The following is a 57027-nucleotide window of genomic DNA, read 5'->3' on the forward strand; positions in this document are numbered from 1 at the left end:
ATAAATGCTCTTAAAATGGATAAGTGATTCGAGCGCCGATACGATATCGGCTTTAAACGAGTAGATACCTTCGTTTTCAAACGTAATCAGATAATGGTGATCAAAACAATCGATCGTCAGACCGCCGATTCCGTCTCCTGAACCGTTGAACACACGGAACGTATCAATTAAATCATTCTCAAAAAAATCATTTCGACGATCGAGGGCAGCCTCGATTTTTTCTTTGAAGAAAGTTTCATCAATGTCCTGCAGTTCATCAGTCGACAGTAACCAACCGATCCCTTTTTCCTGCTTGCCAAAATAACCGGTTGCAAGGTATTCTTTATCTTCTGTCATCAGCCGGAGTAAGGCACCGGCTTCTTTAAGATGACTGGTTTTTTGAAACAATTCTTTGTACAAAAAGGGTTGTCCGTCTTTGATTTGTTCGATGGCTGTCGTTTTGACGACAACCGGATAGATTTCACGTGGCACACGAGTTCCTCATTTCTGATTGTGGATAAGTTCAGTTATTATACCATAGGGTGAGTTATCCACATGTGGATAATTAAAATTCGCTCTCTAGATACATGATGATTCTGTTGATAAGCCCTTCGAAAATATACAAGTAATTACTCGTTACTTCATGTTTTCGATCTAGGCAACCCATTTATTATTTGCTATAATGAATTAAATTAGTATTGCGAAAGGACGTTCGTATTTATGGATATAAATAGAAAAATGAACACGATTGAATTGTTTGCCGGTGTCGGTGGATTTCGGGTTGGTCTAGAAAAAGCTAACCCTGATTTTTTCAATGTCGTATGGGGGAATCAATGGGAGCCATCAAAAAAAGCACAGGATGCGTTTGATTGTTACGCATCAAATTTCGATGAGGGAATCCATTCTAATGAAGACATCACTAAAGTCAGTGACGAATCCTTTAAAAATCTAGACGCTAAATTAATCGTCGGAGGATTCCCTTGCCAAGATTATTCTGTGGCCAGAAGTCTTTCGGGTGAAAAAGGAATTCAAGGTAAAAAAGGCGTACTATTTTGGGAAATCCGACGTGTCATTGAAGCAACTGCTCCACGATATGTCCTATTGGAAAATGTAGACCGACTTTTAAAATCACCTGCAAGCCAAAGAGGTCGTGATTTTGCGGTCATGTTAGCGACATTCCGTGACTTGGGATATAAAGTAGAATGGCGTGTCATCAATGCGGCTGAATATGGACAAGCACAACGTAGAAGACGTGTATTCATCTTCGCGACTAGAAATGATACTGGATTTTCTAAAGAACTTGACTCATATGAATCAGAGGACATCTTGTTTGAAAAAGGATTCTTCAGTCCTGCCTTCCCGGTAAAACACGAAGTAATTAAAAACAGAAAACTAATCGGAAAGTTACCTGAAGACCTTGTAGAAATATCAGATAGTTTTTCTGCTTCTTTTCATAACTCGGGTTACATGCATGACGGAAACTTCTATTCGATTCATACTGAGCCCGTTTTCGAGAAGCCGATTTTACTGAGAGATATCCTACAACCAGAAGAAACTGTGCCGGATAAGTTTTATCTCAGTGAAAGTGCAATTGAAAAATTCAATTTCTTGCGTGGTGCAAAAAAAATCGAAAGAACCTCAGTCGACGGACATAAGTACATCTATTCTGAGGGTGGCATGTCAGAAATCGATGACTTGGACAAACCCGGACGGACGATGTTGACGAGCGAGGGGACGACGAATCGAAGTTCTCATGTCGTTGAAGTAAATGGTAGAAGACGCTTCTTGACGCCTCTTGAGTGTGAGCGTCTAAACGGTTTTCCTGATAATTGGACGAACACGATGAGTGATCGCATGCGTTATTTCTGTATGGGGAATGCTTTAGTAGTTGGTTTGATTGAGCGAATGGGAAAAAGAATTGAACAACTTGAACTCAAGCATGTCGAAGAAATTCCGTTACAAGAAAAATTGTTTTTGAATAATTGATATCGTAGATGCCCTTGATGCACATCAAGAGCATCTTTTTTGTTTCCTTACTCTACGGAGATGGGAAAAGACAATGAAAACTATGGCTGAGGAGGTCGAGTGACATGGTCGTTAAAAACAAGAATCTAAGCAAAGTACATGGCAAAGATACAAAAATGGAAGTGAAGGTGAGAAAAGAATTATGGCATCGTGGACTGAGGTATCGAAAAAATTATAGAAAATTGTTAGGAACACCTGACATTGCATTCCCAAGCATCAAGCTAGTGATTTTTCTGGATTCTTGTTTTTGGCATGGATGTCCGACTCATTACAAGGAACCTAAATCGAATGTAGAATTCTGGAGAAACAAAATCAAACGTAATCGTGAACGAGATAAAGAACAGACTGAGCATTATCTATGTGAAGAATGGACGATATTGAGATTTTGGGAGCATGAGGTAAATAAGGATTTTAATCGTGTCATTGAAGAAATCATAAAAACCCATACCGAATTATCTGAGCATCATGGCATAGATGCTGAAAGTGAAGTGGAAGAATTTCTCGAGCAAGATATTGATTTCGGAAATCCTTGTGATTGATGTGAAGAATGCGGAGTTCATGGATTTCAATAGTTTAACCAAGCAATAAAGACTTGTTGGATGTAAAATGTAATTTATTAGTACATTTTTCAATTAGGAGGTCTTTAGATGAGTGAGTATAAATACGATACAAGTAACCCTGAAGACATTGAACGCTATGCAAAAGGGTTGGTAGGAAAAAGTTTCCGGGAAGTGATGCCTGAAGCTATCGAAAACAAAGCATCAAGAGGGAATTTAGGTACCTTGTTGGAAGAACATTATTTCGGATATAAGCCGAATTCCAATGCTGCGCCTGATTTTGAAGACGCGGGCGTCGAATTGAAGGTCACTCCCTATAAGGAATTGAAAAAGGGAAAGAAGTTTTCAGCTAAAGAACGTCTCGTCTTGAACATCATCAACTATCAGGATGTTGTGAAAGAAGAGTTTGATAAAAGTAGTTTTTATTACAAGAATAAATTATTGCTACTCGTTAATTACCTTTGGAAAGAGGAGTTAGAACGATTAGATTATCCCATCACGCATGCACAGCTGTTCCAATTCCCGAAAGAGGATTTGGAAATCATAAAGGCGGACTGGGAGTACATCGTCGAGAAAATTAAATCGGGCGAAGCTCACCTTCTCTCGGAGGGGGATACGAGTTATCTAGGAGCATGTACGAAAGGTGCGAATAGTAAAAGTTTACGCGTGCAACCATATTCAGACCAACTAGCGATGCAGAGGGCCTTTTCTTTAAAGGGGTCTTATATGACTGCGATATTGAATCAGTACATTCTTAATGATGTCACTACATATAAAAAAATGGTCGGCAGTTTAGCGGGACTACGCTTAGAGGAATGGATAGTCAAGAAAATGGATGAATTCAAAGGTATGAGTGTCGATTCCTTGAAAAGTCGATTCAATCTAAAATCGGACGCAAAATCAAAATTTGCGATGTTGGCATCCAGAATGTTGAATGAATCCTTTGATGATGCTGAGAAATCTGAAGAGTTTTTAAAGGCAAAGATTAAGTTAAAGACGATGAGGATTGGTTTGAACGGGAAACTGAGAGAAGAGATGTCATTCCCGACATTCAAATATACGGAAATAATTAAAGAGACATGGGAAGAGTCTGAGTTGAGAACGATGTTTGAAACGACGAAATATCTGTTCGTGGTGTTCAAAGAGGTGAGTAAAGATAACTACATATTTGATCGAGTTGTAATGTGGAATATGCCGATTGAGACGTTAGATACGGAAGTCAAAGAAGTATGGGAAGAGACGGTTCGCAGAATTAAAGAGGATAAAGCTGACAGCCTTCCTAAAAAATCGGAGTATACCGTTTGCCATGTCAGACCTAAAGCACAAGATAAATTAGACACTTACCCGACACCTTTTGGTGGAGCCGAAACAAAGAAATGTTTTTGGCTGAATCGTGAGTTTATATTCGATATCATCAAGAAGCATGAATGAAACTAATTCTAAAACAAGGCTGGTCTCGCTAAAGTAAAATCATGTGAATGGATATTTTTCAGAACTTCTTTTGATAAAAAATTCACCCATTTCAATCAATCGCGAATTGAATGGGTGAAAAATAATGCTAGATTTTTACCTTTCCAACTCAACAACTGCCTCTAACGAGACCTTCACATTACCCGCCAGTGCACGTGTAATCATACACGAACCTTCCGCTTTTTCAGCCAGACGGCGTGCTTTCGTCAAGTTCGCTTCTGTCGTCTCTGCCGGTAGAATCAAGGTCGGTCGGTGAATGATCGCGTCATAGGTGAAGACGCCGTTCGTGACGTCGACGATTCCTTCCGATTCCATCGTCAGGGACACTTTCGGAATGGTGTTCCGTTCAAGCATCGCAGCCAGTGTGATGATGTAACACGTTGCTGCTGCACCGAGCAACATCTCGTCCGGATTGGTACCGACACCGGGGCCATCCATTGCGTCCGGAATCGAAATCTTTGTTTTCAATTCGCCGGTCTCGATTTGACCGACATCATTGCGGTTGCCGGGCCAGTCTGCTGTCAGGTGAAAATGGTGTTTCATAGTAATCGCCTCCTGTTTCTTCATCATACGAGCCATTCTTCAATTTTTCGCCTAATCTGCTCAAAGCAAAACCACGCCAAGTCGAACTGGCGTGGTTTTGTTGTGTCAGCTGAAGATGTGATCGATTTGACGAATCTCGTCTTCCGTTAATTCGACATCAAGTGTCCGGATGGTATCCGTGACTTGATCAGCCCGTTTCGCACCCGGGATGATGGCGTCGATGCCGTCCTGTGCTAAATACCAGGCGAGAACGATGTGCGCGACTTCGGCATCTTTCGCTTCCGCAATCGGACGCAACAAGTCGACTTTTGCCAGATTGTCTTTGAATACATCCTCCTGGAACAACGGATCGTTTTTCCGAAGATCATCAAACTTCGTATCTGCATCATATTTTCCCGCAAGCAGACCGGCAGCAAGCGGGAAGTACGGTACGAATGAAATGCCATGTTCGCGGATATACGGTAAAATCTCTTTTTCGGCGTCACGTTTAAATAGATTGTACTCGCCTTGATAGACGTCGACATGACCGTCCTTATTGGCTTCTTTTAATTGCTCGAGCGAGAAGTTTGAGACACCGATTGCCCGGATTTTCCCTTCTGCTTTCAGCTCAGCAAGCGCCGCGACGGCTTCATCTTTTGGTGTATCTTCATCCGGGAAGTGAATGTAATACAAATCGATGTAATCTGTCCGCAGACGTTTCAGACTGTCTTCGACCGCTTGTTTCAAAAATTCGGGTGAGTTGTTCATGACAACTTTTCCGTCAACCAGTTGGTGGGCTCCTTTTGTCGCGAGAATGACTTCTTCACGTTCCACGGTTTCGCTCCACACTTCGCCGACCAATTCTTCCGAACGTTCCGGACCATAAATATAAGCCGTGTCGAGGAAGTTAATGCCGTTCATCAAAGCGACACGGACGAGATCACGACCGGCTTGCTCATCGAGGTTCGGGTACAGGTTGTGTCCACCGACCGCATTCGTTCCGAGACCGATTGGATTGACCGTTAAATTGGATTTTCCAAGTTTGACTGATTTGTTCATGACTGTTCCTCCTTAGACGATATCAAGTGGTTCTTTTTTAGTGGGTGCCGGGAATGCTTCATCGAGCGCTGCATATTCTTCGTTCGTTAACTCAACTAGCGCTGCTTTTCCGTTTTCTTCGACATGCTTAGCCTGTCCGGCTTTCGGGATCGCGATGACATCGCCGCTGCGAATCGCCCAGGCCAGTAGAATTTGTGCCGGTTTGACACCGTGTTCTTCTGCAAGACGTTCGACGGTCGGATGATCCAGCAGTTGTTCCCGTAAATCGCCGCCTTCCGCGAGCGGGCAGTACGCCATGACAGGAATTCCGTGTTGTTTTAACAGCGGCATCAATTCGTATTCGATGCCACGTGAACCGAGGTGATACAGTACCTGGTTGACGGCACACTGATCGCCGTTACGAAGTGACAACAGTTCCTTCATATCAGAGACGTCGAAGTTTGAGACTCCCCAGCGGCGGATTTTACCTTCTGCCTTTAACTGCTCGAGCCCGTCGACCGTCTCCTGAAGCGGAATGCTGCCGCGCCAGTGCAAGAGGTAGAGATCAAGGTAATCCGTTCCGAGATTTTTGAGCGACTGTTCGCATGCAGCCCGTAATTTTTCGCCGCCGGCATTATGCGGGTAGACTTTCGAGACGAGAAACACATCGTCACGTCGTTCTTTCAGTACCTCGCGAATCAGTTGTTCGGAAGCTCCTTCCCCGTACATTTCCGCTGTATCGATCAATTCCATCCCGCTGTCGAGTCCGACATGCAAGGCTTCGATTTCAGCCTGACGCTTACTTTGGTCTTCTCCCATACGCCATGTCCCTTGGCCAAGTGCCCGAACATGCGTCTGATCCGGAAGTGTTACGGTCTTTTGTTTCAGTGCCGCCAGTATGACGGTCCGTTCTGTCTCATTCATCTCAGTTCCTCCTTTAAAAAGCACAATAGTAGTGTTTACCACTGATGTGACAGAAAAAAACGTTTGCTTTCCAAATGAAAGGAAAGCAGACGCCATTACCAATGCTCGAGTAACGGTCCTTGTTGTCCATAAACAGGATCTGTCTCGGGACGTTCAACCTGGGCAATCCGCTTCAGGTTATCCGGTCGTTCACACGGATCACCGATCAAGGTGTCATAGTCTTGCCCATTTGGATAGGCACCAACGACTTGAAACTTCCGGCTTATGTGTAAAGCCTTATGACCTGTACCGGCAGGAAGGATAACGACATCGCCGGCCGTCAACGTAAAGGTTTTTCCGAGCGGTCCGCCTAATTGAATGCTCGCATGTCCTTCGAGAATACCGATGACTTCATGGGCGACACTGTGATAATGGTGAAAATCAAAAATCCCGTCCACCCAGCTGTTCTGCCAGTTGTGGGTATGAAACGTATCTTCAATAGAAGAAGGATCGTCAAAAACATGTCGATAAATAAGTACAGGTAAATTAGGGTTGTTGGGGATTTCGCCGTCATCCTCAAAATAAAAAGTCTCGACGTTCATAGATGAACTCCTATCTGATGTCAAAATGATACATTTTTTTACCCGAAATATAACTTCCTTAATCGTCCGAGCATCTTAATGGAGAATGGGAAAGGAAGGTGCTACGATACTTGAGTTAATGAAATTTTAAAGGAGGCTTTCCAATGATCGCCATTGAAGCAAAATTAGAAGTACAACCAGCAAAACGTCAAGAGTTTTTAGAAGCTACTAAAACGTTGATCGAAGGATCACGCTTGGAAGCGGGCAATATCAGCTATGACCTGTTCCAAAGCACGGAAGATGAAAATGTCTTCATGATGATTGAAAAATGGGAAGATCAGGCAGCAATCGAATCCCATAACACGAGCGCACATTTCGGGCAGTTCGTGGCATTTGCACAAACAGCGCTTGCGAAACCGCTTGATGTTCAATCATTTAACGCGTAAATTACATCCGAAAAACCTGACTGCGGTCGGGTTTTTTTGTTTTTCTCATTGATTTAATATATTACAAAAAAATTAAATGACGAAATAGACTGTTATTTTTTCCAAAAATAGGGCATTATCTTTGAAGAGACTTAAAAAATTAAAGGTATGTCAGGAGGCAAATGGATGAATGAACGAAAACCACAGGCAGATGCTTCGGAGCGCTCCTTCTTCAAGATGCCTCACACGTACGCGATTATCATGGGAATTTTACTGATTGCAGTCATCTTGACGTATACATTACCGGCCGGTCAGTTTGATCGCGAAAAGCAGGACGGACAAACGGTCGTCATTGATGGGACGTATCGTGCAGTTGAATCTGCACCCGTCAATTTCTTCGGTTTGTTTGAAGCCATTCCAAAAGGGATGGAGGCAGGTGCCGCCATTATCTTTTACATCTTTTTGGTCGGTGGTGTGTTTGGAATCATCCGGCAAACGGGCGCGATTGAATCCGGCATCAATCAATTGATTAATCGGTTCGGTCAAAAAGGGCATATCATGATCCCGATGACGATGTTCGTCTTTTCCGTTGCCGGTGCGACAATTGGAATGGCGGAAGAAACCATTATCTTCGTCCCAATCGGCATCATGTTGGCACGTGCCCTTGGTTATGACGCGATGACGGGAGCGGCGATCGTCAGTCTCGGTGCCGCCGTCGGTTTTGCCGGAGGGATGCTGAATCCGTTTACGGTTGGAGTCGCGCAGTCGATTGCGGAAGTTCCGTTGTTCAGCGGACTCGGTTACCGGACGGCGGTCTATCTTGTCTTTTTAGTCGTGACGATTCTTTACGTCATGAACTATGCGCAGAAAGTCAAAAAAAATCCGGAACAGAGTCTTGTGCATGACCTTGAGAAACATCGGAAACAAGAAACAACAGCAACTTTTTCTAAATTCTCGAAAAAACATCTGTTTGTTTTGGTTGTGCTTGTTGGTGGAATCACGCTAAACGTCATCGGCATCTTTGAGTGGGGCTGGTATTTGACGGAACTGACGGCTTCGTTCCTGATTATCGGCTTGCTCGCAGGAATCGTGACGATGGGTGTCAACCGGACATTCGAAAGTTTAATCGACGGAGCCAAGGCCGTTACGTTTGGTGCCTTGATCGTTGGTTTTGCCCGGGCAATCGTCGTCATTTTAGAAGATGGTCGGGTCATCGATACCGTGATTTACGGTTTGTCGAATGCCGTCGGTCAGTTACCGACGTCCCTTGCCGTCATCGGGATGTACGTCGTCCAATTGATTACGAACTTCTTTATCCCGTCCGGAAGCGGTCAAGCAGCAACGACGATGCCAATCATGGCGCCGCTTGCCGACTTGCTCGGAATTGAGCGGCAAGTCGCAGTCCTCGCCTTTCAGTACGGCGACGGTTTGACGAATATGATTTTCCCGACGAGTGCGCACTTGATGGCATTCTTGGCGATTGCCGGTATTCCGTACGAAAAATGGTTACGATTCGTCTGGAAACTGTTTGCGATTTGGATTGTCCTGGCATGTGGTGCATTACTGCTTGCAGTTGTCCTCGGAATTCAATAAGTACATCCCAAACCTTTCGTTCGAAATGAACGGAAGGTTTTTCACATGCAGGAAACGGGAATTCCTACGACGAACGGATACGTATGACAATCGAGGGGGATTTTAGACAGATGACATATTCAATCGTTGGGTATTGTGAAAAAGAACAGGCTTGGGGTGTAGCGGTTCAGTCCAAATTTTTAGCAGTCGGCAGTGCCGTACCGTTTGCGAAAGCCGGTGTCGGAGTGATTGCGACTCAGTCGTTTGCCAATACGACATATGGTCCGGAGGGGTTGCGGATGATTGAAGAAGGTAAGTCGGCGGACGAAGTCTTAAAACGGTTAACGGAAGCGGACGAAGGACGGGCGGACCGTCAAGTTGGTATCGTGGATGCATCGGGGAAAAGTGCGACGTTCACGGGAGAAGGCTGTAATGATTGGGCCGGCGGCATCGCTGGAAAACACTTTGCGGCACAAGGGAATATTCTCGTCGACGGCAATACGGTCAAGGAAATGGCGCGTGTGTTTGAGACGACAGAAGGACCACTGGCAGAACGGTTGCTTCGGGCACTTGCGGCCGGTCAGGCAGCAGGCGGAGATTCACGGGGCATGCAGTCTGCAGCATTGTTAGTCGTCAAAGAAGGCGGCGGTTACGGTGGTTTTAATGACCGGTACATTGATTTGCGTGTCGATGATCATGCGAGTCCGATTCAGGAACTGGAGCGGATTTATCAGTTGCATACACTCTATTTACAACCAAGTAAGCCGGAAGAAATTAAACCGATTGATGATGCGCTCGAATCGGAGTTGATGGATAAGCTGCTTGAACTCGGATACCGCGGTTCGTTTGCAGAAGCGTTCCGGACGTATCTGCATACGGAAAACTTCGAGATGCGGGAACAGACGGATCGGTCGATTGATACGCGGGTCCTCGCCTATTTACGGGCACAATGAAATAAGGCTGTTTCGACACGAGTCGAAGCAGCCTTATTTTCGTGAATCAACTTAATGTAGCGTGTGTCCGGACCGGTACTTTGTAGCCGGTCGCAATAAACCGTTCCAGTTCCGGCTCAGACTTGGCGTTCAGACCGACTGTTCCATCGCCCTTAATGGCGACATTTGTCAACCGGACGTGTTCGATGTTCGGACCAATCGTGATGCCGTGTTTGGCTGAATCTTCAATCCGGACATCAATCAGCCGGACGTCTTCTGCCCGGTTGTCTCCGCCGAAGACCTGGATATCCGTTTTCGCCTGACGGAAGCCGCTCATCTTGACCTGACTCAATGTGACGTTTCGGGCTTTGTATTGAATCCCGATCATCGGCTGTTCCTGATAATCATAATACGGATCACCGAGGACCGTGAAATCGTGAATGACGACATTTCGATAGGCAGAGACGATAAGAGCACGCGGCTTCGAGTTTTGATACAGCGGCGTATACAGCGGTGTCTGGGCAATCAGCCGGGTCGCAATGATGTTGTATGCCGTTTGGGACGTCGGATCCGTTGCTTGATGATGACCGATATGACGGAAGTTAAATGACCGGTGATCATCGACAGACAGATGCCCGACGATTTTAACGGTCGATGCGGCAGATGACGTCGCGTGCGCCTTGATTTCAAGACCGCCGAAGCAGCGGGTCGTCGCATTGTTAAATAACCAGACATCCCGGGAACCGTCATCGATCTCAATCCCGTTTGAGTTCGAGAAGCCGGCCGCATGGGCGCGTCCGCTCGGATCATGCATGAAACAGTTCGAGATGAACAGATGGTCACTGTGATGGGTCGTAATCCCGTCATCACCAAATCCGGATCCGGTCAGACCGTCGAACCAGATGAACGAACTGCTGAGATTGGCCCGTGCCCCGTCACCGTTATAGTTGTAGTACGGAGTTGAAATATCAAAGCAGTGTAATCCCGGATTGACCGCATCGACGTCAAAGACCCACCCGTACGTCACGTGCGCATAGGTCAAGCAACTCGAATGATTGCCCCACGTGCTACTTTTTTTGGCGTCACCGATCCGCTCGATGTTCCAATCCAGTGTCATCCGTTCAACGAGCAGATGATGATTGCCGAGTAAGTAATTTTGATTCGTAATCAACCGGCGTCCTTTCGGTGCCGCGTCATGCAGTTTTAAAATTGTCTGTCCTTTTCCGTCCCCGGTCAAAATCGTGTAACTCGGCAGGCGGATGCCGCGGACCAGATACGTGCCGGCCGGAACGTGGACTTGCCGGTGCCCGTCCGCGAGTGCTTCCTCAAAAGCGAGCGTATCGTCGGTCACGCCGTCACCGACCGCCCCATAGTCTTTGACATCGACTTTTTCGACGTTACTGATCAATTGCTCGAATTCATACGTCAGCCGTCCGAACCAGCTGGGCCGGACTTCATCTTGTTCACTGACGAACGCTTTCGTCAACGGAAGGATGTGTTTATCCCGATCCGTCAAAAAGAGCGGTGAAATCAAGGACCGGAGATACCGGCTCGGGTGAGGTGTACGGCGCGGCGCGACGAATGAGCTGTCTTTCATCAGTTGCTCCGCCCGGAAGACGGCCTCTTGATTTGATTTCGTTTCGGTATATTCTGCAATCAGTTGTCCGTTTTGATATGGATCATGTGTATGATCTAAGTTCAACATACTTGAAACCCCTCTCTAAAAATCACTTCTTTCCTTTTCCCGTCCCACTCCGGATTCAAGCTCTTTTCTTTAAAAAACAAAAAATTCCGATAATTAGGGTCAGACTCGTATATAATGGATAAAAATTACATTAACGAGGTGAGGACGTGCGCTTTCGAAGTCGATTGCTTATTTTGATAGGTGTGGTCATTTTAGGACTTGGCATCATAAAACCATTGGCTGAGGCAGGATACGGTGCTTTACAAAACGTCGAAGTGTTTCCGGGTGGTGGTCAGCAGCCGAGTTGTGTAAGCAACTGTGAATCTGAACCGTTGACGTTTTGGTGGTCGTACTTGTTTAAGAAAAAAGAATTACCGCCTGGACAAATTAAATATGGATATGAGACGGATGGACCAGGAGAAGGCGGTGGAAAACCAGAAAAAGAAAAATTCATTTCACTTGGATTTCATTCGTTTTCAAAAGGCGAAGGCAAAGAAGGCGAAAGTGGCTTTCCCTATCTATTGATCGCGATTAGTCTCGCCGGTTTGACCGGACTATTTCTGATTGTTCGGCGTTTCCGAAAACGAAAGAAATGGGACAATACTGAAAACGAGTTAGTACCACGTTCGGTTCGAATAAAAAAACGCCTGGGAGAAACGGAACCAAAAGACGAACTGCCGCCATTACCGGTCGAACAGGTCCGGCAACAGGTTGTCTTGTTTAACCGTCATCTTCCCCAAAAACTGAAGCGTCGCGAAACCGAGTCATTCCGGGAATGGTTTGCCCGGATCGGTTTTCAACCATCCCCTGAGTTGCGACAGCTGTATGAGGCGGTCCGCTATGATCCAAATCAATCGTCTGATGTGATGAAGACGTTGCTGACAGACATTGAACAGGACTTTTCCGATTATCTCGGACGATTCAAATGAAACCTTTTCGGACGGACAGGCGTACAGGTTAAAAGAACGTTATCAGGAAACGGGGGATTGAAGAGATGTATTTAGCAGATGCTGTGAAGCTAAAAAGTATCTTACGGAAGCAACTCGAACAGCTGGTCGAGGAAGTAGACCGGATTGCGTTTGTGGATCTCGAAAAAGGTGAGGCTTTGCCGACCGCTCAGGAACGCACGCTGCCGGATGTCGAGTCAGCGATGGATGAAGTCCGACGGGATATGCGGACACTCGATCGGTTAGTGTACGCAGCGAATTTGTCGACCATGATCGAGACGACGGAAGGTGAAATGCCTCTCGTCGAAGCGATTGAATTGGCAACGCAACTTCGGGCAAAGGCAACACAGTTCCAAGAACTTGCGGCCCGTCCGAAACGTGAATTCCAATACGGATTTGAAGGAACGACGGTCATTCGGCATGCCCTGTACGATCCGGATGCGTATCGGATTAAAGCGCAGGAAATCGAGCGGTCGGCACACCGGATTTCCAATGCGATCAACGCCGCCAATTACCGGACGGAGATTGATTTTGACGGGACACGTTATATGTGATCCTTGATCAGGTGAGACTCCTGATCAAGGACGGCGCTTTGACACAAACCTCTTCCAATCGGGAATTACGACGGCCACGGCACACCTATGACCACTGACCGATGACATGTTTACCTGTCACTCGTGACTACCTGCGGAAAACCAGTTTCCTTTCGTCAGACGCCAAAAACCGTGAATGCTTCGGCATTCGCGGTTTTTTTCATGGCGATCCGATCAAAACAGGTATGCCCGGGACAGTGTTTGGGTATAACTTACTGGAAGTCATTCATGAAGGAGGACTGGAAGATGAAAGAGACATTTAAAGCATTCGTCGTTCGGGAACAGGACGAGGAATTTACGGGAGCACTGGAAACGAAGCACATTGCCGACTTGCCCGAAGGAGATGTCATGATCCGCGTCGACTATTCCTGCATCAATTATAAGGATGCGCTGTCGGTTACGGGCAACCGGGGAGTGACGAAAGAATATCCGCATACACCGGGAGTGGATGCAGCAGGGCATGTCGTCGCGTCAACTGATCCGCGATTTCAAGAAGGCGAAGCGGTTGTCGTCAACGGGTTCGATTTTGGAATGAATACGTCCGGTGGTTTTCAAGAGTACATACGCGTTCCGGGAGACTGGATCACACCATTGCCGGACGGATTCACGACCTTTGAAGCAATGGCTTACGGTACAGCAGGATTAACGGCTGCTCAATCCGTCGACGAACTTTTGCAACGGGTCAAGCCGGAGGACGGACCGGTTCTCGTGACCGGTGCGACCGGGGGTGTCGGCAGCATTGCCGTTGCGCTTCTGCTGAAACTGGGATTCGTCGTCCATGCCGTCACCGGCAAAGAAGCGGAAGTCGATCGGTTGAAACAGGAAGGCGTGACAGAAGTCTTATCCCGGCAATCGTTTTTGGATGAGACGGCCCGTCCATTGAAAAAAGGTATATATGCCGGCATCATCGATACGGTCGGAGGACCGTTGCTTGCCTCCGTCATTCGCTCTGTTCAATACGGTGGACTGGTTACGACATGCGGGAATGTCGGAGGCGCCGAGATGACGTTGACGGTGTATCCGTTTATCTTACGGGGGGTTCGGTTGATCGGGATTGATGCTGTTCAACTTCCGATTGCTGAACGGGTGCGTCTGTGGCATCAACTGGCGAATGACTGGAAACTGCCGATTCAGGAGTGGGTCGATACAAAAAGCCTGAGTGAGATTTCAAACGTCGTCGCGTCACTTCTTGACGGAACCCATCAAGGTAGAACTGTCATCGAAATTTAACCACTGCCGGCACAGCATTCGGTGGTATAGTGATTAAAAAAGTGTCTAGGTCAATTCAGGAGGAACAATAGATGAGTCAAAATGAACAACAGAAAGAACAAGAACGGTTATCCCGGAAAGAACGCCGGAAGCAGAAGCGGAATCGCCGGAGCGTTGCGTTGGGCGGTATTTTGGCGACTGTCCTGATTGTCGGCGGATGGGGTTATATGGTGTCGACGAATGATGCCAGCCAAGCGACGTCGACCGTCGAGTCACCGAAAACGACCGGAGGCGAACAAGAGAAAGAAGCGAAAGATACGAAAAAATCAGCGTCGGCTGAGCAAAAGAAAAAAGAGAAGAAAGCCAAGAAAAAGACGGATAAACCAGAAATCAGCCAAGCTGCATGGGTCACGCGTCCTTTTGCGGATGTCTATCAGGATGCCAATCGGAGTAGCGTTATCTATAAAGCTGATTTAGGGGATGTCTATGAAATTTTAGATGTGGAGAACGGGATGGTTCACTTGAAATTGAGTGATGCTGTCGAAGGTTATATTCCGGAAACAGATGTCCGGATGGATGTTCCGTCGTCCGTCAAAGACAAGACATTGCTTGAGACATTATCACAAGTCGTTGCCAATCAACCAATCGAGAAGCCGGAACAATACCTCGGGCAGCCGCTCGAAAAATTCGAAGCGAAGTACGGTAAGCTCGGGAATACGCAAAAAGATGCCGTCAACACGTATCACTTCTCAAATGCGGGTTATCTGCTTGTCGTATCCGACGGAATCGTCGAAGCGATCGACTGGACGAATGCATCAGCCTCCGGTCTGTCGGCTTTAGGGGAACCTGTCGTTGAAACGAGTTACGGTACATGGTACCAGGGTGAGAAATTACAATTGAAAGCTTTCCCGGACAATGGATCAACGCGACTTCGTCTCGCGCGTGACCCAGGGAAATAAACCGGAACGGTCTGTTTTTGACAGATCGTTTTTTTTCGTAAAAAAAACCTCCCGAGTCATGGACTCAGGAGGTCGAAAATCCTTGGGAGGAAGTTTTCTTAGTAGACGCCGACAGCATCAAATGATTTCGCTGCTGCTGTTGCTTCTGCACTTGTCGAACCGTAAAGGTCTTTCGCTGATTGAACGACTGCTGCGCGGAGCGAGCTGAAGTTCGAGTTCGGAGTCAAGTAAACGCTGAGGGCACGGTAGTAGATTGCGCCGAGTTTCGGTACGCCGACACCAGTGACTGTGACACCAGTGTGTGTTCCACCGTTACCGAGAAGGTAAGCGGCTTTGTTGACGATACCAGAGTTCGTGTGGACACCACCGTTATCCTGTGTACCTGTGTAGCGTTTTGAGTAGTGGTCCGGATCGCCGTAAGCAGCCGGGTTAGACATCGAACGGAGTGCGTCGCCGCTGACACCAGGTGTATAGATGTCTTCTCCTACAAGCCAATCGAAGTTCGATCCGACTGAGTATTCAGCAACTGTTCCCATGATATCGGAAACCGCTTCGTTGATGGCACCCGACTCATTTTGATAGACGAGTCCAGCTGTGTATTCTGTGACGGCATGCGTCAATTCGTGGGCAACAACGTCAAGTGCGCCAGAGAGGTATGTGAATGTTGAACCGTCTCCATCACCATAGACCATCTTCGTTCCATCCCAGAACGCATTGTTGTAGCTCGTTGAATAGTGGACTGAAGAGTTAAGTGCAGCACCTGCGTTGTCATAACTGTTGCGGCCGTATGTGTTTTTGTAGAAATCATACGTTTTTACTGCATTAACTTGCGCGCTGACAGCGGCACGGTCGTATGTTGTATTGAATTGGTTATCAAGATCCGCCCAAAGCGAACCTGGAAGCGTGTTACGTTTTTTTGCATCGTACGTGTAGATCCCTTTACCGCGTGTCGAATCTTGTAAGTAGTAGTAAGAACCGCTCTTCACTGTGTTGAAAGTGGCAGTAGTTCCGAGAACCGTAGTACCTGTACCGACAGAAGTCGTTCCGGTAACTGTGTTGACCGGTTTTGCGTGAGCGAGTTGGTCGTATTTATTAAGAACTTTACCTGAATTCGCATCGATGAAGTAAGTCCAGCGTGACGGCTCTTTGCCGGCGAGGACAGTTGATGTGACTTTGTAAGCATAGACCGCGTCGTCTTTGACTGGATAGATGACGAGTTCTGCTTTAGGAGCCACTTCGAATTCTGTTGCTTTGATGGCTTTTTGATAAAGTTTAAGTGCTTTTTTCTCAGAGAGTGATGCTTTTTTAGCGAGACCAGGTTTCCCTTTGACGTTGATTGCATCATTTACGACTGCTTTCAAAGTACCGTCTTTCGCAACGTTACCGACGACGACACTACCGAAGACCGGGACGCCATCCACTTCTTGTTGGAGACGTACGATGTTAGATGATCCATCTTTTTGGACATCTTGGACAGAGAAATCACCTTTTTTGTTGACGTACTCTTTAACGATTGATTCAGCTGGTTCTGATGATGCTTTCGTCAGTTTACCGGCTTGAAGACCTTCTGCTCCGACGACTGTAGGAACGACAAGTACACTTGCGACAAGCGATGTAGCGAGAAACTTTTTCAAAATAAATCGCCTCCTTGTTTGGGTTGAGTCTAACTATGCCAAAGAAAGGATAAAACGAGAATAAGCCGTTCGCATTAATTAGAATTTTCTGAATATAGTACTTAATACCCGGACTGAATAGTTAAGTGACAGAAAAAAATAAGGAATGACAGAAAAAAACCGCTCAAGAGAGCGGTTTTAAAGGATACGTTGATAGAGATGATGTGTATTGTCACGTGTCTCGTCAATTTTAAAATTCAGCGGATCCAGTGTAATACCTTGCTTCTGCGCAAAGCGCTGCATCTTCTCGAACGATTTCCAAATCTCAATGTCAGGCCCTTCATGTTTCCAAAAAATATAACGGGCAGGAGGAATGTGATGTCCTTTCATCCCTTTAGGAATATGCTCAAGCGATTCTACCGGAAGACCGATACACTGCATATGTTTTGTCCCGCGTTGTCCAAGTGACAAATCAAGTGGATAACTTCCCGGTTCAGCGGGAATTTCATGCGAGCGTCGTGAAAATTCACGCCACAGTTCCGGCATGAGTGTATGCAATTCATTTTCTTCGCATGTCAAACCAAGTCCGACAACATACAATTCGTGACGATCGACAATTTTAGGGTGCATAAGAAACTCCTTTCATGAAAATCAAGAGGCAGTGATGACAGGAGGTCTCTTCAAATCAAGAAACAGTTGTGTAAAGGAAGCATCCCATTGTGTCCCGCTACCTTCTTCCAAAATGGCGAGTGCTTTTGCAACGGGCATTCCTTTCCGGTAAGGTCGATCGGATGTCATCGCGTCATAGGCATCAGCAATCGCCATGATCCGTCCGAAGACAGGAATCGATTCTCCCGCCAAACCTTCTGGATAACCTTTCCCATCGTAACGCTCGTGATGGTACTTTACCCCAGGAAGAATCGGTTGTAACTTCTCCGGGAGATGAACTTGCGATAAAATATGCACGCCGATGACGGGGTGTTGTTTGATTTTATCGAATTCCTCACCAGTTAAGCGTCCTTCCTTCAAGAGAACATCATCCCGGATTCCGATTTTTCCAATGTCGTGTAAAAGAGCAGATTTACGCAACAGCTCGACTTGATCGTCGGCCAAGCCGGCGGCCCGGGCAATCTCAACCGAATATTCCGCAACACGTAAGGAATGTCCGGCGGTATAAGGATCCCGGGCATCCAGTGTCGCAGCAAACAAGGTAAACAAACTATCGAGTAACTGCTCATTTTCCTGATCACGTCCTTGGATACCTTCGACCATCAGGTTAAAGCCGCCAACCAATTGAGAGAATTCATCGGAAAAAGGATTGTTGATCGTATTCAGCTGACCCGACTCAATCTGGGCAACTCCTTCTTGCAAAGCCAAAATCGGTTTTTGGATATTTTCATATAGAAGCAAACTGCAAAATGTCGCAAGACAAAGGATGACGATTAAGATTAAGGTCGACCAACTCCAGTAGGAGCGCAGGCTCTCGTTCTCTGTCAGCTGGACGGCAGAAGCGAGAACGAACAATAAAATCGGGAAGACACCAATGATCAGTGTACTGATTAACATTTTTTGCCGGAGGCTGATGAAGTCCTTTTTGGTCAGGATAAGCTCACCATGACCATATTGTTGCGATTGAACCGTTAATTCTGCCAACATGGATTCCGTGACACGATACGTTAAGAAAAATTCGATCAAAGCATGCAAGATGGCAACGAGAATGGCACCGAAGCAAGCAAGACCGATCAGATAATACGGCATTTCGAGCCATTGGAAATGAATGGCGAGTGCCGTTAAGGAAGAAGAAGGAATCGATAATCCCAGGAAATGAGGTCCGAGTATCCGTTTGATGGTCAGTAACGGAAAACGGTGAGTCGTCCGAAAAGCAGCAGTAAGTTGTGCTTGGCTTGGAGTCGATGTCTGGAAGAACTGATAGAGCGGACGCATATGTTTTCGATAGATCGTATATTCGAAGCTGAACATTAAAACAACAGAGAGAAACATGATTGTCAGCAAAGTTACACGTTCTCGTGCATCGAATGTCAACGTTTCGAAAATAAATAGACAGCCGACGCCGAAAACAGCGACAAAGGATCCAATCAAGTAATTTTTCAAAAGTTGTCGTTCGAATTTTTGGAGATGTGTCATGAGTTGCCTCCTTTTTGAATTAAGTCATGTATGTAGCGTATCGCGATACGTAACCGACAATCTGTTCTCTTTTAAAAAATGAGGGGAACGATTGATGAACGGTTTATTATTAATATCGGTCAATTTCCGTAAAAATGAACTAAATTCCAAAAATAGGTATAGTTACAAAGTACTAATTGTTCTAAAAGTAATTGATTAAGCAACTAAAACAATATATGATTTGAATATTCAGAAAAGTTATCTCAGTCATGCTTTTCACTACTACATAGGGGGTCAGTTCACGTGGGAAAAAAGAAACAGCTTAGCTTAGCCGTCTTATCCGGAATCACGGCAGCCGCATTTGCCGTTGGTCCAGTTTTACCTGGTGGGAAGGTAAAATCTGTTGAAGCTGCTGAAAAAGCAGTAGCCGGTGCACCGATGGATTTAAACACGGTTGATCAGGAACGTCTATTGAAAGTGCTTGAAAAACGTGGGGTCGTCTCAAAAGCAGCATCTGCAGCAGAAAAACAAAAAGCCGTTCAAAAGTATCTTGATAAAAAAGCAAACGGGAAACCGGAAGCCGATCATGATCATGAGACGGAAAAAGAAGCGAAATTTGATCAAAAAACAAAGGATTTCTTGACGAAACAGAAAGATCAACTGGCGAAACAACTCGCTAAAAATCACAATAACTACAAAAAAGGTAAAAAAGATGGGTTTGTCAAAGTCGATAAAGCCAAACAAGCAGCTTACAATGGTGCTACCCGCACAGACAAAGTACTCGTCTTACTTGTCGAATACAGCGACTTCAAGCATAACAACGTCGTTCAAGAACCGGGATACATGTATTCGAACGACTTTAACCAAAAACATTATCAAGACCTGATGTTCGGGGATAAAGAATTCGAGCTGTTCAACGGCGATAAGGTCAAGACGTTCAAACAATATTACGAAGAACAATCCGGCGGCAGCTACTCAGTCGACGGGAAAGTATCGAACTGGTTAACAGTACCGGGGACCGCAAAAGATTATGGTTCAGACAATCCGAAAGGCGGCAATGATAACCTTCCGGGGGCAAAAGGACCACGCGGTCTCGTTAAAGATTCGTTGAATGCAGCTGTAAAATCCGGCATTAACCTGGCAGAGTATGATCAATTTGATCAGTACGATTTAGACGGTGACGGCAACCAGAATGAGCCGGACGGTCTCGTCGATCACTTGATGATTCTTCATGCCGGAACAGGACAAGAAGCAGGCGGCGGTACACTCGGCGACGACGCAATCTGGTCGCACCGTTGGACACTTGATGGAGTTTATCCTGTTGCGAATACAACTTCAAATTCTACAAACTGGGGCGGCAAGATGGCAGCCTTCGATTATACGGTTCAACCGGAAGACGGTGCAGTCGGCGTCTTCGCTCACGAATTCGGACACGATCTTGGACTTCCGGATGAGTATGATACACAGTATACAGGTCAAGGTGAGCCGGTTGCTTCATGGTCGATCATGAGTGGCGGTAGCTGGAACGGTAGAATTGCCGGAGCAGAACCGACAAGCTTCTCACCACAAAATAAAGAGTTCTTCCAAAACGTCATGGGCGGGAACTGGGCGAACATCCAGAACGTTGATTTCGATTCACTTTCAAAAGCGGGAACGGCTTCATACCTCGATCAAAGTGTCACGAAATCAAAAAATCCTGGAATCATCAAAGTGAACTTACCGAAAAAGCCGGTTAAAGGAATCGCTCCAGCTTTCGGTAAAAAGTATTACTACAGCACAAAAGGGAATGATCTCCACACGTCAATGACGTCACCGGAGTTTGATTTGACGGCTGCGACATCTGCGAAGTTTGACTACAAAGCATACTTCGATGTCGAATTCGATTATGACTTCTTGAAAGTCACAGCAACAGCTGGCGGCGTATCAAAAGTAATCGATGTCATCGGTGACGAGGATACGGACGGCGATCAACGCGCTGAATCTTCAAAAGGTGCATGGGTCGACAAATCATATGACCTCAGCGAATTTGCCGGTAAAAAGGTTACATTGACGTTCGACTACACAGGGGATGCCGGTCTTGCCCTCGATGGTTTTGCGCTTGATAACGCAAAACTGACAGTCGACGGAAAAGTCGTCTTTGAAGACGATGCAGAAGGTACTCCGAAATTTAAATTGGACGGTTTCGTGGCTTCGGATGGTTTCAGCTATGCGGACAACGCATACTACCTCGAATGGCGGAACTATGCAGGCTCAGATAAAGCACTTGAGCATGCACGTGGCGTGAAATACAACACGGGTCTCGTCGTTTGGTATGCCGATAGCAGCTTCACAGACAACTGGGTTGGCGTTCACCCAGGTGAAGGATTCCTCGGTGTCGTCGATTCACATCCAAAAGCAATCGTTGGAACACTCAAAGGACAACCAGTCGTCACAGAAAGCACACGTTACCAAATCGCGGATGCGGCTTTCAGCTTCGACAAAGCACCAGCATGGCTCATCGACTCGCCATCACGTGGTCTTTACGATTACAAAGGACTTTCTGGCGTAACGAAGTTTGATGATTCTAAATCGTATATCGATCAATTGATTCCGGATGCAGGAAAACTGCTCCCGAACAACGGTCTTAAAGTACAAGTCATCGGTGAAGCGAAAGATAACTCTGCTGGAGCAGTCTGGATCCACCGTTAAGAAAAAGGAGCAGGTTCGGAGCAATCCGAATCTGTTTTTTTTAGTTCGAAAAGTGGAATCAATTGGTAAAATATTGGTCAGACAACTTGACTTTTAAAGCGCAATCATTTTATACTGACGTTAGCTTAATATTGTTATTGTCACTACTGATTCACATTGCGTCACGAACAATCTTTTCGTCGCTCCATGTATTTCGGGACAATAATGAATTTCTTTCATATGCGCGGCATATGTATTAAGTAATTTATTTTTGGAGGTTGTTCCCATGAACACAGGTAAAGTAAAATGGTTTAACGCAGAAAAAGGTTTCGGTTTCATCGAAGTTGAAGGCGGAGAAGACGTATTCGTACATTTCTCAGCAATCACTGGTGAAGGTTTCAAATCACTTGACGAAGGTCAAGAAGTTGAATTCGAAATCACTGAAGGCGCACGTGGAGCACAAGCTGCTAACGTCGTAAAACTTTAATCTTAACTTTTCAATCGTCCTTTTTCGAAAGGGCGATTTTTTTAATGAGTTAATATCTTTAATTCAAGATATATGTGCGCTATACTGACGATACAAACTATTCATTCAGAAAAGGACGTGGCAAACATGGAATTACTCGGTATTCATCATGTATCCATTTTAACGGGGATGGCAGAACGCAACTATCAATTTTATACACAGGTTCTCGGGATGCGTCTGATCAAAAAAACGGTCAATCAGGATGATACGACGTCATATCATCTCTTTTACGGAGATGCGGAAGGCAATCCGGGAACGGATCTGACGTTTTTTGATATCCCGCATTTAGGGACCGGTGTACCCGGTGCGTCAAGCATTTCGTCGACATCACTCCGTGTCAAAACAACAGCGTCCCTTCAGTTTTGGAGAGACCGCTTTATACAACAAAGCGTGGACCATGATGCGATTGTCGAACGGGCGGGGCGTCAGACGCTGGCGTTCCGTGATCAGGAAGGAACCCGGTTGATTCTTGTCGCAGAAGACGGCGAACAGGGGGTCGCAGGAGGTGTGCCATGGAAACACGATGAGATTCCGGCTGAACATGCCATCGTCGGCTTAGGTGCCGTGACGCTGACCGTCAATGATCCGGAACCGACGGCTCTTGTCTTAACGGAAGTCCTCGGCTTTAAGAAAATCGGCAGTTATCCATCGCTGGCCGGTGATTTTGCGGAGATTGATGTCTACTCGACGGGACAAGGCGGAATCGGGGCAGAAGTGCATCTCGAAGCTCGTCCGGATCTCGACCGGGAACGTCTCGGACGTGGCGGCGTCCACCATGTAGCGTTCCGTGTCCCGAACAGTGAAGAGTATGACTTATGGGTGAAACGATTGAAAGAATACCGTCTGCCAAACTCAGGGAAAGTCGACCGTCACTATTTCCAGGCGCTCTATTTCCGCGAACCGAATCATATTTTGTTTGAATTATCGACGGATACACCGGGATTCGCAACGGATGAATCGGTCGAAACGCTCGGCGAGACATTGGCACTTCCACCGTTCCTTGAGCCAAAGCGCCAAGAGATTGAAGCCCGTCTTCGCCCACTCGAAATCTGACAATCCTGTGACACAGGTCACAGACTGACGGGCGTCCCGTATACTAAAGACAGGAACCAGAAAAAAGGAGTGACGGGATGTTAGGAACTACGTTAGGTCAATTTCGATTGATTGCGATTTTAGAAGGTATTTCATTTTTAGTCTTACTGTTGATTGCCATGCCCTTAAAGTATATGGCAGGCATTCCGGAAGCCGTTTCCGTCGTCGGAGCCATGCACGGTGTTTTATTCGTCATGTATGCGCTATGGCTTGCTGTCGTTAAATTCAAATACCGTTGGTCGTTTGTAAAAGCAGGGATCGCCTTTATCGCTTCGTTCATTCCATTCGGGACATTTGTACTCGATCGAAAGTTAAAACAGGAAGCAACAAACGCGTAAATTGTGTATACTAGAAAAAGCACGGCTGTGGATAACTGTTTTTGTCGATTCGAAGCAGGTTATCCACAGCTTTTTTCTGTGGATAATTTTTAGGAGGATACTATGTCAACATTTGAAGCACTACACATTCAAGAACAATGGGTCAAGAAATTACAAAAACAAGGCATCAAACAACCAACGCCGATTCAAGAGCAGGCGATTCCGCATTTGCTCGCCGGTCGTGATTTAATAGGAAAAGCGCAAACCGGAACAGGGAAGACACTGGCGTTTCTTCTGCCGATTCTCGAACAAATCGATTTAGAGAGCAAAACGGTTCAAGCGTTGATCGTCGCACCGACACGTGAACTCGCACGTCAGATTGCAGATGAAACACACAAGTTAATCCGGAACATGGAAGATATCCGTGCGCTGGCTGTATACGGTGGACAGGATGTCTTCAAACAAATCCAACGTCTCGGTCGCATGCCACAAATCATCATCGGGACACCGGGTCGGATTTTGGATCACGTCGGTCGTGGAACACTTGATTTGAGTGAATTGAAGACGCTTGTCCTGGATGAAGCGGATCAGATGCTGCAAATCGGATTCTTACCGGAAATCGAAGATATCATCGCAGCAGCACCGGTTGATCGTCAGTTCGTCATGTTATCAGCAACGATGCCGGAAAAAGTCGAGCAACTCGCGAAAACGTATTTGCGTGATCCGATTGAAGTCCAAGTCGAGGCAGAAAAAGTAACAGTCGACGCCATCGAACAGTTCGTCGTCGAAACGACGGATCGCCGGAAACAGGCGACACTCCGGACGATGCTTGACGAGATGCGTCCGTATGCCGCAATCATCTTCTGCCGGACACAACGCCGTGTCAGCAAGCTGAATGAAGAATTACAGATGCAAGGGTATCCGACGGATGAATTGCACGGTGGTTTGACACAAGGGAAACGTGAAAAAGCGATGGCGAAGTTCTATCAAGGAAAAACACCATTCCTGATTGCAACAGACGTTGCATCACGTGGTCTTGACGTGACGGGTGTCACGCACGTCTTCAACTACGATTTACCGGACGATGCGGAAAGTTATGTTCACCGGATTGGTCGGACAGGCCGTGCCGGAAACGACGGCGTAGCGATTTCAATCGTTACCCCACGCGACGGCCGCAGTTTCCGTGATATGGAACGCGAACTGGGTGTCGAAGTGACACCGATTGTCGTCGAACTTTCGGATGAAATGATTCGTGCACAGCACGATCAAAGCAAAGGAACGAAAAAACCGGCGGAAGGCCGCGGTAACACACGCCGCTCGAGCAACCGCCGTCCGGGCCGTGATCATCATAAATAAGTAAGTGAAAATCCCCTTTTCTCCATGGATTATTTGGAGGAAAGGGGATTTTTTATTTGGCGTATACCATCTGTCCGCCGAGATGACCGGTATAAGCGAGTAAACCGCTTCCGACGATTGCGACGAGCAGGCTTAGCATAAGCATTGTTTTTTTGTTGGAACGGTAGCCGAGCAACAGGAGGACAAAGGCAATTCCAAAGGCAACGAGGCTGAACAAGGCGAAATTTTCATGATTCGAGATGGCCGCGTGTGTTGCACTGCTCAGATTGGTTTCTGCATATTCTTCAGCCCCGTCACCCGATAAATACGCTGCGACGCCGGACAGCAGACCGGCAAATAACGTGATGAGGACAAATAATTTTAACTGGACCCATTTGAAACTGAACAGTAATAAGAGTGTTGCGAACAGTAAAAGAGCAATCGGTGCATGAACGAGCAGGGGATGAAGCGGTACGCCACCTAACATAAGATAACCTCCTTGATAAGTAATGGAACATACTGTTACTTTAACCGGGTTATCTGACAGTTAGCTGACGGTCATTAAGAAATTGGAAAAAGAATCGTGAAGCGTGTTCCGGTTTCGGGTGTGGATTCAACAAAGATAGTGGCTTGATGTGCATCGGCAATCGATTTGGCGATGGCGAGCCCGAGCCCGGTTCCGGTACCATGGCGAGAGTGATCACCGCGGAAGAACCGTTCAAATATCTTATCGTAATTTTCCGGTGGAATGCCGATTCCGTGATCAGCGATGGTTAATCGAACATCGGTTGACGTCTGTTGCAGGTAAACTTCAATATTAGCATCGCTGTAGGCAGCGGCATTTTCTAGAAAGATCGTCAACAGACGGATCAACTGGTTAGGATCGCCCTTGATCAACAAATTGGGCGCGACAGATAAGGCCAATGTCCGGTCGACTAACGTATGTTTAAACCGTTCAGAAGTCTGTGTGACGAGTGTACTTAAATCAATCGGGCTCATGGATCCGGGTTGACCTTCCCGGGCCAACAACAGTAAGTCGGAAACTAAATACTGCATCGAGGCCGTCTCTGCCTTCAAATCCGATAAGATTGTTTTTCCTTCCGTGCTGAGCGGCTCGGTCTCGAGTAACTCGATGCCGCTGTATAAAATCGTCAGCGGCGTCCTTAGTTCATGAGAAGCGTCTGATGTAAAACGGCGCTGTCGGTCAAAGGCTTGCTGAACGGGAACGACGGAACGACCGGCGAGTACGTAACTGAGACCCATCAAGACAAGGGTCGACAAAATCGTGATGCCGGCTAACATGGCGATCAGGCGCTGGAGTGTATCCTGTGTGGCAGAGATGTCTTTCATCAGAACAATCATACCCTGTTCATCATTATCCCGTTGATAAAGCAGATAGTGCCGGTCGTCGAATTCGACTTTTTGAGTTTCTTCATCTGCGGTCATAAAGCGCTGAAGGGTCTTCGCCGGTAAGTCGTCAGGAAGCGATGTGAAGCGGACTGAACCGTCCGGATTCATAATCTGAAAGTAAATCGGATTGCGGATTAACCGGTCTTCGCCGTGCTCGATCCGTTCGAACAGATCGCGGTCGGACACTGACTTTAATTGGTTCAGCTCGGTTTGATCGAGCAGCCGGGCGGTCGTGAAGTAAACACCGACTAAAATCAGAATCAACAACAGTAAAAACGTTCCGCTGAATAGTAGCGTCAGCCGTTTTCGAATGGTTTCAAGCATGAGGACCTCCGAGCCGATAACCGAATCCGCGAACCGTTTGAATCAAAGCCGGTGCACCGGCAGCATCGAGCTTTTTCCGGACGAGCCGAACGAGTGCGTCGAGTGCATTATCGGTGATATCTGCGCCGATTCCCCAAACGACTTCAATGATCAGCTCACGTCCCATGACCTGCTCCGGGCGGCGGAGCAACAGCGACAGAAATTCGAATTCACGACGTGTCAGCTCAAGTAACTGTCCGGCATAGGAAATCGTCTGAGTCGTGATATCAAGTTCGAGTTCCTGATACGAAACAGTCGAGACGAATGCCTTTTTCTGACGCCGGCTCAAGGCGCGGAGGCGTGCTAACAGTTCGTTTGCCTGAAAGGGTTTCACGAGATAATCATCGGCACCACTGTCGAGTCCGTGTACCAAATCGATTTCCGTATCACGGGCCGTCAACATCAGAATCCCGCCTTCAAAGCGTTCCCCGCGCAATTCAGTCGCTACTTCAATCCCGCTTTTATGTGGCATCATCCAGTCGAGGACCAATAAATCATAACGAAAAGTCTGGCATTGCTCGATGGCTTCGAGTCCGTCATGAGCCACATCGACCTGATAGCCGGCACGTTCCAAATGGAGCCGCAACATTTTGGCAAGCCGCTTGTCATCTTCTGCAATCAAAATCCGCATCCTTGTTCCTCCCGGTTTGTTTTTTCTTATTATCCCACAGTTGTCATCAGCTAGTTGTCAGTTTTTATCGATACAGTAAAGATAACAGGAAACGAGAGGAGAGGAAAAATGTGAAACCGAAACCGTTCGCGAAATGGATTGTGGGACTGAGCAGCAGTGTCTTTTTAGGACTTGCGATTGGTCAGTTGACCGTTGCGACAAACGATCAGCCGGCGAATACCATCAATACAGGAGATTCTTATTCGAACGAGACGACAATCCCGAGTCAGCCGTCTAACGGTGATGACGATGAATGGGGAGAGTCAGATGAAGACAACGGATATTACTACGAAGAGGATGACGACGATGACGGTAATTGGCAAAGCAACGATTCTTCCGGATTTAATCAACCGAGCGGCGGAAGTGACGGTCAGTCCAGTCATTCGAAATAGGAGGTGAAACGAAATGGAGCGGCAACTCTATTCGATGCATAATAACATTCGTTTTATCACGAACCAAAGGATCGAAGAAAAGGAATGGCAGGACATCGAGCAGTTCTTTCATTATGTGGACCGGCAATGGTCACGATTCAGTTCGTCCAGCGAAGTCAGTCAGTTGAATCAACTGCTGATTGGGCAGACGCTGACGGTATCGTTACCGCTTGCACGACTGTTGCAGCGGGCAATCCATTATTTTGAACAGACCGAACATTACTTTTCGCCCTTCCTACTTGAACAGCAGCGGGCAAACGGTTACGACCGATCGTTTCCTTTCCGACAGGCCGTTGAATCAGAAGCAATCCCGCCGCCTGAAATCAGTCCGTTTTTAGTCGAAGGATGTGAAGTGACGCGGGTAGGGGGAGGAACGATTGACTTAGGCGGAATCGGCAAGGGAGCAGCGGCAATGATGGTTGCCCAACGTTTACGGAAGAACCAGCCACGCGGATTGATTGAGGCTGGAGGAGACGTCATTGTCTGGTCTGATGACGAGCCGTGGAAAATTGCCGTCACAGATCCGAAGACAGAAACTGAGATTGCAGAAATCCGGTTACGGCAAGGAGCTGTCGCGACCTCGAGCCGGATGTATCGTTCCTGGAAAGTGGGCGACAGGACGAACCATCATTTGTTAAGTGGTAAGACAGGGCGTCCGATTGAAAGCCGATTCGTCCAAATCACGGCGTCTGCGCCACAACTTTATGAGGCAGAAGTGATGACGAAACTCGCTTTTCAGATGACAGAATCCGAGCGACAGAACAAACTGTTCAAGTGGTTTCCGAACGGACGATTACTATTGATGGATGAGTCAGGAAAAATGGTAGCGGAAGAGAAAGGAGGACAAGCCATATGGACTGGATAAAGTGGTTATTTTCAACGTGGACGATGATTCGTTTGAGCGGGTTGGGCGGACATTTCTTTTTGACACTATCGGTGTTAGCCGGTCTACTCGGTTCATTCCCGGCATTGAGAAAACAAAAGGCACGTCTGCATAACATTCACCTGTACAGTGGCTGGGCCGGATTATTGGCGATTGTGCTTCATGCGACGCTGATCGTCGTCGATACGTATGCTCCTCTGAGTTTGCTTGAAATTCTGATTCCGGGAACGGCATCCTATGAGCCGCTTTGGAATGCCTTTGGAACGATCAGTCTGTACCTGTTTGGTTTTGTCTTGGTTACTTCTGATTTCTTGAAAGAGGCGCTCGGAAAAACATTATGGAAATTAACGCACTGGCTTGTCCTGCCGGCCTGGCTCTTGATGACACTTCACGGGATTTTCATCGGAACGGATACAGGAACACTTTTCACGACCATTTGGTATGCCTGTTCCACATTAACGCTGTTCACGCTGATTTTGTACCGGATGCAGGTCCGTCCGAAAACAGCAACACCTAAAAAGCAAGCGTCCTCACTGATAAAATGAGGACGCTCGTTTTTTTAACGTCGTCTTAACCATGTGGTCCAAGCCCGGAAGGCATCTTCCCGATTTTCGATATAATTGTGGTCACTGTCCACGATGATTTGTTCAAAGGCACTGGCATCCTGAAGCAAGTCATGATGAAGTGATTTGATGGACGTCTCATCACGTTCCGACGTCACAAGCAAGGCGGAACGTGTTCCGAGTTGTTCTTTCAGTGACAGCAGGTTCCACGTCGCATGATGTCGTTTTAGTTCGTCGAGCAGTATGTCGCCGTCGGTATGGGACAGGAACTGAGCTCCGCGGCTCAAGACACCTTGTAATGCCTCTTCATGTTCCGGATAATCGAGTACCAGTTGACCAATCAAACCGAAGTTAAACGGAGAGATTCCAATGTAATGGGCAATGTCCGGAACATCAATGAAGGCGTGGAGTCCGGCAAAGCCGCCCATACTGTGACCGACGATTGAAATCTGATCGGCTGAGATATCATGTGCCTGCGTAAATTCAGGAGAAACGACATGTTGCATGATGGCGGTCGCGTCTTCAAGAACATGCCGGAAACGGAATGCACCCGGACTGCCGATCGTTCCGCGGTAAGACGTCACGAGGACATGAAAACCAAGGTTTTGTAATTGAACGGCCCAATCCATGTTCAATTGTTTCCCGGGGAATCCATGGAACAGAACGATGAGTGGAGCGGGACCGGCGAGTGCCGGGGAATAAAGCCGGCAAAATAAAGATTCCTCTCCGCCGCTCGGCAGTTCGAGTAATGATAAGTTGGCTTTTTTAGTAATGGTTTCCATGACATCCACTCCTTCAGAAAAAGTTGCATCTGCCATTTAGTTTGATACAAATCGATGAACAAGGCAATGATTAAGTCTATGAATTAAATGAGAACACAAAAAAAGACGGAACGCGGAACTCGATGTAAAATCGGGTTCCGTCTTCCGTCCAATCGTTTTTGCCTTTAGAATACTTTAGTCGTCCATGATTCACAATTCCATAAATCCGTTGCGACGGCTTCATAAAATTCAGGTTCATGTGAAATCAACAGAACGGTTCCCTTGTATTCCTGTAACGCACGTTTGAGTTCTTCTTTTGCTTCGACGTCCAAGTGGTTAGTCGGCTCATCGAGAACCAGAATGTTGGATTCCGTGTTCATCAATTTACAAAGGCGGACCTTCGCTTTTTCGCCACCACTGAGCACTTCGATTTTCGATTCGATGTGTTTCGTCATCAGACCACATTTCGCGAGCATGGCCCGGACCTGTTGCTGTGTCAGAGACGGGAATGTACCCCAGATCTCTTCGATACACGTATTCGAATTTTTTTCTTTAATTTCCTGTTCGAAGTAGCCGATGTGAAGATTTTCCCCGCGTTCGACTGTACCGGAAACCGAAGGAATCTCTCCGAGCAGACTTTTCAGCAAAGTCGACTTCCCGATACCGTTCGCTCCGTGCAACGCGATTTTTTGACCGCGCTCGATCATCAAATCAAGCGGACGGGAAAGCGGCTCATCGTATCCGATGACAAGTCCTTTTGCTTCGAACATCAACTTACTTGGTGTCCGGGCTGTCTGGAAATGAAACTCAGGTTTTGGACGTTCCTGCGCGAGTTCGATGACGTCCATCTTATCAAGCTTCTTCTGACGCGACATCGCCATGTTACGTGTCGAGACACGGGCCTTATTGCGGGCGACGAAATCTTTCAGCTCGGAAATTTCCTGCTGTTGACGTTTAAAGGCTGACTCATGTTGCTTCTTCTTCGCCTCATGGACAGTCAGGAAGTTGTCGTAATCACCGACGTAACGGTTAAGTCCTTGGTTCTCCATATGGTAGATCAAGTTGATGACACTGTTCAGGAATGGAATGTCGTGTGAAATCAAGATGAACGCATTTTCGTAATCATTAAGGTAACGTTTCAACCATTCGATATGTTGCACATCCAGGTAGTTGGTCGGCTCATCGAGTAAAAGGATATCCGGTTTTTCAAGCAACAGTTTGGCAAGCAGAATTTTTGTCCGCTGTCCGCCGCTGAGTTCCTGGACATCACGATCGAGACCGATCTCATCAAGACCTAGACCGCGTGCAATTTCTTCGACTTTCGCATCGATCGTATAAAAATCATTGTTCGTCAAGATGTCTTGCAAGACACCGACTTCTTCTAACATTTTTTCGAGTTCGTCTGGTTCGACTTCGCCCATTTTTGTATACAGATCATTGATTTCCTGTTCGATGTCGAACAGATATTGGAATGCTCCCTTTAAGGCATCACGAATCGTGAGTCCTTTGGAAAGAACAGCGTGCTGATCCAGATAGCCGACCCGAACGTGTTTTGCCCATTCGACTTTTCCTTCGTCTGGTTCAAGCTGCGAAGTAATGATGTTCATGAACGTCGATTTTCCTTCGCCGTTCGCTCCGACGAGACCGATGTGTTCCCCTTTTAATAGACGGAACGAGACATCTTCGAAAATCGCACGATCGCCAAAACCATGGCTTAAGTTTGATACCGTTAAAATACTCATAGTTACTCCCTTATTTCACGAATTCAATTAGACGCCTGTCCGTTTTTTCTGGTTGTTCGTTTTTTTCGTTTTTTGGCTTGTCATTTGTTTTGTTTCTGTTCCGCGCAAACCGGTCGGACGTTTTGTCTGTGATTGTTTTTTTGCTTTTAATTGTTCAATCATTGCTTCTTGAAGAGACAATTTTTTTGGTTGTTCGCTCATGTGTGTTCACCTCGATTAATTCGTTCTTATCCTCTAGTATGCCAAAAAAAACGTGTCTTGAAAACGAACTATACTTAATTCTTTCATTAAATGATTTCTTCACCTAAATAAATCACGTAACAGTTTCGGTCTAAATCGACTTCACAGCTGTCTCGCTCAAAGACCCCGTGATCCGGTACACTCAGTTTATCTTTGACCAAAAAGCGCATGGCCTGAATATGATTCGGGACTGTCACTGTCTTGATGACGGGATGTGAACCGCCTGCCTGGAAGCGCCGGAACTCGAGATGAATCTGGTGCGGCGGATAGACACGGTCCGCTGGATCACGGGGGGAAGCCTCGACATGATCGACAATCAACTGGTCATATTCCCCGTCCATTTCATTGGACCGCAACTCGTATAAGTGCCCTTCGATGATATGGAATTCGCAGAGTTGATGCGCAATGATTTCTTCCGGATCAATGGCGAAACGGCTGTATTGATAAATGGATTTAAATTCATTTTGATCTTCGACATAATAGGCAAGTGACATTTGAATTCCTCCTCAAGTCTTCTTCGTTATTCTACTGACATTAACGAAAAAAGTTCCGGAACGACTTAGAAACTTTTTTGCTGGAAAAAGCGTATACTTAGAATAACAAATTGTGATGAAAGGGGTATGCGATGTGAGTTGGATGAAACAGGCGACACTTGCAGCTACATTGTTGGTCGGAACGACGCTCAGCGGGTGTGGATCGGATAATGCAAAAGCGGAGCGTCCGGATGATCCGGATTGTGACGATTATGAATATGATAATGATGAAGGTGTTTGGTATTGCGATGATTCAAGCTCGACACACTCCGGGTTCTTTTACTGGGGAGGAAGTTATTTTGCTTCACGTGCCTTGATGCATAGTGCGATGCGGACGAAAGGGTATACACCCCGGTCAAAAGACGTCAAAAGTTATAACAGCAAGACAAAAGGATTTGGGACGGGATCATCGTCCGGCTTCTTCGGCGGATGAGGACACGGCAGGAACTCTACGGGGATATTGACGCTTTTTGGGATGTGCTCGACGGTGAAACGTATGCCTTGGCAGAAGTGATGCCTGTTCCGAAAGAAACGATCGAAGCCTTGCGCACGGCGGCTCGGGAAGCCTATACCATCTTTGAAAAAGTGATTCCGATTCTTTGGACAATGGATGACGACGGATTGATTGAACTCGGTTTTCCGAAAGCTGCTCTGTCCTTTTTACGGTTACAGACGATGCGGCCTTTATCGGTCATCAGCCGTTTTGATTTCATTGTCACAGGCAATCGGATATCGGTCATGGAATGGAATGCGGATACGCCGACGTTCATCAAGGAATGTTTTGAAGTCAACGACCGGATTGCACGGAAAGTGGGATTGGGATCGTATAATGACGGGCAGGCGAAACAGTTGGCGGACAGCGTTGATCGTGCGGTGAAGGCGGCAAGCTACCGGATCCATCACGAAAATCCGCATGTCGTGTTTACTTCACACGGAGACAACATCGAAGACCGGTGGACGACAGAGTATCTGCAACAATTTGTTGCCGGTGCTACATACTGTCCTCTTGACGAACTTGAGATACGGGCAGAAGATGGATTGTATGACCAGCAGGGACGACGAATCGATATTCTTTACAGGCAGACGTTTCCGATCGAGATGGCTTTACTCGACCGTGATGAAGACGGAACAGAGCTCGGACGTTTATTGCTTCAGCTCGTCGAGATGGGACTGCTTGAAATCATCAATCCACCATCGGCTTTCCTGATGCAGGCGAAGTCGGTCCTGGCATTGATTTGGCTCCTGCATGAAACCGATCATCCTTATTTGACCGGACACGATCATGAGGTCATTGCGGCATATTTCCTGCCGACCTATTTGAGTCCGGAGCCGTTTTTACGTCAGCACCAGGCTTTCGTCGAAAAACCGATCTTCGGACGGGAAGGGGATACCGTGACCGTCCGTCAAGGGGACGGGACGGTTCTGTTCAGTAACGAACAACGTTCATTCAGCAATCAGTCGGCCGTGTATCAACGGTATCAGGAATTACCGATGTGGTCATTAGAAGATGGAACAGAAGTCGCATACATGTTTGGCGTGTTTGTGCTTGGCGGGCGACCAAGTGCTGTCGGGGTGCGGGCAGGTGAACGGATCACGGGGAATCGATCTTATTTCTTACCGATCGGGCAACGTGAAAATCAAGAGGAGGATGGATGATGAAAGCAGCTATTTTAGGCGCGACCGGCTTAGTGGGGCAAGAACTGGTCGATCAACTATTGGCGCATGATGCGTATCAGGAAGTACATGTTCTCGTACGTCGTCCGATGAATCGATTTCATCAAAAACTCGAAGAATGGGTAATTGATTTTGATCATGCGACGGAAATCGAATTACCGGAAGTAGATCACGTCTACTGTGCGCTGGGGACGACGATTAAACAGGCCGGATCGCAAGAAGCGTTTCGTCTCGTGGATTACACGTATCCGATTGAAGTAGGGCGGGAATTGCTTGATCTGGGAGCCACTCGATTCGCCCTGATTTCAGCACTTGGTGCGCATCCGAATGCGAAAACATTTTATAACCGTGTCAAAGGCGATGCGGAAAACGGATTACGTGTGCTCGGCTATGATGCCTTGCTGATCTTCCGCCCTTCGTTATTGTTAGGCGAGCGGGATGAATTCCGTTTTGGCGAACAGGCGGCGGCCCGGGTATCCACTGTGTTACGTCCATTGTTGCGGCGCAGCCCGTACGCACCGATTGAAGCGGCGAAGGTCGCGCAGGCGATGATTCATCATACGCTGCATGAACCACCGGGAGTAACGATTGTTGAATCAAAAGAGATGCAGACTTGAGTGAGCGGATTTTTCGTATCACTCTTTTTTGTGTACCGAAATTAATATTTGACTCCTCAAATGATTTACGGTTGAATGATATAGTGCTGTCTCACAAACAAAAAAAGAAGTGAGACAATTCAGGCAAAACAGTGTATTTGCGTTCAATTCGTTCGTTCATGCTTATGGTTTGGGGAAAGCGGGAAAAAGATTGGACAATGTGCACATATCGAAGGTAGACGAAAGGAGCCGTTCATATGGCAGAGTTTGATCGCGATCAGGTCTACAAGACTGTTCCGCAAAAAGGATTCTTCGGAAATCCAAAAGGACTGTTCACGTTATTCTTTACTGAGTTTTGGGAGCGCTTCTCCTACTACGGGATGCGTGCCATCCTTATCTATTATATGTACTACTCTGTAAAAGATGGTGGTCTTGGAATCGACGAAAAAATGGCGTCTTCCATCATGGCGATCTACGGATCATTAGTTTATATGTCCGGTGTCATCGGCGGATGGATAGCCGACCGTTTATTAGGAACATCACGGACTGTATTTTACGGCGGTGTATTGATCATGACTGGACATATCGTTCTGTCCTTACCGGCAGGCGCTACAGCACTGTTCTTCTCAATGGGTTTGATTGTAATTGGGACAGGGTTATTGAAACCAAACGTTTCAAATATTGTAGGTGATCTGTACAGCAAAACGGATAGCCGACGTGATGCTGGTTTTAGTATTTTTTATACAGGAATCAATGCAGGTGCATTCTTATCTCCGATTATCGTAGATGGAGTGCGTTTGCAGGCAGGTTTCCATGCCGGGTTTGCTGTTGCGGCAGTAGGTATGTTTTTAGGACTGATTGTCTTTGTATTGACAAAGAAAAAAAATCTCGGACAAGCTGGTCAATACGTATTAAATCCGATGTCAAAAGAAGAAAGAGTACACTTTTATAAAGTAGTTTCTTTCGCTTTGATTGGTATTGTGGTTCTTGGCTGGATTGCTTCAACAATCGGTTGGTTGACGATTAATACGTTTTCGTTTGTTGTGACGATTCTTGGAGTCATCATTCCAGTCTTTTACTTCTATTTTATGTTGCATAGTCCTAAAATTACCTCTGATGAAAAATCAAGATTGTATGCATACATTCCATTATTTTTGGCAGCTGTTATTTTTTGGGCCATTCAAGAACAGGGAACATATGTATTATCTAAATTTGCCGATCAACGTACGGAGTTAAGTTTCCTCGGATATGAATTTAGCCCGGCACTTTTCCAATCCGTCAATCCGCTGTTTATTATTGCACTAGCACCAGTCTTTGCAAGTATATGGATTAAGCTTGGGGATCGTCAGCCGACAACGCTTCAAAAGTTTTCGTTTGGTTTAGTATTTGCCGGCTTATCCTTCATCGTCATGATGGTTCCAGGTCTATTGTTCGGAACGGAAGGGTTGGTCAGTCCCCTTTGGTTAGTATTTAGTTTTCTGTTAGTCGTGATTGGTGAACTTCTCCTTTCTCCGGTCGGTTTATCTGCGACGACAAAACTGGCTCCATCTGCATTTTCGGCACAGACCATGAGTTTATGGTTCATGACAAATGCTACTGGACAGGCTGTCAATGCCCAAATCGTTAAGTTTTATGATCGTGATACGGAAGTAATGTATTTTGGTATCACGGGCTTAGTTGCCGTTTTCTTCGGATTATTACTGCTTGTTTTTTCGAAAAAACTCCAAGTTCTCATGAAAGGAATCCGTTGATTTTATACTGATGAGGTATGGAAAATGGTCTGTTTCAATGCTTCTGGTATTGTGAGACTCAATCGAATAAAAAAAGGTACTGTACAGCGTCTACTATGACAGACAGTTAAAACAATCAAACTGTCTGCTATAGTAAGGATTTTTATTTTTCGTGATGAATATTTTACTTCGAAAATAGATCAAAAAAACTCCATATTCGTACGAGGGTACTGAAAAACTTCAAAAGAAAAAAAGGCGATTGACCCGACTAACTCGGAAATCAATCGTCTTTTCTCTTGATCACGCTCAAAGAGCACGAGGTTTTTCAGTGCTCTCTATTCGTACTGGAGTTGTTTTATAGGATTTCTGTGTAAGCTGTTATTTAGTAATACTGATCTTACCTTCTACATTATATTTTTTTTTGATTTTAATTGTTTTTGTTTTTCCCGTCTTACTACGATGACCATCTGTAGTAAACCATTGATTGTATTTTTGTGTATAGTTCTTGTACACAATACGAGTCTTAAAAGTGCCTTTTTTCCCTTTTGGAATGTATTTTTCAGAATTCACCGTTATAGTTTTATCTTTACCGAAGAATCCTTCTAAAGATCCCTTAATAGAACCCCTTGAAATTTCACCTGCCCCAGTAACACTCCAATTGGTTTTTACTTTCTCGGATACAATCATTTTCTGTGGACCGTGCATTGTCTTAGATTCGACTTCCCATGCACCGTAACTTTTTGATTTGTAAACAGGGGATGCCGCAGGAGCATGATAGAAATATATACCTTCATTTCCACTTAATGCCTGAGTATATTTAGGTCCTACAAGTACAAGAGAAGTCGATAAAAGTAGGGGAGCGCTTAAAATCTTTGTGATTTTTTTCATCTTAAACCTCCAAATGCTTATTTTTAACTGTTTTAATATAACATTTAAGGTTTTTTTTGCAATTCAATCATTTGTACGAATATGACGTAAAGATTCTGCGAGCAGGGCGACGAGTGTTCCGAGGACGAGACCGTTCGACATCAATGTCGTGACGAGCGGAGGCAAATCGGAAGTGGCACCTTTCGGAAGAAGTAGGGCACCGATTCCGACTAGAACCGGTAAGCCGACCGTAATCATGGCGGTCTGGCGATTCAATTCCCGCGAAGCTTCCGTGACCCCGATAATCGCCATTCCGGCGACGATTGGAGCAACCATTGCGTATCCGACAGCGACCGGAATCTTTGCAATCAGTCCGACGAACGGAGTGACGACGCTGAGGAACAGACAAATGGCATTGGCAATCGCAAAGGCCTTCCGATCCGTATTATCGGTTGAAGCGATGAAACCGGCTGTCCCGGAAATCGCAACGGGACCGACCGTTCCGAACATTCCCGCGAAAATTTGCCCGATTCCGGCTGTGACGCCGGCTGTCGCGACTTGTCCCTTCACTTGCTCACCACGTTTTGCACTGATGATTCGTTCAATGACTTTGATGTTCGCCAAGACGTTTGTCATCAGCAACAATGAGATGATCAGTGCTGTCGGGAGTAAGCTCCAGTCGAGTTGAATACCACCGAACGGCATCAAATCAGGGAAGGTAAAGAACGGACCGTCGAACGTCGGCATTTCGGCACGACCAATCAAAGCAAACATGCTCCAACCAACGAGCAGGGTGATCAATAACGCATACTGACGCAACCGATCGCTACGTTCTAAATAAAGTGAGATGATGACGGTTAAGACAGAAATGACGGCAGGAAGCACCTGAATCTTTCCGTCTTCGATATTGAGCAATCCTTTCATGACCGAACCGGATAATTGAGCCGATAACAGTAACATATAAACACCGATGACTTGTGGTGTGAAAAGAGGAACGAGTCGACGAAGCACCCCGGTCAGGGTGAGAATGATACAGATGATCCCGCTTAAGATGAGAAGAAAACCTAACGACTGTAACGTGTTGGAGTAACTGCCGTACAAGGTGATTCCGATGGAAGAATAAAGCGCGAATACTCCCCACCAAATACCGGCAGGGCCTTCCATGATCGGCAGACGGTGGCCGAATAACACTTGAATGAGACTTAAAATCGCAAAAACGAATAAACAACGTGAGAGGAAAGCGAGGGTATCTGCACTTGATAGTTCAAATGAGGCAGCAATCGCGAGTGGCGGGGCAATGTTAGTACAAATAATAAACAAAAACCACTGAATCGTGGAGACAACAGTACGTGGCAAAACAAATGATTCCCCTTTCGAATAACGGATGCTTTTTTAATCTTAAACCAAATATTGAAAAAGAGATAGATACGCTTACATTAACTGAAAATTCAAAACACTACTTTCATATGTGATTTTGCACATTATATTGGGTATCATAAAAGAGGAGGGATGAATATGAAAAGATGGTTAAAACGAATCAGCATCAGTCTACTGATTCTGGTAGGAATCTTAGTTGCAGCATTCATGATTTGGGCTCAATTTGATTACAATCCAACAAAAGAAGCAAAACAGTATTTCGGTGAACCGGTCGGACAAGGTTATCAGTTCGGAGACGACACGAGTGAAACGGGCTTCATTTTTTATCAAGGGGCCAAAGTGGATCCCGCTGCATACAGCTATTTCGGTCACCAATTGGCACAAGAAGGATATTATGTCGCCCTGCCGAAACTGCCGTTTAATATTGCGCTGCTGGACTCTAAAAAGGGATTATCGATCATCGAAGATCATCCGAAAATCAAACGTTGGTATTTGATCGGACATTCGTTAGGCGGAAGCGCAGCCTCAACGATTTTGGAAGACAGTCCGAAAATCAAAGGCATGATTTTTTTGGCTTCTTATCCGATTGATGCCATCGATACCCCATCGCTAACCGTTTACGGTGGACGGGATGGGGTGTTACCGGTCAAGGATATTGAGGACAGCAAACAGGATGTCCGCTCCGATGCGGTCTTTCATTTGATCAAAGACGGGAACCATGCAAACTTCGGGATGTATGGAAAACAAAAAGGAGACAACAACAGTCCGTTGACGTCAAAAGCACAACAGGATGAAACGTTGAAGGTAATTCAGAAATTTGTATCTGGACAATAACAAAAGCCCGCTCTTCTGTCTGACCGGACAGGGGAGCGGGCTTGATGTTGTGTGAAATATCGTGTTTCCTCTGCTTGTGTCACGGTTATGTTAATCTTCGGGAGACCTCGTCAAGCGTCGGTAAGGCGGCCATCGCGCCTTTCACCGAGGCAGCCAATCCGCCGGAAATCGCGGCAAATCGACCGATATCCTGTAATTCTGTTTCATCCCAGTCAAACGAAAACGAGCGGATCGCGCATTGATGCAGGAGACCGGACATGAAGGCGTCGCCTGCTCCCGTCGTATCGATTGCATCCACCGAAATCGCCTGGATTTCAGCCATCGAGCGGTCGGTATAAAGCAGAGAACCTTCTGCGCCACGTGTTACAGCGAGCAAACGGATCGGATATTCTGCGAGCAGCTCGGCAGCCCCTTCATCCAGATTCGTCTGTCCCGTTAAAAAGGTCAGTTCCTCCTCCGCCAATTTCACGATTTGAGCATCCGGTAAGACGGAACGAATCGTGGAACGGGCGGCGTCCAAGTCCGGCCATAACGATTCACGTAAGTTTGGATCGTAAGAGATGGGGACATTATTCGACTTTGCGACTTCAATCGCCCGCCGTGTTGCTTCGACCGCATCTCCGGAAATCAAGGAGATCGATCCGATATGCAGGAGATCCGCTTCTGCAAGTGAATCCGGAATATCTTTTTCATGAAAACTCATATCTGCCCGGTAGCTGTTGATGAATTCAAACGACCGTTCACCGTCGGCGGCATTCGTGACAAGGACAAGACCGGTTTTATGCTCCGGATCAAAGACGAGGTGATCCGTCTTCACACCGTAATGGTGGAGTGTATCCTTCAAAAAGTGTCCCATCGAATCATCACCGACAGACCCGAGGAAATAACTGTCGGCACCGAGCCGCGCTAATCCGACGGCGACATTGGCCGGAGCCCCACCCGGATTTTTTTGGAATGTTACATTATCGGCATCGAGTGGAATTAAATCGATCAGTGCTTCACCAAGACTATAAATTTTCATGTGATTTACTCCTTTCAAAATATGGCCGGATCCGTTCTACATGAAGAGCCATATAGCCGACTTCGGATTGCGGCACAGTCGTCTGCAGTTCCTGTTCCAACCAAGCAGCCATATTTTCCGCACAACGGAAAGCGTCCGTATACCGCGTTTTGACGGCAGACAAGATGACATCATCTATATCATGCAACGTTTGCCCTTGTTCGATCCGGGCTAAGACAAGTTTCATATGGGTGAAGAACCGGTAATAGGTCATCGACGTCGTTTCGATCGTCTGACCGAAAAAGGCTTCGATTTGTTCCCGCAACTCGTTTAGTAACGTCGCCGTTTGCAGGGCAGTTGCCATGTTGGGATGCCGTTGACGCGCATTATACAAGTGGAGCGCGATGTTCGCGGCTTCTTCTTTTGGTAAGGAAACGGCTAACTTTTGTTCGATATGGGCGACGGCCCATTCGCCAATCTGATATTCGGCGGTATACAGCAACCGGATTTCTTCCGCCAACCGGTTGTGGACGACCAGTTGTTCCCGAGCCAGACGGACGGCATGGGCGAGGTGATCGGTCAGACTGACGTGAATGTAGTCATGAAAAGGTGTTTTTAGTTCGCCTTCTGCATAAGAAATAATCTGTTCTGACAAATCGATGATATCGAGTGGTGTCGTCGTCAGGATTTCCTTGAACTGTTCAGCATTCTCAAAAGACGGGATGAACATTTTTTCGATTTTCGTCGGATCAACGGGATCCTTCTTTCTCTTGCCGAAAGCAATGCCCGGTCCCATGATGATCCGTTCCTGACCCTGTTCTTTTGTAACGATCGCATTGTTATTGAGTACTTTATGAATGATCAGTCTGACTCCCTCCTTTCTACTTCCATTATACGGGTTATCGGCAATCTAGGAAAACTGACAAATGCGACCCGAAGAGGATTCTCAAGGGGTCGCATTTTTTAATTAAGCAGCCAAATCCGTCTGTTTTTGTTTGCGTGCATCGAGACGCATCAAGATGACGGTAGAAACGAAGGCTGTTGCGACAGCGATCGCAAAACCAACGAGGTAGTTGATTAAATTCGAAGCCCCAAGCGGCGCGACGATGGCAATCATCGGAATACCCGTTAATCCGTAAGCGTTCGCTGCGACTTGTGTCAAGACGACGTATCCACCGCCGACTGCACCGCCGATTGCACCACCGATAAACGGTTTACCGAGTCGAAGGTTGACCCCGTAGATAACAGGTTCCGTAATCCCGAGAAACGCGGAAAATGCTGATGGGAGAGCGAGTGCTTTGAGTTTGACGTTTTTCGTCATGAAGTAAACGGCAAGTCCGGCTCCACCTTGAGCGACGTTTGCCATCGACCAGATTGGAAGTAAGAAGTTTTTACCGATACTCTTATCGGCAAGTAAGCCCGCTTCAATCGCATGGAAACTGTGGTGCATCCCCGTGATGACGATTGTCGAGTACAGACCACCGAACAGGAGACCGGCGACGACTGAGAACTGTTCATAGAAGAAGACAAGGACAAACGAGATTCCCTTACCGAGCAACGTTCCAATCGGCCCGATGACGATCAGAGCGAGGAATCCCGTTACAAGAATCGTTACGAACGGTGTGACGAGAAGATCGAGTGTTTCCGGTGTCCGTTTACGGACCTGTTGTTCAATCTTAGCCATGACCCAAACCGTCAGAAGAACCGGGAAAACCGTTCCCTGATAACCGATTAATTCAATGTTCATGCCGAGGAAATGCATCACTTCCGGTTCGCTGTTTCCAAGTGTCCACGGATTCAATAACGACGGATGGGTCATGATTCCACCGATGACGGCACCGAGGTACGGATTCGCTCCGAATTCACGGGCCGCCGAGAAACCGATCAGAATCGGTAAGATGATGAAGGCAGAGGACGAGAACATATCGAGTAACTGAACGATGGCCGAGTCACCGCTGACCCAACCGAAGGCTTTGATCATGCCGAGCAGTCCCATTAACAGACCGGCAGCGACGATGGCCGGAATCAAAGGTACGAAGACATTTGATAAGGAGCGGGCGAGACGGGCAAACGGATTTAATTTTTGCGAAGCGGCTTTTTTGACATCAAGCGGTTCTTCGCCGTCCAGTTTCACACCGGCAAGCGGGGCGAATTCAGCAAAGACTTTATTGACCGTGCCGGTTCCGAAGATGATTTGGTATTGACCGGAACTTGAAAATGCACCGCTGACACCGTCTAAATCTTCGAGTGCAGCCTGATCGACTTTCGATTCATCGTGTAAGACAAGACGAAGGCGTGTCGCACAATGGGCGGCGGTAATGATGTTTTCCCGACCTCCGACGAGTTCAAGGACACGTGCTGCAGTTTGTTTGTAATCCATCTTAAGTTCCTCCTTTAGGAAAGGCGTGCGGCAAACAAGGCGCAAAAAAAAGGCAAGACCGAACAGCATCTCCACAAACGAGATGCTGAATCGGTCTTGCCAGCCGTACTGTCACAATCCGCACTATTGACTTGTTGCTCTCATCATAAAAAGAAAAGAAAGCGTTGTCAACCGTTAAATGGGTTCTTTTTGAATTGAGATATCGACTTCGACTCCGAAGTGGTCGGAAACGACCGGCGCGAACACACCGTCAAAGACGACTCCGACGCAATCGACGTCGATTTTTCGGTTCGATAAGACCAGGTCGAGACGTAATCCTTGTTGATTTTCTTCCCACCCGTCAATTTTGCCTTCGACCGTTTCAATACCAACAGTCTCTTGAGCCAACAAAAAGACGTCGTGGAGGCCGCGTTGTATCATATGGTCATAGCCGGCCTCACGTTCCAATGCATCATTGTTGAAGTCGCCTAAGAACATCGTCCATTCAAGAGGGTCCATTCGGACAATCAAATGATCGAACTGTTCACTGAACGGCTCATCCGCATCTTCCCACCAACCGAGGTGACAGGAATTAAACGTGATCTGTGTCCCGTCGATATCGATGGTTGCCCGGACGATTTTGCGGGACTTCCAGTCCATCGTGTCCTGACTTCTGCTGACGTAATAACTGTCTGATTTTAAGATGGGGTGTTTCGTCAAAAGAGCGAGACCTTCCTCATACGCATCATATCCGATATGCGAGAAGTCCCAGACGAACGAATAGTCGAAACCTTGTTTCGCCAAGGCTTGTTGAATCAAGTAAACAAAATTATCTTCACGGATGTTGTCATAAAGGATCGGAGTATCCATCAATTGACTCACTTCCTGTAAAGCAATGACATCATAATCCTGTTGGATGATTTGTGTAACGATTTGATCGAGTTTATCGAGTTGATTGGTTTCCTGCCAAGAATGGCAATTGAGCGTAAGTAATCGCATCTGTTGATCCTCCTGTTTTTCAATAAAGAAAGGTGAAACTCAAGGAGAGCTTCACCTTTTCTTATTTACCCTAAATCATCTGGTTTATGCGCCGATTCGATCTTGGATATCTGATTTCAAGACATCCGCTTTAGGACCGTAAATAGCTTGCACGCCATTATTTTTTAGGATTAATCCAAGTGCACCATTGGATTTCCAATCAGATTCCGGTGCGACAAGACTTGGATCTTTGACCGTGACGCGCAGGCGTGTCATACAGGCATCGACTTCCTCGATGTTTGCTTGACCCCCTAATAATCCGATGATGCGTGAGGCTTGTGATTGATCGTTTGTTGCAGCCGCTTCGTTCGTAGCTTGAGTGTTGTCTGAAACGACGACATCATCCAAGTAGTTTCCGTTACGGCCAGGTGTTGCATAGTTGAACTTTTTAATAACGAAACGGAATGTAAAGAAGTTCAAGAAGAAGAAGAACACACAGACACCGATGAAGCGGATCAAGTCACCGATCAGTCCCGCTTTTGCAATCAGCGGAATCCGTGTCAGCAATTCAATCGCTCCGAACGCATGGATCCGGAGATGCATGACGTCAGCCAAAGCAAATGCAACACCTGTTAAGACAGCATAGACAACGTAAAGGACAGGTGCGATGAACATGAACATGAATTCGATCGGCTCCGTGACACCTGTTAAGAAAACGGCAAGACCGGCAGATAGGAAGACCGGTTTATAAGCTTTCTTTTTGTCTTCATCAACCGACATGTACATGGCAACAGCAACACCGATTAAAGAAGCCAGGGAAGTAACGACTTGTCCTTCTTTAAAACGTGCCGGGACGACACTGTTGATCAAATCGTTGTATCCTTGTGTGTTACCTGCTTGTTTTAAGTTAACGAGATCGGTAATCCAGGCGAGCCATAACGGATCTTGACCTGCGACCGTCGAACCTTGCGCTGCCCCCGTTAAAATTTTATACGTTCCACCGAGTTCCGTGTAGTTCATCGGAACCGTCAGCATGTGGTGAAGACCAAACGGTAAGAGCAGACGTTCCAGTGTTCCGTAAACGAATGGAGCAAGGATCGGTGCCGTATCGCGTGACGTCGCGATCCAGCGTCCGAAGTCATTCAATAATCCTTGGACGAATGGCCAAACGAGTGATAAAACAAACGCTGCAACGACGGATCCACCGATGACAACGAATGGAACGAATCGTTTACCGTTAAAGAATGCAAGTGCATCAGGCAACTTGCTGAAGTTATAAAATTTATTGAAGAGTACAGCTCCAAGGAAACCGGAAATGATTCCGACGAATACGCCCATGTTAAGCGCCGGAGCACCAAGGACAGAAGTGAAATAATCTTTTACAATTAAATCAGAACCAAGTAAAGACGTGACGGTTGCTTTTGGATCTGCAAGCATCGTCGAGTTGACACCGAAGATAGCACCGGTAACACGGTTGACTAAGATAAAGGCAAGTAAGGCAGCAAATGCTCCGCCGGCCCGTTCTTTTGCCCACGATCCACCGATCGCAACGGCGAACAAGACATGCAGGTTAGTAATGATGGCCCAACCTAAATCTTCAACAATTCTTGCAACCGTTTGCATAAATACGATGTCGCCACCGTACATTCCGATCAACTTCCCGATCGAGATCATGATTCCGGCAGCTGGCATGACTGCTATGACTACCATTAAAGCTTTTCCTAGCTTTTGCCAGAAATCAAATGAAATCTTGTTTTTCATGTGGTTTCACTCCTCTATGTATCTGTTATCTGTGTAATTAGTGCAAAAAATGTAAGCGATTAATGCAACCGCTTGCATATATAATTGTAAGCGATAACTTTTTAAAAAGCTAGTTCTTTTTTATGATTTTTTTGAAATTATATTTTAGAAAATGAATATTATGAATAGGAGAAGTGTTGAAAAATGAAAATCGGGAATAACTTAACAGGAAAGAAAGCGGAGCGTCATGTGCTTAGAAAAAGGAGACGAAATCATGAGTGAATCGATCATTCCTCTCACGAACTATGGAGAACGAATTCGAATGTTACGGAACCGACAGGGCATGGAGCTCGAACAACTCGCGGAACTGACGGAAACGACACCTGAAATGATGAATCGGATTGAAAAAAGCCTGGCATATCCATCCTTTTCGATGATCGAACGGTTGGCAAAGGTGTTAGGTGTTCCGTACGAACATTTACTTCGGGATATCTGGCCGGCGCAAATGATTTTTCAACAAGAGGAAGATCAAAAAATCATTGATTTGCCTTCGAGTTAACGATAGAAAAAAAGGGCTAACTCAAAAGTCAGTCCTTACAAAGAAAAGGATGGCAGATTCTAATTCTGCCGCCCTTTTCTCGTTTAAACAGGAATCACTCGTTTCACGCAACTCCTATAGGAAAAAGCGCATTTTTGTGCTGTCAGAGACAAACAAGACCCGCTTTCCTGCCTGAATGAGGCAGGAAAACTGGCTTGTGTCTCGCCTGAGGAAAGGGCGTGAAAAGACGAGAGATTCCTTTTTGAGTCAGCCTCTTTTACTGTATTATCGATTATCGATTATCGATGGTTTCGGGATATAAATCATGATTAAACAGACGGTGCTCTGCCATCTGTTCATATTTCGTACCCTTTTTACCGTAGTTGTAGTATGGATCAATTGAAATCCCGCCGCGTGGTGTGAATTTTCCCCATACTTCGAGGTAACGGGGTTCCATCAGTTTGACAAGATCCTTCCCGATAACATTGATGCAGTTTTCATGGAAGTCACCATGATTACGGAAACTGAAAAGGTACAGCTTCAACGATTTTGATTCGACCAGCTTCTCGTCCGGGATGTAAGAGATGTAGATGGTCGCAAAATCCGGTTGATTCGTAATCGGACAAAGGCTCGTAAATTCAGGTGCATTGAATTTTACGAAGTAATCATTTTCCGGGTGACGGTTCGGGAAGGCTTCAAGCACTTCCGGTTGATATTCAAAAATATACGGGACAGACTTTTGACCAAGTAAGGACAAATCGTTTAAATCTTCTGGACGCATAATTAATCTCCTTAAACGCCGCGATCGTTTGCGAAAACGAGGGCATGTAGTTGTGGAAGAACCCGTGCATGATTAAATCGTTCGTCAGTTGCGACGCGTTCCCATAAAGTTTTTAAGCCGGATAACATCCGCGGTGCAATCGTACCTTCTTCCGCAGGATCAGGATTACCGAGTGACAGATATAAGGTTTTTAAGGCGTAGCGTTCTGAAATGGCAGCAGCAAAGTCAAGATCCGCCTCATCAAAGATGACGATTTTAACGGCGCGTTGTTGTTCAGGCAATCGTTTGAAAAAGACATCAAGGCGGTCATAATCAACGGTCATGCCACTCGACGGCGGTTTCGGACTGATCGTGACGTCTTCGATATCGAGCACCCAGTTTTGCCAGTAAGAACCTTGTGTTTCGACCGACATCGTGATGCCACGGCTCTTCAGTGCGTCGACGAGTGTCCCGATCGATGCGTGTAACAAAGGGTTACCGCCGGAAATCGTGACATGACCATACGAACCGAGGGCATCGAGTTGCGTCAGGATTTCTTCTGCTGTCAGCAAATCCGGTTTTTCCGATCCGTCCCAAGTGAAGGCCGAGTCACACCAGGCACAGGAATAATCACAGCCACCCGTCCGGACGAACATCGTTTTTTGACCGATGGAACGTCCTTCGCCTTGGAAAGTCGGACCGAAGATTTCAAGGACAGGAATCTTCGGTGTTTTCTTCAGTTGACTCATGACTCAAGCATCCATTCCCGGCGGACTTCAGCAAATGCCGTCGGTGTTTCATACAATTTGACGAATTCGACACGAAGACCCCGTTCGTCCGGCAGGTGTTTGCCGAGTGTTTCAAAAATCCAGGCCGACATGTTTTCAGCCGTTGTATTCATGTAAGGAAGAGACTCGTTCAAGTACCGGTGGTCAAGCAACGGTTCGAGATGCTCTTTGAAAATTTTCTTCAAATCACCAAAGTCGAGTGTCATGCCACGATGATCAAGGAATCCGCTGATGCCGAGATCGACGTGATACGTATGCCCGTGCAGAGCACGGCATTTGCCGTCATAGTCATACAGATGATGCGCTGCGTCAAACGTCAATTTTTTAACGATCATGACACGTGATTTTGTATAAATGAGCGAGTCGCCGGTCGGGCGCTCGACAGTTTGGGGTGCTTCATAATTGAATTTCATGTGTGTTGAACCTCCTCGATATAGGCATCTAAGCCTTTTTTCCGTAATTCACAAGCCGGGCAATCGCCGCAGCCGTCTCCGATGATGCCGTTGTAGCACGTCAATGTCCGTTCGCGGACAAAATCAAACGCGCCGAGCGAATCAGCCAGTGCCCATGTCTCTTTTTTATCGAGCCACATAAGCGGAGTATGAATCACGAATGGATAGTCCATCGCGAGGTTAAGCGTCACATTCAGTGACTTGATGAAGGAATCACGGCAGTCGGGATAACCGGAAAAGTCCGTTTCGCATACGCCGGTGATGATGTGGCGGATACCGCGTCCTTTTGCGAGGACGGCTGCGAAGGACAGGAACAGATGATTTCGGCCGTCTACAAAGGTAGAAGGAAACCCGTCTTCGTTTGTCGTGATTGATTGTGAGTGGTCAGTCAAAGAGTTGCTTGTCAATTGACTGAGGAGTGAGAGATCGAGTTCATGATGCTTCACACCGAGTTCAGATGCGATTTCGCGAGCGACATCGAGTTCTGCGGCATGACGTTGTCCGTAGTTGAAGGTAACGACTTCAACTTCTGAATAATCGGCGAGTGCCTGAAACAGACAGGTCGTCGAATCTTGACCGCCACTGAAGACGACAAGAGCACGTTCATTTTTCATTGGATACACTTCCATTCCTAGTTTTTGTGACGGAGGAGGTTACGAACTCCGGAGACACAGTCTCAACTATTCACACTAGCAGAAGGTGGCTGAAAAGTCGACTGACAATCAAGGATTTCACGAGACAAAAAAAACACCCTTGAACGACAGTGCGCTCAAGGGTGAAAAAATCATAACGGATAATGATAATACCGCTCTTTGACGAGCAGATCACGGATATTCGAGTCTTCTGAGATGACTTTCATCAGGCCGCCGGTTTGGGAAGCATGTGCCTGAAGGGCAGCGATTTTTTGATCGGTATAAGCGCTGACATCATGAACAAACGTTCCTTCACCGAGTTCGTCACGCGTATTGTTAGCGAAAGCGACGGCTAAAAATTCAGGCCGCTCGTTTTCGTCAATCGCGCGAAGTGCCCGGACGACGGCACGGGCTGTTGCTTCGTGATCCGGATGGACGGCGTAACCGGGATAAAACGAAATCACACGTGTCGGTTGTGTTTTCGCAATCAATTCGCCGATCCGCTCAGCAAGCATCGCTTCGTCTTCGAATTCGACCGTCTTGTCGCGAAGTCCCCACATTTGTAAGTCGGAGATCTTCATCTTTTCCGAAGCGGCAATCAGTTCACGTTTGCGGATCATCGCGAGCTCTTCACGATTCGTAAAGACAGGACGTCCCATATTGCGTCCCATTTCACCGAGTGTCAGGCAGGCATACGTGACAGGTCCGCGATTCTCTGCATGTTCAATAATCGTTCCAGCCGAGCTGAATGCTTCATCGTCCGGGTGAGGGAAGATGACGAGAAGATGATCTTGTTCGTTGTACGCCATTATTCTACCTCCTCTGCGCCTTGCGCGAATGGAGTCGGACTGAGTTCGAAGGCAATCGCAAGGCGTCCTTCAACGTCGTGTCCGGCAATCAACAGTTGATCACCTGCAAATTCATAATCCGTTAATCCTTCACCATACAACCAGCCGTGGGCCAGTTTCAGACCAATCCGGTAAGGACCGTTTCCGGTGATCAGTCCACGTTCATACGTAATCTCGGCATTACGGAAAAACATACCGGCACTGTGGAATGTCGGGTCCTGGTGTGTCGCATATGCCCCGTTCGTCGTTTCGACGTGTACGTAAAGTGGTGTATTGGCATGCTTATCGATATAGTCTTGTACAGCAGTTAAATCCAGTGCTTGCATGATAAATCCCCTTTCCTATACAGAAAGAAGTCCGCGAGCATTGCGCGGACTTCCTGAACGATCAAGACGTTACTGTTCGATGAGCAGCGTGGTCAGTCGGGCCGACATATTCATTCAACCGGAATGAATGACGAATCGCAGAAGTGATAAACGATTTCGCTGTACGGACCGCTTGTTCCACGGAAGCTCCTTTTGCGAGTTCAGCCGTGATGGCGGCAGAGTAGGTGCATCCTGCTCCGTGCGTATACGGTGTCTCAATACGTTCGTCCTCAATTAGGATAAACTCTTTTCCGTCATAAAGCACGTCAACTGCTTGCGGGTGGTCGATCTTGCTGCCGCCTTTAACAAGGACGTATTGCGCGCCTTTTTCATGAATCCGGGCAGCTGCGAGCTTCATTTCATCGATTGTCGAAGGGGTTTTTCCAAGCCCCGATAATTGACCTGCTTCAAAGACGTTAGGAGTCACGACTGTTGCGAGCGGTGTCAGGATATCACGTAAAGCGTTCGCCGTATCCGGATTCAGGACCTCATCTTCGCCTTTACATACCATGACCGGATCGATGACGACATTTTTGACACCAGATGACTTGATTTTTTCAGCAACGACTTCAATGATTTCGACAGTCGGGAGCATACCCGTCTTCATCGCATCTACACCAATTCCTCCAAGGACCGTATGGATTTGTGTCCGGACGAGTTCGGCATCGATTGGATAAACCGCATGGTGCCAAGAATGATCAGGATCTTGAGCAACGATGACCGTCAATGCGTTCATCCCGTAGACTTCAAGTTCCTGGAACGTCTTCAAATCAGCTTGAATACCAGCGCCGCCACTCGTGTCAGAGCCGGCAATCGTTAAAGCTTTACGTTTTGTCATGTGGAATTCCTCCTAAATAAAATAAGCATATCTTCTTGCCATCAATCATAGCGAATTCTAGTCCAAGCGACAACTGCAGGGGCTTAATCAAGACAGAAAATCCCCACCTAGCTGACTAGATGGGGAATGAATCATTTAATGAATAAGAAATCGAGAATGTAGTAGATGAGCGCCGCCACTGCCATTGAAATCGGCAATGTGATGACCCATGTAATCACCATTCGTTGTGCTGTTCCCCATTTAACGCCTTTTTTCCGGTGTGATGTACCTACACCGAGAATGGCAGAAGAGATGACGTGTGTCGTTGAAACCGGTAAGTGGATTGCTGTCGCACCAAAGATGATGGCAGCAGACGTCAAGTCAGCCGCAACCCCGTTGACGGGACGGATTTTCATGATTTGTCCACCAACCGTCTTGATGATCCGCCATCCACCGACGGATGTTCCGAGACCCATGGCAATCGCACACGATAATTTAACCCAAAGTGCGACTTCGTGATCGGTTTGGAAACCGGACGAGATGAGGGCAAGTGTGATGATACCCATCGCTTTTTGCGCATCGTTCGTCCCGTGTGTATACGATTGAAGCGCAGCTGTTGCGATTTGCATATGACGGAAACGACGATTCGTCTTCGCCAAATTCCCTTTTTTGAATACAACTTTGAAAATACCATAAACGATAAAACCAAGCGTAAAGGCAAGAATCGGTGAAATGATCAGAGCCTGAACGATTTTTAAAATCCCTTTAGCTTCAATTCCGCCAAAACCGACGGATGCAATGGCTGCACCGGCGATTGAACCGATCAACGTATGCGAAGAACTAGACGGAATACCGAAATACCACGTCAAGAGGTTCCAGGCAATAGCAGAGAGTAAAGCAGCAATGACGACATAACTTCCGTGCTGTAGCGTCGACGGATCGACGATATCGCTGGAAATTGTTTTAGCAACGCCAGTAAACGTGATTGCACCTAAAAAATTCATCGTCGCCGCAAGAATGATAGCGTGACGCGGTTTCAAAGCACGAGTCGACACCGAAGTCGCAATCGAGTTCGCTGTATCGTGGAAACCGTTAATGAAGTCGAAGCTAAGTGCGAGAATGACGATTATGGCGGTGATGATAAACAGACTATCCATCTCGTTAGCTCCTCACTTATGCATTTTTCATGATGATCGTTTCAATGACGTTTGCTGCATCTTGGCAGTAATCGGCGATTGATTCGAGCGACTCATAAATTTCTTTGTATTGAATGATTTTGATTGGATCTGTTTCTGTTGCGAACAATGCTTTGATTGATTTACGACGCAAGTTGTCACAGATTGTTTCTTGTTCTTTTACTTTGATGACGTGTTCGCGCATCGGCTGAAGTTTGCGTGCGACTAACAAATCCATTGATAAAGCGAGCTCATTAACGGCAATGTGGATCTCATCCACAAAACGGATCATATGCTCGTCTGCTTGGACGATGTTGTAAATTTCAAAAATAGCAGAACATTCTTCAAAACCGTCAAGGACGTCGTCAAGTGAATTAGCAAGTGCTAATAAATCTTCACGGTCGATCGGTGTGATGAACGCGTTGTTCAAATCGATGATCAATTGGTGCATCAGATCGTCACCGGCTGTTTCAAAATCTTTTACTTTATGGGCGAATTCTTTGACATCGGCAATACCATTAATTTTAAAATCAACGAAAAATTGTGACGTTCGTTGCAAGTGTCCTGCAATCTCAGATAATTTAACCGCGAATGGATCTTGTTTTTTACTGAACATTTCTTCTGCCTCCATATTAAGAACAAGAATAGAATAGTGAAGTGACTTCACGAGTTCGATTGTATCAGACGCTATTGTAAAAGAATACAACTATGTCCCGTCTTTACGAAATCTTAATAAATCTTAATACTAATGGGATTGCTGATTTAACAAAGAATTAAAAATTGAAACAATAAGATGGATTCGCTTATTAATCTTGGGGAAACTTGTGTTTTCCGTTGCCCTTTGTAAGGGAATAGAAGAAAAGCAGGAGAAGGAAGAGCGGAAGCGAATAAGAAATTAAGTTAGAGCGCCATGTAAATCAGGTATAATCATGTAAAGGAAAGAGGAGGACGTTTTGTATGCTCGTTCAAAGTTTGTGTATTCCGAAACACCAGTGTGTCAAGATTTCAGAGACGGCTACCCTGCGAGAAGCGTTACAGACGCTGGAAGAGACAGGATACCGCTGTGTCCCGGTTCTTGATCAAACCGGTCAATTGTTCAAAGGGAACATCTATAAAATGCATATTTACCGCCACGGAATGAACGGTGGAAGTTTAGACGACAACGTCATGACACTGATCAAAAACACGACGAAGTTCATCTACACAGGCAGTAACTTCTTTGAAGTCTTTTTCTCCATCAAAGAATTGCCTTACATTGCTGTTCTGAACGATGATGGACAATTTTTCGGGATTTTACCCCACGGAAAAATGCTGGGTATGCTCGAAGAAGCGTGGAACCGCGATTCAGGCAGTTATGTCCTGACGGTTGCCCTCAGTGAACAAAAAGGGGCGCTTGAAAAGATCGCGAAAATCATTAACAAATACTCAACGGTTGCGAGTCTGATGACATTGGATGCAAAAAGCAGTGTCATGCGCCGTGTCTTGATCACATTACCAACGGATTGTGATGAGAAGACGAAAAAGAAAATCGTCAAGAAATTAAACGAAAAAGGACTCCGCGTCGTTGCTGTCGAGGACTTGGCAGTTCGTGTATAATGACTAGGAAATCCGAAGGACCAGCAATTGGTCCTTTTTTTGTTGGGAGGCAATGAAATGAATATTTTAATGGTAGGGGCAGGTTCGATGAGTGAGTCGTTAGTCAAAGGCTGGCTGGATTCCGGGATATCTCCTCAAATGATTACGATGACCAATCGAGCGGACCGGTCGCGTCTGTTTGCTCTGGCGGAGCAGTACGGTGTCCGGACGACGGCTGAGGAACAGGTGGATCAATTTGATGTCGTCGTTTTGGCCATGCAGCCGGACGGAGTGCTCGACTACATCAAACAGCAGACTTGGAGGACGGATCAATTGGTCGTGTCCGTCGCCGCGCACATTACACCGGCAGAAATCGAAGCACATATTTCATGTGGTGCCGTCTGCGCGATGCCGAATACACCCGTCGCATTTCGGACAGGGATGACCGGACTTTGGTTTGGTGACCTTGTATCGGACGAGAAAAGACAACAGGCGACGGCATTATTTGGACGCGTGGGTGAGACGGTCGAAACGAATGCGGCGACGATGCCGTATCTGATGGCAGCAGCAGGGTGCAGTCCCGCATTCTTCTATGAAATCGTCGGCGCGATGACACCTGTATTGACGAAAGCCGGTTTCGATGCATCTTCTGCCCGGAGAATCATCGCCCAGGCGATGAAAGGATCAGCGAAACTGCTGTTGCATGAAGAACGTCCGACAGAAGAACTGATCAAGGATGTGGCAGCACCGGGTGGCCCGACGGATCGTGGAGTCCGTGTGTTGCGTGAACATGACTTGGCACAAGCGATGTATGAGGCTTTGATGGAGAGCGCTCGCAAAAAAAATTAAAAAATCATCCGAAACGCCCGCCGCTTCTTGATTACAAGAGAAACGGCGGGCGTTTTTGAATAGAGTTGCTTCGAGTGAAATAAAGCGTTTCACGTGAAACATGGATTTAATCTTGCAAAGCGTAACAGAACTTCGTATATTTAAAAAAGAAACCGTCCAGACGGTACAGTAAAATGAAAGGAGAAAGGTGATGGTCAGTACAAAAGCGTTAGAAACACGACGTCGGATTACGGATGCGACCGTTCAAGTCATGCTGACCCAAGGATTTCCGCAACTGACACTTGAAGAAGTGGCGAAACAGGCGAATGTCTCGAAAGGCGGGCTGTTGTATCATTTTTCTTCGAAAGAAGAATTATTGATGGGTGTGATCGAGGAACAGGAACGGCGTCAGTTCCAGCAGTATCAGACGTATCTTGGACAAGGATTCGGTCCGATGGAAGCTTTCGTCATGTTGCAGGCACAGCGGGATGAAGAGTTTTGTCTCGATATTGACACGGTATTATTTTTGTTGTCCTTGTTAAAGGAAAATGCCGCTTTCGTGGAAGAACGAAAAAAGCAGGTTCATCAATTTTTTGATCACTTGATGGAACAGGCAGATCCTGTGGAAGCGATGATGATTCGTTTTACACTGGACGGATTGAAGATGTCGGAACATTTTCAGTTTGGTCAGCCTGCACCTGACGTACGACAAGCCTTGGTCGAACGTTTATTAAAACAAGCACGTAAGATCGATCAGGCAACGAAGTAACAAGATGGAATTGAAAAAGAAGAGAGAGAAGGCGGATTTTTACCATGAAGCGTATCATTCAATTTTCAGTCAATAATAAGTTTGCTCTTTGGTTACTGACGATTATCATCACAGTTGCCGGAATTTATGCCGGAACGACGATGAAACTCGAGACGTTGCCCGACATCACGACACCAACTGTGTCTGTGACGACGATTTATCCGGGTGCAACACCGGAACAAGTACTCGATGAGGTCAGTCGTGAACTTGAAAGTAAGGTCGAGAATCTTGGCGGAGTCGAAACCGTCCGCTCGTCCTCTTTCCAGAATGCTTCAAATCTACAAATCGACTACAGCTTCAGTACAGACATGGACGAAGCGGAACAAAAAGTCAAAGAAGCATTGGCTAATGTGGAATTGCCGGAAGGCGCACAGGAACCTCAAGTTTCACGTATTTCATTTGATGCCTTCCCGATCATCGGCTTTGCTGTATCGGACGAAAACCGCTCCTTATCCGATTTGACGAAACTGGTCGAAAACGAGCTCCAACCGAAACTTGAAGGAATCGAAGGAGCACAGACGGTTCAAATCGCCGGTCAGGAAATCCGCCGAATCGAGATTCGATTCGATGAGAAGAAACTGCAACAGTACGGATTGACGGAAGAGAACGTCAAACAGCTGATTCAAGCGAATGATTCCCGCTTGGCTCTCGGGTTATATGAATTAGGTGATAAAGAACAGGCGGTCGTACTCGATGGAAAGGCCACGACGGTCAACGCGTTAAAAAATATCCGTTTGCCTTACACGCCACAAGCCACACCAGGTGCAGGACAAGGACAGACGCCAACACCTGCATCAGGATCAGATGCAACACAAGGTCAGACGCAAGCACCTGCATCATCTGCACCGGCAGGACAAACGCCGGTTGCAGCAGCACCAACGCAGGTTCCGACCGTCAAATTGTCGCAACTGGCGAAGATTGAAGACAAAGGAATCGAAGAATCGATTTCCCGGTCGAACGGGGAACGTTCAATCGGCGTCCAGGTAACGAAATCACAGGATGCCAATACCGTCGAAGTCGTCAATGCGGTCAAAGAGACGATTAAAGACTTTGAGAAAGAGAACGACGGCGTCAAAGCATCGGTCACGCTTGACCAAGGGAAGCCGATTGAAGAATCTGTCTCGACGATGATCAGCAAAGCATTGATTGGTGCCTTGTTCGCGGTCGTCATCATTCTCCTGTTCTTACGGAACTTCAAATCAACAATCATTGCAGTCATTTCGATTCCCTTATCCCTGCTGATGGCGATTTTGGTCTTGAAACAGTTGGACATCTCACTCAACATCATGACGCTTGGGGCGATGACAGTTGCGATTGGTCGAGTCGTGGATGATTCGATTGTCGTCATTGAAAACATTTACCGTCGATTGACGGATCCGACTGAACCATTAAAAGGGAAGGCGCTCATCATTGAGGCAACACGTGAAGTCTTCATTCCGGTCGCTTCATCGACAATCGTCACGATTGCCGTCTTCCTGCCGCTCGGATTCGTTACAGGATTTGTTGGTGAACTGTTCCTTCCGTTCGCCTTGACGGTCGTCTTTGCACTCTTTGCCTCATTGATCGTAGCTGTAACGGTTGTTCCGATGTTTGCTGATTCACTCTTTAAACGCGGGAAGG

General features: G+C 46.6%; 60 protein-coding genes (2 of these 60 only partly in view). 28 read left to right on the forward strand and 32 right to left on the reverse strand.

The features are described from left to right. Positions 1–471, reverse strand: partial view of a class I SAM-dependent rRNA methyltransferase gene (locus ABIC15_RS10885; RefSeq protein WP_354020690.1) — the start only. It extends 717 nt beyond the left edge of the window; only the first 471 of its 1188 coding nucleotides appear in the window; the start codon lies at positions 469–471; its stop codon lies off the left edge, out of view. 228 nt (positions 472–699) lie between these two features. Between ABIC15_RS10885 and dcm the strand changes: the two genes are divergently transcribed. The 3 genes from dcm to ABIC15_RS10900 all read left to right on the forward strand — a co-directional run bounded on the left by dcm (position 700) and on the right by ABIC15_RS10900 (position 3992). Continuing rightward, complete coding sequence (dcm, locus tag ABIC15_RS10890; RefSeq protein ID WP_354020691.1) at positions 700–1965, forward strand: DNA (cytosine-5-)-methyltransferase; 1266 nt, start codon at positions 700–702, stop codon at positions 1963–1965. Between the two features lie 104 nt (positions 1966–2069). Further along, positions 2070–2543, forward strand: coding sequence for a very short patch repair endonuclease (locus ABIC15_RS10895; protein ID WP_354020692.1), 474 nt, complete (start codon positions 2070–2072; stop codon positions 2541–2543). A 108-nt stretch (positions 2544–2651) separates the two neighbouring features. Then, on the forward strand, positions 2652–3992 hold the full coding sequence (locus ABIC15_RS10900; protein WP_354020693.1) for a Sau3AI family type II restriction endonuclease: 1341 nt from the start codon (positions 2652–2654) through the stop codon (positions 3990–3992). A gap of 135 nt (positions 3993–4127) precedes the next feature. Here ABIC15_RS10900 and ABIC15_RS10905 read toward each other — a convergent pair whose 3' ends face one another. The 4 genes from ABIC15_RS10905 to ABIC15_RS10920 all read right to left on the reverse strand — a co-directional run bounded on the left by ABIC15_RS10905 (position 4128) and on the right by ABIC15_RS10920 (position 7096). Next, complete coding sequence (locus ABIC15_RS10905) at positions 4128–4574, reverse strand: OsmC family protein (RefSeq protein WP_354020694.1); 447 nt, start codon at positions 4572–4574, stop codon at positions 4128–4130. Positions 4575–4679: 105 nt separating this feature from the next. Beyond that, a complete protein-coding gene (locus ABIC15_RS10910) occupies positions 4680–5612 on the reverse strand; it encodes an aldo/keto reductase (RefSeq protein WP_354020695.1) in 933 nt (310 codons plus the stop codon). A gap of 12 nt (positions 5613–5624) precedes the next feature. Next, positions 5625–6515 (reverse strand): aldo/keto reductase, encoded by an 891-nt coding sequence (locus ABIC15_RS10915; protein WP_354020696.1) that lies wholly within the window; start codon positions 6513–6515, stop codon positions 5625–5627. Positions 6516–6610: 95 nt separating this feature from the next. After that, complete coding sequence (locus ABIC15_RS10920) at positions 6611–7096, reverse strand: cupin domain-containing protein (RefSeq protein ID WP_354020697.1); 486 nt, start codon at positions 7094–7096, stop codon at positions 6611–6613. A 143-nt stretch (positions 7097–7239) separates the two neighbouring features. On the opposite strand from ABIC15_RS10920, the gene ABIC15_RS10925 reads away from it, so the two are divergent. The 3 genes from ABIC15_RS10925 to ABIC15_RS10935 all read left to right on the forward strand — a co-directional run bounded on the left by ABIC15_RS10925 (position 7240) and on the right by ABIC15_RS10935 (position 10025). After that, positions 7240–7521 (forward strand): putative quinol monooxygenase, encoded by a 282-nt coding sequence (locus tag ABIC15_RS10925; RefSeq protein ID WP_131503551.1) that lies wholly within the window; start codon positions 7240–7242, stop codon positions 7519–7521. A gap of 165 nt (positions 7522–7686) precedes the next feature. Further along, positions 7687–9093 (forward strand): YfcC family protein, encoded by a 1407-nt coding sequence (locus tag ABIC15_RS10930; protein ID WP_354020698.1) that lies wholly within the window; start codon positions 7687–7689, stop codon positions 9091–9093. A gap of 110 nt (positions 9094–9203) precedes the next feature. Next, positions 9204–10025 carry a DUF1028 domain-containing protein gene (locus ABIC15_RS10935; RefSeq protein WP_012371807.1) on the forward strand — a complete coding sequence of 274 codons (822 nt, stop codon included), beginning with the start codon at positions 9204–9206 and terminating at the stop codon, positions 10023–10025. 46 nt (positions 10026–10071) lie between these two features. Here ABIC15_RS10935 and ABIC15_RS10940 read toward each other — a convergent pair whose 3' ends face one another. Beyond that, positions 10072–11709 carry a glycosyl hydrolase family 28-related protein gene (locus ABIC15_RS10940; protein WP_354020699.1) on the reverse strand — a complete coding sequence of 546 codons (1638 nt, stop codon included), beginning with the start codon at positions 11707–11709 and terminating at the stop codon, positions 10072–10074. A 146-nt stretch (positions 11710–11855) separates the two neighbouring features. Between ABIC15_RS10940 and ABIC15_RS10945 the strand changes: the two genes are divergently transcribed. From ABIC15_RS10945 to ABIC15_RS10960, 4 genes are all read left to right on the forward strand, one after another. Beyond that, positions 11856–12617, forward strand: a complete 762-nt coding sequence (locus tag ABIC15_RS10945; protein WP_354020700.1) for a hypothetical protein — start codon at positions 11856–11858, stop codon at positions 12615–12617. Positions 12618–12682: 65 nt separating this feature from the next. Next, positions 12683–13189 carry a hypothetical protein gene (locus ABIC15_RS10950; protein WP_012371804.1) on the forward strand — a complete coding sequence of 169 codons (507 nt, stop codon included), beginning with the start codon at positions 12683–12685 and terminating at the stop codon, positions 13187–13189. Between the two features lie 285 nt (positions 13190–13474). Continuing rightward, positions 13475–14458, forward strand: coding sequence for a YhdH/YhfP family quinone oxidoreductase (locus tag ABIC15_RS10955; RefSeq protein WP_012371803.1), 984 nt, complete (start codon positions 13475–13477; stop codon positions 14456–14458). A gap of 71 nt (positions 14459–14529) precedes the next feature. Next, entirely contained in the window at positions 14530–15396 is an 867-nt protein-coding gene (locus tag ABIC15_RS10960; protein WP_354020701.1) for a hypothetical protein, read from the forward strand. A 98-nt stretch (positions 15397–15494) separates the two neighbouring features. On the opposite strand, the gene ABIC15_RS10965 is transcribed toward ABIC15_RS10960, so the two are convergent. The 3 genes from ABIC15_RS10965 to ABIC15_RS10975 all read right to left on the reverse strand — a co-directional run bounded on the left by ABIC15_RS10965 (position 15495) and on the right by ABIC15_RS10975 (position 19154). Further along, positions 15495–17030, reverse strand: a complete 1536-nt coding sequence (locus tag ABIC15_RS10965; protein ID WP_354020702.1) for a M4 family metallopeptidase — start codon at positions 17028–17030, stop codon at positions 15495–15497. Between the two features lie 177 nt (positions 17031–17207). After that, positions 17208–17639: a GyrI-like domain-containing protein gene (locus ABIC15_RS10970; RefSeq protein WP_012371800.1), complete on the reverse strand. Its 432-nt coding sequence runs from the start codon at positions 17637–17639 to the stop codon at positions 17208–17210. 21 nt (positions 17640–17660) lie between these two features. Then, the gene (locus tag ABIC15_RS10975) at positions 17661–19154 is read right to left on the reverse strand and encodes an HD domain-containing phosphohydrolase (RefSeq protein ID WP_214767226.1); all 1494 of its coding nucleotides are present in this window, start codon (positions 19152–19154) and stop codon (positions 17661–17663) included. Positions 19155–19436: 282 nt separating this feature from the next. Between ABIC15_RS10975 and ABIC15_RS10980 the strand changes: the two genes are divergently transcribed. From ABIC15_RS10980 to ABIC15_RS11000, 5 genes are all read left to right on the forward strand, one after another. Beyond that, on the forward strand, positions 19437–21821 hold the full coding sequence (locus tag ABIC15_RS10980; protein ID WP_354020703.1) for an immune inhibitor A domain-containing protein: 2385 nt from the start codon (positions 19437–19439) through the stop codon (positions 21819–21821). Positions 21822–22086: 265 nt separating this feature from the next. Beyond that, positions 22087–22287 (forward strand): cold-shock protein, encoded by a 201-nt coding sequence (locus tag ABIC15_RS10985; protein WP_012371797.1) that lies wholly within the window; start codon positions 22087–22089, stop codon positions 22285–22287. A gap of 126 nt (positions 22288–22413) precedes the next feature. Further along, positions 22414–23379 carry a ring-cleaving dioxygenase gene (locus tag ABIC15_RS10990; RefSeq protein WP_012371796.1) on the forward strand — a complete coding sequence of 322 codons (966 nt, stop codon included), beginning with the start codon at positions 22414–22416 and terminating at the stop codon, positions 23377–23379. A 77-nt stretch (positions 23380–23456) separates the two neighbouring features. Beyond that, a complete protein-coding gene (locus tag ABIC15_RS10995; protein ID WP_012371795.1) occupies positions 23457–23756 on the forward strand; it encodes a DUF3817 domain-containing protein in 300 nt (99 codons plus the stop codon). Positions 23757–23858: 102 nt separating this feature from the next. Further along, positions 23859–25091 (forward strand): DEAD/DEAH box helicase, encoded by a 1233-nt coding sequence (locus ABIC15_RS11000; protein ID WP_012371794.1) that lies wholly within the window; start codon positions 23859–23861, stop codon positions 25089–25091. Between the two features lie 52 nt (positions 25092–25143). On the opposite strand, the gene ABIC15_RS11005 is transcribed toward ABIC15_RS11000, so the two are convergent. The 3 genes from ABIC15_RS11005 to ABIC15_RS11015 form a co-directional block, all read right to left on the reverse strand. After that, positions 25144–25557 carry a DUF2231 domain-containing protein gene (locus ABIC15_RS11005; protein ID WP_012371793.1) on the reverse strand — a complete coding sequence of 138 codons (414 nt, stop codon included), beginning with the start codon at positions 25555–25557 and terminating at the stop codon, positions 25144–25146. Positions 25558–25631: 74 nt separating this feature from the next. Then, positions 25632–26804 (reverse strand): sensor histidine kinase, encoded by a 1173-nt coding sequence (locus tag ABIC15_RS11010; protein WP_012371792.1) that lies wholly within the window; start codon positions 26802–26804, stop codon positions 25632–25634. After that, positions 26797–27474 (reverse strand): response regulator transcription factor, encoded by a 678-nt coding sequence (locus ABIC15_RS11015; protein WP_012371791.1) that lies wholly within the window; start codon positions 27472–27474, stop codon positions 26797–26799. The genes ABIC15_RS11010 and ABIC15_RS11015 overlap by 8 nt, the downstream gene beginning before the upstream one ends. A 110-nt stretch (positions 27475–27584) precedes the next feature. Between ABIC15_RS11015 and ABIC15_RS11020 the strand changes: the two genes are divergently transcribed. The 3 genes from ABIC15_RS11020 to ABIC15_RS11030 are packed head-to-tail and all read left to right on the forward strand — an operon-like array spanning position 27585 to position 29372. Next, positions 27585–27905 (forward strand): hypothetical protein, encoded by a 321-nt coding sequence (locus ABIC15_RS11020; RefSeq protein WP_012371790.1) that lies wholly within the window; start codon positions 27585–27587, stop codon positions 27903–27905. A 13-nt stretch (positions 27906–27918) separates the two neighbouring features. Further along, positions 27919–28809 (forward strand): FAD:protein FMN transferase, encoded by an 891-nt coding sequence (locus ABIC15_RS11025; protein ID WP_214850065.1) that lies wholly within the window; start codon positions 27919–27921, stop codon positions 28807–28809. Continuing rightward, positions 28797–29372 (forward strand): ferric reductase-like transmembrane domain-containing protein, encoded by a 576-nt coding sequence (locus ABIC15_RS11030; protein WP_012371788.1) that lies wholly within the window; start codon positions 28797–28799, stop codon positions 29370–29372. The genes ABIC15_RS11025 and ABIC15_RS11030 overlap by 13 nt, the downstream gene beginning before the upstream one ends. A 14-nt stretch (positions 29373–29386) precedes the next feature. On the opposite strand, the gene ABIC15_RS11035 is transcribed toward ABIC15_RS11030, so the two are convergent. From ABIC15_RS11035 to ABIC15_RS11050, 4 genes are all read right to left on the reverse strand, one after another. After that, on the reverse strand, positions 29387–30172 hold the full coding sequence (locus ABIC15_RS11035; protein ID WP_354020704.1) for an alpha/beta hydrolase family protein: 786 nt from the start codon (positions 30170–30172) through the stop codon (positions 29387–29389). 164 nt (positions 30173–30336) lie between these two features. Further along, on the reverse strand, positions 30337–31893 hold the full coding sequence (locus ABIC15_RS11040; protein WP_012371786.1) for an ABC-F family ATP-binding cassette domain-containing protein: 1557 nt from the start codon (positions 31891–31893) through the stop codon (positions 30337–30339). Between the two features lie 27 nt (positions 31894–31920). Further along, complete coding sequence (locus ABIC15_RS11045) at positions 31921–32094, reverse strand: hypothetical protein (RefSeq protein ID WP_012371785.1); 174 nt, start codon at positions 32092–32094, stop codon at positions 31921–31923. Between the two features lie 86 nt (positions 32095–32180). Further along, positions 32181–32627, reverse strand: a complete 447-nt coding sequence (locus tag ABIC15_RS11050; RefSeq protein WP_214767574.1) for a hypothetical protein — start codon at positions 32625–32627, stop codon at positions 32181–32183. Between the two features lie 142 nt (positions 32628–32769). Between ABIC15_RS11050 and ABIC15_RS11055 the strand changes: the two genes are divergently transcribed. The 4 genes from ABIC15_RS11055 (at position 32770) to ABIC15_RS11070 (ending at position 36687) form a co-directional block, all read left to right on the forward strand. After that, entirely contained in the window at positions 32770–33099 is a 330-nt protein-coding gene (locus tag ABIC15_RS11055; RefSeq protein ID WP_012371783.1) for a hypothetical protein, read from the forward strand. Beyond that, the gene (locus tag ABIC15_RS11060) at positions 33096–34322 is read left to right on the forward strand and encodes a glutathionylspermidine synthase family protein (RefSeq protein ID WP_354020705.1); all 1227 of its coding nucleotides are present in this window, start codon (positions 33096–33098) and stop codon (positions 34320–34322) included. The genes ABIC15_RS11055 and ABIC15_RS11060 overlap by 4 nt, the downstream gene beginning before the upstream one ends. Next, positions 34322–34957 carry an NAD(P)H-binding protein gene (locus ABIC15_RS11065; RefSeq protein ID WP_354020706.1) on the forward strand — a complete coding sequence of 212 codons (636 nt, stop codon included), beginning with the start codon at positions 34322–34324 and terminating at the stop codon, positions 34955–34957. Before ABIC15_RS11060 ends, ABIC15_RS11065 begins: the two co-directional genes overlap by 1 nt. A 236-nt stretch (positions 34958–35193) precedes the next feature. After that, complete coding sequence (locus tag ABIC15_RS11070; protein ID WP_354020707.1) at positions 35194–36687, forward strand: peptide MFS transporter; 1494 nt, start codon at positions 35194–35196, stop codon at positions 36685–36687. Between the two features lie 357 nt (positions 36688–37044). Here ABIC15_RS11070 and ABIC15_RS11075 read toward each other — a convergent pair whose 3' ends face one another. Continuing rightward, positions 37045–37554: a hypothetical protein gene (locus tag ABIC15_RS11075; RefSeq protein ID WP_354020708.1), complete on the reverse strand. Its 510-nt coding sequence runs from the start codon at positions 37552–37554 to the stop codon at positions 37045–37047. Positions 37555–37617: 63 nt separating this feature from the next. After that, positions 37618–38889 carry a purine/pyrimidine permease gene (locus ABIC15_RS11080; RefSeq protein WP_131503527.1) on the reverse strand — a complete coding sequence of 424 codons (1272 nt, stop codon included), beginning with the start codon at positions 38887–38889 and terminating at the stop codon, positions 37618–37620. Positions 38890–39048: 159 nt separating this feature from the next. Here ABIC15_RS11080 and ABIC15_RS11085 point away from each other — a divergent pair, with 159 nt between their 5' ends. Next, the gene (locus ABIC15_RS11085) at positions 39049–39744 is read left to right on the forward strand and encodes an alpha/beta hydrolase (protein WP_354020709.1); all 696 of its coding nucleotides are present in this window, start codon (positions 39049–39051) and stop codon (positions 39742–39744) included. Between the two features lie 85 nt (positions 39745–39829). Here ABIC15_RS11085 and ABIC15_RS11090 read toward each other — a convergent pair whose 3' ends face one another. The 5 genes from ABIC15_RS11090 to ABIC15_RS11110 form a co-directional block, all read right to left on the reverse strand. Then, on the reverse strand, positions 39830–40765 hold the full coding sequence (locus ABIC15_RS11090; RefSeq protein ID WP_354020710.1) for a carbohydrate kinase family protein: 936 nt from the start codon (positions 40763–40765) through the stop codon (positions 39830–39832). Continuing rightward, positions 40752–41654, reverse strand: a complete 903-nt coding sequence (locus ABIC15_RS11095; protein WP_354020724.1) for a PRD domain-containing protein — start codon at positions 41652–41654, stop codon at positions 40752–40754. The genes ABIC15_RS11090 and ABIC15_RS11095 overlap by 14 nt, the downstream gene beginning before the upstream one ends. 57 nt (positions 41655–41711) lie before the next feature. Beyond that, a complete protein-coding gene (locus tag ABIC15_RS11100; RefSeq protein WP_354020711.1) occupies positions 41712–43124 on the reverse strand; it encodes a sucrose-specific PTS transporter subunit IIBC in 1413 nt (470 codons plus the stop codon). 174 nt (positions 43125–43298) lie between these two features. Then, positions 43299–44102 carry an endonuclease/exonuclease/phosphatase family protein gene (locus ABIC15_RS11105; RefSeq protein ID WP_354020712.1) on the reverse strand — a complete coding sequence of 268 codons (804 nt, stop codon included), beginning with the start codon at positions 44100–44102 and terminating at the stop codon, positions 43299–43301. 84 nt (positions 44103–44186) lie between these two features. Further along, positions 44187–45842 (reverse strand): PTS transporter subunit IIBC, encoded by a 1656-nt coding sequence (locus ABIC15_RS11110; protein ID WP_131503521.1) that lies wholly within the window; start codon positions 45840–45842, stop codon positions 44187–44189. 253 nt (positions 45843–46095) lie between these two features. On the opposite strand from ABIC15_RS11110, the gene ABIC15_RS11115 reads away from it, so the two are divergent. Beyond that, positions 46096–46380 (forward strand): helix-turn-helix domain-containing protein, encoded by a 285-nt coding sequence (locus tag ABIC15_RS11115; RefSeq protein ID WP_354020713.1) that lies wholly within the window; start codon positions 46096–46098, stop codon positions 46378–46380. 271 nt (positions 46381–46651) lie between these two features. Here ABIC15_RS11115 and queF read toward each other — a convergent pair whose 3' ends face one another. The 9 genes from queF to ABIC15_RS11160 all read right to left on the reverse strand — a co-directional run bounded on the left by queF (position 46652) and on the right by ABIC15_RS11160 (position 52812). Next, positions 46652–47140, reverse strand: coding sequence for a preQ(1) synthase (gene queF, locus ABIC15_RS11120; RefSeq protein ID WP_354020714.1), 489 nt, complete (start codon positions 47138–47140; stop codon positions 46652–46654). A gap of 11 nt (positions 47141–47151) precedes the next feature. Continuing rightward, positions 47152–47868 (reverse strand): 7-carboxy-7-deazaguanine synthase QueE, encoded by a 717-nt coding sequence (queE, locus tag ABIC15_RS11125; protein WP_354020715.1) that lies wholly within the window; start codon positions 47866–47868, stop codon positions 47152–47154. Further along, the gene (queD, locus tag ABIC15_RS11130) at positions 47865–48320 is read right to left on the reverse strand and encodes a 6-carboxytetrahydropterin synthase QueD (RefSeq protein ID WP_354020716.1); all 456 of its coding nucleotides are present in this window, start codon (positions 48318–48320) and stop codon (positions 47865–47867) included. Before queD ends, queE begins: the two co-directional genes overlap by 4 nt. Beyond that, positions 48317–48973, reverse strand: a complete 657-nt coding sequence (queC, locus tag ABIC15_RS11135) for a 7-cyano-7-deazaguanine synthase QueC (RefSeq protein WP_354020717.1) — start codon at positions 48971–48973, stop codon at positions 48317–48319. The genes queD and queC overlap by 4 nt, the downstream gene beginning before the upstream one ends. A 170-nt stretch (positions 48974–49143) precedes the next feature. After that, the gene (bshB2, locus tag ABIC15_RS11140; RefSeq protein ID WP_354020718.1) at positions 49144–49800 is read right to left on the reverse strand and encodes a bacillithiol biosynthesis deacetylase BshB2; all 657 of its coding nucleotides are present in this window, start codon (positions 49798–49800) and stop codon (positions 49144–49146) included. Continuing rightward, positions 49800–50165, reverse strand: coding sequence for a YojF family protein (locus ABIC15_RS11145; RefSeq protein ID WP_012371765.1), 366 nt, complete (start codon positions 50163–50165; stop codon positions 49800–49802). Before ABIC15_RS11145 ends, bshB2 begins: the two co-directional genes overlap by 1 nt. 61 nt (positions 50166–50226) lie before the next feature. After that, complete coding sequence (locus ABIC15_RS11150) at positions 50227–51042, reverse strand: bifunctional hydroxymethylpyrimidine kinase/phosphomethylpyrimidine kinase (protein ID WP_012371764.1); 816 nt, start codon at positions 51040–51042, stop codon at positions 50227–50229. A gap of 131 nt (positions 51043–51173) precedes the next feature. Continuing rightward, complete coding sequence (locus ABIC15_RS11155; RefSeq protein WP_290828099.1) at positions 51174–52178, reverse strand: inorganic phosphate transporter; 1005 nt, start codon at positions 52176–52178, stop codon at positions 51174–51176. Between the two features lie 16 nt (positions 52179–52194). After that, on the reverse strand, positions 52195–52812 hold the full coding sequence (locus ABIC15_RS11160) for a DUF47 domain-containing protein (protein WP_012371762.1): 618 nt from the start codon (positions 52810–52812) through the stop codon (positions 52195–52197). A 341-nt stretch (positions 52813–53153) separates the two neighbouring features. On the opposite strand from ABIC15_RS11160, the gene cbpA reads away from it, so the two are divergent. The 4 genes from cbpA to ABIC15_RS11180 form a co-directional block, all read left to right on the forward strand. After that, positions 53154–53792, forward strand: a complete 639-nt coding sequence (gene cbpA, locus ABIC15_RS11165; protein ID WP_012371761.1) for a cyclic di-AMP binding protein CbpA — start codon at positions 53154–53156, stop codon at positions 53790–53792. Positions 53793–53849: 57 nt separating this feature from the next. Continuing rightward, positions 53850–54620, forward strand: a complete 771-nt coding sequence (locus ABIC15_RS11170; RefSeq protein WP_354020719.1) for a pyrroline-5-carboxylate reductase family protein — start codon at positions 53850–53852, stop codon at positions 54618–54620. Between the two features lie 190 nt (positions 54621–54810). Further along, positions 54811–55368 (forward strand): TetR/AcrR family transcriptional regulator, encoded by a 558-nt coding sequence (locus ABIC15_RS11175; RefSeq protein WP_354020720.1) that lies wholly within the window; start codon positions 54811–54813, stop codon positions 55366–55368. A gap of 44 nt (positions 55369–55412) precedes the next feature. Next, positions 55413–57027, forward strand: partial view of an efflux RND transporter permease subunit gene (locus ABIC15_RS11180; protein ID WP_354020721.1) — the 5' portion only. It continues 1553 nt past the right edge of the window; 1615 of the gene's 3168 nt are visible here — the first part of the coding sequence; its start codon is at positions 55413–55415; its stop codon lies off the right edge, out of view.

It is taken from the genome of Exiguobacterium sp. PvP048, from assembly GCF_040549175.1.
In the GTDB taxonomy this organism is placed as follows: Bacteria; Bacillota; Bacilli; order Exiguobacteriales; family Exiguobacteriaceae; genus Exiguobacterium_A; species Exiguobacterium_A artemiae.

Bases quoted from the DNA above. Each gene is read 5' to 3' on its own strand.
- dcm (WP_354020691.1), top strand. From the start codon at position 700: ATGGATATAAATAGAAAAATGAACACGATTGAATTGTTTGCCGGTGTC.
- ABIC15_RS10895 (WP_354020692.1), top strand. From the start codon at position 2,070: ATGGTCGTTAAAAACAAGAATCTAAGCAAAGTACATGGCAAAGATACA.
- ABIC15_RS10900 (WP_354020693.1), top strand. From the start codon at position 2,652: ATGAGTGAGTATAAATACGATACAAGTAACCCTGAAGACATTGAACGC.
- ABIC15_RS10905 (WP_354020694.1), bottom strand. From the start codon at position 4,574: ATGAAACACCATTTTCACCTGACAGCAGACTGGCCCGGCAACCGCAAT.
- ABIC15_RS10910 (WP_354020695.1), bottom strand. From the start codon at position 5,612: ATGAACAAATCAGTCAAACTTGGAAAATCCAATTTAACGGTCAATCCA.
- ABIC15_RS10915 (WP_354020696.1), bottom strand. From the start codon at position 6,515: ATGAATGAGACAGAACGGACCGTCATACTGGCGGCACTGAAACAAAAG.
- ABIC15_RS10920 (WP_354020697.1), bottom strand. From the start codon at position 7,096: ATGAACGTCGAGACTTTTTATTTTGAGGATGACGGCGAAATCCCCAAC.
- ABIC15_RS10925 (WP_131503551.1), top strand. From the start codon at position 7,240: ATGATCGCCATTGAAGCAAAATTAGAAGTACAACCAGCAAAACGTCAA.
- ABIC15_RS10930 (WP_354020698.1), top strand. From the start codon at position 7,687: ATGAATGAACGAAAACCACAGGCAGATGCTTCGGAGCGCTCCTTCTTC.
- ABIC15_RS10935 (WP_012371807.1), top strand. From the start codon at position 9,204: ATGACATATTCAATCGTTGGGTATTGTGAAAAAGAACAGGCTTGGGGT.
- ABIC15_RS10940 (WP_354020699.1), bottom strand. From the start codon at position 11,709: ATGTTGAACTTAGATCATACACATGATCCATATCAAAACGGACAACTG.
- ABIC15_RS10950 (WP_012371804.1), top strand. From the start codon at position 12,683: ATGTATTTAGCAGATGCTGTGAAGCTAAAAAGTATCTTACGGAAGCAA.
- ABIC15_RS10955 (WP_012371803.1), top strand. From the start codon at position 13,475: ATGAAAGAGACATTTAAAGCATTCGTCGTTCGGGAACAGGACGAGGAA.
- ABIC15_RS10960 (WP_354020701.1), top strand. From the start codon at position 14,530: ATGAGTCAAAATGAACAACAGAAAGAACAAGAACGGTTATCCCGGAAA.
- ABIC15_RS10970 (WP_012371800.1), bottom strand. From the start codon at position 17,639: ATGCACCCTAAAATTGTCGATCGTCACGAATTGTATGTTGTCGGACTT.
- ABIC15_RS10975 (WP_214767226.1), bottom strand. From the start codon at position 19,154: ATGACACATCTCCAAAAATTCGAACGACAACTTTTGAAAAATTACTTG.
- ABIC15_RS10985 (WP_012371797.1), top strand. From the start codon at position 22,087: ATGAACACAGGTAAAGTAAAATGGTTTAACGCAGAAAAAGGTTTCGGT.
- ABIC15_RS10990 (WP_012371796.1), top strand. From the start codon at position 22,414: ATGGAATTACTCGGTATTCATCATGTATCCATTTTAACGGGGATGGCA.
- ABIC15_RS10995 (WP_012371795.1), top strand. From the start codon at position 23,457: ATGTTAGGAACTACGTTAGGTCAATTTCGATTGATTGCGATTTTAGAA.
- ABIC15_RS11000 (WP_012371794.1), top strand. From the start codon at position 23,859: ATGTCAACATTTGAAGCACTACACATTCAAGAACAATGGGTCAAGAAA.
- ABIC15_RS11005 (WP_012371793.1), bottom strand. From the start codon at position 25,557: ATGTTAGGTGGCGTACCGCTTCATCCCCTGCTCGTTCATGCACCGATT.
- ABIC15_RS11010 (WP_012371792.1), bottom strand. From the start codon at position 26,804: ATGCTTGAAACCATTCGAAAACGGCTGACGCTACTATTCAGCGGAACG.
- ABIC15_RS11015 (WP_012371791.1), bottom strand. From the start codon at position 27,474: ATGCGGATTTTGATTGCAGAAGATGACAAGCGGCTTGCCAAAATGTTG.
- ABIC15_RS11025 (WP_214850065.1), top strand. From the start codon at position 27,919: ATGGAGCGGCAACTCTATTCGATGCATAATAACATTCGTTTTATCACG.
- ABIC15_RS11030 (WP_012371788.1), top strand. From the start codon at position 28,797: ATGGACTGGATAAAGTGGTTATTTTCAACGTGGACGATGATTCGTTTG.
- ABIC15_RS11035 (WP_354020704.1), bottom strand. From the start codon at position 30,172: ATGGAAACCATTACTAAAAAAGCCAACTTATCATTACTCGAACTGCCG.
- ABIC15_RS11040 (WP_012371786.1), bottom strand. From the start codon at position 31,893: ATGAGTATTTTAACGGTATCAAACTTAAGCCATGGTTTTGGCGATCGT.
- ABIC15_RS11045 (WP_012371785.1), bottom strand. From the start codon at position 32,094: ATGAGCGAACAACCAAAAAAATTGTCTCTTCAAGAAGCAATGATTGAA.
- ABIC15_RS11050 (WP_214767574.1), bottom strand. From the start codon at position 32,627: ATGTCACTTGCCTATTATGTCGAAGATCAAAATGAATTTAAATCCATT.
- ABIC15_RS11055 (WP_012371783.1), top strand. From the start codon at position 32,770: ATGAAACAGGCGACACTTGCAGCTACATTGTTGGTCGGAACGACGCTC.
- ABIC15_RS11060 (WP_354020705.1), top strand. From the start codon at position 33,096: ATGAGGACACGGCAGGAACTCTACGGGGATATTGACGCTTTTTGGGAT.
- ABIC15_RS11065 (WP_354020706.1), top strand. From the start codon at position 34,322: ATGAAAGCAGCTATTTTAGGCGCGACCGGCTTAGTGGGGCAAGAACTG.
- ABIC15_RS11070 (WP_354020707.1), top strand. From the start codon at position 35,194: ATGGCAGAGTTTGATCGCGATCAGGTCTACAAGACTGTTCCGCAAAAA.
- ABIC15_RS11075 (WP_354020708.1), bottom strand. From the start codon at position 37,554: ATGAAAAAAATCACAAAGATTTTAAGCGCTCCCCTACTTTTATCGACT.
- ABIC15_RS11085 (WP_354020709.1), top strand. From the start codon at position 39,049: ATGAAAAGATGGTTAAAACGAATCAGCATCAGTCTACTGATTCTGGTA.
- ABIC15_RS11090 (WP_354020710.1), bottom strand. From the start codon at position 40,765: ATGAAAATTTATAGTCTTGGTGAAGCACTGATCGATTTAATTCCACTC.
- ABIC15_RS11100 (WP_354020711.1), bottom strand. From the start codon at position 43,124: ATGGATTACAAACAAACTGCAGCACGTGTCCTTGAACTCGTCGGAGGT.
- ABIC15_RS11105 (WP_354020712.1), bottom strand. From the start codon at position 44,102: ATGCGATTACTTACGCTCAATTGCCATTCTTGGCAGGAAACCAATCAA.
- ABIC15_RS11110 (WP_131503521.1), bottom strand. From the start codon at position 45,842: ATGAAAAACAAGATTTCATTTGATTTCTGGCAAAAGCTAGGAAAAGCT.
- ABIC15_RS11115 (WP_354020713.1), top strand. From the start codon at position 46,096: ATGAGTGAATCGATCATTCCTCTCACGAACTATGGAGAACGAATTCGA.
- queF (WP_354020714.1), bottom strand. From the start codon at position 47,140: ATGCGTCCAGAAGATTTAAACGATTTGTCCTTACTTGGTCAAAAGTCT.
- queE (WP_354020715.1), bottom strand. From the start codon at position 47,868: ATGAGTCAACTGAAGAAAACACCGAAGATTCCTGTCCTTGAAATCTTC.
- queD (WP_354020716.1), bottom strand. From the start codon at position 48,320: ATGAAATTCAATTATGAAGCACCCCAAACTGTCGAGCGCCCGACCGGC.
- queC (WP_354020717.1), bottom strand. From the start codon at position 48,973: ATGAAAAATGAACGTGCTCTTGTCGTCTTCAGTGGCGGTCAAGATTCG.
- bshB2 (WP_354020718.1), bottom strand. From the start codon at position 49,800: ATGGCGTACAACGAACAAGATCATCTTCTCGTCATCTTCCCTCACCCG.
- ABIC15_RS11145 (WP_012371765.1), bottom strand. From the start codon at position 50,165: ATGCAAGCACTGGATTTAACTGCTGTACAAGACTATATCGATAAGCAT.
- ABIC15_RS11150 (WP_012371764.1), bottom strand. From the start codon at position 51,042: ATGACAAAACGTAAAGCTTTAACGATTGCCGGCTCTGACACGAGTGGC.
- ABIC15_RS11155 (WP_290828099.1), bottom strand. From the start codon at position 52,178: ATGGATAGTCTGTTTATCATCACCGCCATAATCGTCATTCTCGCACTT.
- ABIC15_RS11160 (WP_012371762.1), bottom strand. From the start codon at position 52,812: ATGTTCAGTAAAAAACAAGATCCATTCGCGGTTAAATTATCTGAGATT.
- cbpA (WP_012371761.1), top strand. From the start codon at position 53,154: ATGCTCGTTCAAAGTTTGTGTATTCCGAAACACCAGTGTGTCAAGATT.
- ABIC15_RS11170 (WP_354020719.1), top strand. From the start codon at position 53,850: ATGAATATTTTAATGGTAGGGGCAGGTTCGATGAGTGAGTCGTTAGTC.
- ABIC15_RS11175 (WP_354020720.1), top strand. From the start codon at position 54,811: ATGGTCAGTACAAAAGCGTTAGAAACACGACGTCGGATTACGGATGCG.